The organism is Streptomyces sp. NPDC057137, from assembly GCF_042670825.1.
Lineage (GTDB): Bacteria > Actinomycetota > Actinomycetes > Streptomycetales > Streptomycetaceae > Streptomyces.
In genome coordinates this window covers 1-47,751 of the sequence record NZ_JBHUUW010000060.1, presented here as the reverse complement: position 1 = coordinate 47,751, position 47,751 = coordinate 1, and the positions used below count along the sequence as shown (strand labels likewise).

Genomic DNA, 47,751 nt, shown 5'->3' with positions numbered 1-47,751 from the left:
GTGGTGCGGCCCTCCTTCGTACGTAAGCCCCTTGTCTCAGTCCTTGTCCAGTCGGATCGACGTCTGGCCCTGCTTCACCGTCGCGCCGGGCGCCGCCGCCTCCACCAGGTAGGTGCCGGGCTTGGCCTTGCCGGGCGGCGGTGTGGCGCACTGCGGGGCGCTCTGCGTGAGGTCCCAGGTGACGGTCCGCGTGACCGTCCCGCCCGCGGGCACCTTCAGCAGCAGCTGGCTGATCCTGGGGCAGTCCTTCGAGGACCAGATCTCGTCGCTCTCGGAGTCGGTGACGGTCAGCACCACGGACTTCGGCCCGAGGTCCGCCTTGCAGTCCTTGCTCGACCCGTTGGTGGCCACGATCTTGAACGAGGGCTTCTCGCCGGGCTCGTAGGCGACCTTCCGGCTCTCCAGCTTCAACGTCAGCGCGCTCGCCACGCAGTTGGGGAGGCTCGATCCGACCGGCACCTGCTCGCCCGTACTGCTGCCGCCCGCGCCGTCACCGCCGCCGCTCGCCGCGCCGCCGGAGCCTGCGGAGCCGCCCGAGCCCGCGGAACCGCCCGTACCGCCGCTGCCGGTGTCACCACTGCCGCCGCCGTCGGCGCCCGCGTCCGTACCGCCCTGGTCGCCGCCGCCGCTCCCGCCGGTCTCGCCCGACTCGTCGCGCCCGCCGGGCTGTTCACTGATCGCGGGTCCGGAACTCGACGGTCCGGGGGTGATCGAGGGGGCGGGCGCGTCGCCGTTCGCGCCGTCGTCGCGCTTCTTTCCGCCGTCGTCACCACCGGATGTGACGACCCATACGACGAGCAACGCGAGCAGCGCGATCAGAGTCGCCGCTACTGCCCTCCGTCGCCAGTAGATGGAGGAGGGAAGCGGCCCGACCGGATTGCGCATAGATCCCACGGCGCAACTCTACGAGAGTTCAGGACCAACTCCCGCCCCACATGCCGCTCGTCTCGCAAGTTTTACGGATCATCATCACGCTACGGCCACCCGTGTGACCCCACTTGCCACTTTCGTCAGGGGTTCGGCCGCCGATGGCGAGGTGCGTGAGACGGAGTGAGGAAGGTACGGTCCGTGACCATGGACCCCTCCGTCACCAGCGGCCTTTACCGCGACATTACTGATCTCGCCGCCCAGTCGCCTTCCTGGGTGCGGCACTTCGTCGAGATAGGGACGGAGGCCGTGATCGTGATCCTCGGGTTTCTGTTCCTCGTCAGCTGGTGGCGGACCCGGTCCGCGGACTCACGCGCCATGGCCGTGGCGGTAGTTGGGCCGCTGGCGACCGCCGTCGCGTACGTGGGCAGCGAACTGTTCAAGAGCGCCGTGCAGGAGGAGCGGCCGTGCCGCGCGGTCGCGGGCGCGGCCGCGTCGCTGGCGACCTGCCCGCCGGTCGGCGACTGGTCGTTCCCCAGCAACCACTCGACCATCGCCGCGGCCGCCGCGGTGGCGCTCGCCATCGCCTGGCGGGCGATCGCGTTCCTGACGATCCCGCTGGCGATCTTCGCGGCCTTCTCACGAGTCTTCGTCGGCGTGCACTATCCGCACGACGTGGCGGTGGGGCTGCTGCTCGGCGGGCTCGTCGCGACGCTCGTCGTCCTGGCGCTGACGCGACCCGCGCGGGCGCTGATCGACACGATGCGGACGAGCCGTACGGGTGTGGTGGTCTGGTTCGCGGGACGTGGACCGGCCTCCCCGCAGCCGGCCTTCCCGCAGTCGGCGGGCACGGGGCCGATCCACGGATCGGAGCACGGGGCGGTCCACGGATCGGTCCACGGCGCCGGACCCGCACCTGAGCCGGCGAACGGGGCGGGGCATGGGGCGGGGCACGGATCGCTCTCGGCCCGCGTCGCGGAGTCCCGCCGCCTCCGCCGGGAGAAGCGCCGCCACAGCTCGCGCCTCTGAGCAAGCGCGATCAGCGGGCGATCTGCGCGCGATCCACGCGCGGTTCGCCTCGGCCGGCCGCGTACGGCTCCCAACGCGCCCCCTTCACGCCCCCGGCACCCCCCTGCGACGCCCGGCGCACAGCGGCCGGCTGCACCACCCCCACCCCGGAACGTGCCAGGATCGGTACTGCCATGACTGCGACTTCTGCGACTACGGCGCCGGCTACCGACCCGGCCGCCCTCCACGACCCCGTCATCGCGTGGTTCGACGCGCACGCCCGCGACCTGCCCTGGCGCCGCCCCGACACGGGCGCCTGGGGTGTGATGGTCAGCGAGTTCATGCTCCAGCAGACCCCGGTCGCCCGGGTGCTCCCGGTGTACGAACAGTGGCTCGCGCGCTGGCCGCGCCCGGCCGACCTGGCCGCCGAGGCGCCCGGCGAAGCGGTACGCGCCTGGGGCAGACTCGGCTATCCGCGCCGAGCGCTGCGGCTGCACGGGGCGGCCCTGGCGATAACGGAGCGGTTCGGCGGCGACGTACCGCGCGAGCACGGCCAGTTGCTCGCGCTGCCCGGCATCGGCGAGTACACGGCGGCGGCCGTGGCCTCGTTCGCGTACGGACAACGGCACGCCGTCCTCGACACGAACGTGCGCCGGGTCTTCGCGCGCGCCGCCGCCGGCATCCAGTACCCGCCGAACGCGACGACGGCCGCCGAGCGCAAGCTGGCCCGCGCGCTGCTGCCCGTGGACGAGCCGACGGCGGCCCGCTGGGCCGCCGCCTCCATGGAACTCGGCGCGCTCGTGTGCACCTCGAAGAACGAGGACTGCGCGCGCTGCCCGATCGCCTCGAAGTGCGCCTGGCGGCTGGCCGGCAAACCGGCGCACCAGGGTCCGGCCCGGCGCGGCCAGACGTACGCGGGCACGGACCGCCAGGTGCGGGGCAAGCTGCTCGCCGTACTGCGCGAGGCGGTGGCGCCCGTACCGCTCGCGGTGCTCGACGCCGTGTGGGAGGAGCCGGTGCAGCGGGCGCGGGCACTGGACGGGCTGGTGGCCGACGGGCTGGTCGAGCCGATGGCCGACGACCTGTACCGGCTGCCGCTGAGCTGACCGCGCCGCCCGACCCGCCCCGACCTCGTACGACTTGGTCCGTACGACCCGCACCACCCGCACCAGCCGCACCACCCGCTCCTTGTCGGCCGGCCCCTCCGGGCCGGCCGTTCGTCTGCGCCCGGCAGGCCTGCCCCGTCGCTTCGCCCGCCGCTTCCCCGCCACTACGCCCGTTGCTCGTTCGTCCGTTCCGTCCCCGCCGTTACACAACCGATGGATGTCCGTGCGCCCGCCGAGGGCTGGCGCGCACGGCCTCGTGACAACGCCTCCGTAATTTCTGAGACGTAAGCGAAGACCACAGCAACGCGGTACACGGTGCAGTTCACGGGGTGGGAGGCGGTTGGCATGGCGCACGGCGAGGTGCTCGAATTCGAGGAGTACGTACGCACCCGGCAGGAGGCTCTGCTGCGGAGTGCCCGGCGGCTGGTCCCCGACCCCGTCGACGCCCAGGACCTGCTCCAGACCGCCCTGGCCCGTACGTACGGCCGCTGGGACGGCATCGCCGACAAGTCGCTCGCCGACGCCTATCTGCGCCGCGTCATGATCAACACCCGTACGGAGTGGTGGCGTGCGCGCAAGCTCGAAGAGGTGCCGACCGAGCAGTTGCCCGAGCCCTGCGTCGAGGACGGCGCCGAGCAGCGCGCCAACCGCGCCCTGCTCATCGACATCCTCGGGGTCCTGGCGCCGAAGCAGCGCAGCGTCGTCGTACTGCGGCACTGGGAGCAGATGAGTACGGAGGAGACGGCGGCGGCGCTCGGCATGTCTACCGGTACGGTGAAGAGCACGCTGCACCGGGCGCTCGCCAAACTCCGCGAGGAGCTGGAGGCCCGGGAGCTGAGGCGCCGCGACGCGGAGCGCCGGGCGCCGGGGAACCGGCGGCCCGAGCCCCGCACACCGCGCGCCCATGCTCCGGAGCGTGCGGATTATCGTCGCGACGGACGGGGGCAGGAGCGGTGCGCGGCCTGAAGCGCGACGGAGACAGTACGCCTGCCCCGAGAACGACCGGCCGTCGGACACCGGCGGCCCGGAGCACCAACGGCACGTCGCCGGCCGACGACGGCACAACACCCGGCCGCATCCGGAAGCGGGTGACCCTGTCGGCGACGACCGCCACCGGCGGTGTGGCGCTGGCCGCGCTCCTCGCCTTCGCCGTGTTCGCCATCGGCTGCTCCACGAGCACGACCGGCACCAGGGACGAGGGCGCCGCCGTCGTCGCCACCGCCGAGCCCGTCTCGCCCCCGACCTCCGAGCCGTCGGCCCTGCCCGCCCGTGACATCGACCCGGTGGCCCTGCTCCGGCGGGACCCCAAGGTGAGCGGGCAGGTCAAGGCCGACCTCAAGCCGTGCTCCGAGGACGCCTACCCGGTGGACACCTCGTACGGGAATCTGACCGGCGCCGCCGCGCCGGACGTGGTGGTCAACGTGATGACGTGCGACGACGCCGTGGGTCTGGGGACGTACGTCTACCGCGAGTCCGACCAGAACCACCGGTACGAGAACGTCTTCGTCGCCGAGGAACCCGCCGTGTACGCGACCATCGACCGTGGTGAGCTGGTGGTGACCCGCCAGGTGTACGCGAAGGGCGACCCCGTGGAGTATCCGTCCGGCGAGGACGTCGTGACCTACACCTGGGCCGACACGAAGTTCACCGAGCGCTACCGGGTGCGCAACAACTACAGCGGAGCGGTCGGCAACGGCCCCGTGGACGCCCCCGCGCCGTCCGCGCCGAGCGAGAACTGACTGAGAGAGCTGAGAGCTGCCGGATGGTGGAGACCCATGTCCTGTTCGTCGAGGACGACGACGTCATCCGCGAGGCCACCCAACTCGCGCTGGAGCGCGACGGCTTCGTGGTGACGGCCATGCCGGACGGCCTCTCCGGACTGGAGGCGTTCCGGGCCGACCGGCCGGACATCGCGCTGCTCGACGTGATGGTGCCGGGCCTCGACGGGGTCAGTCTCTGCCGCCGGATCAGGGACGAGTCGACCGTCCCCGTGATCATGCTGTCGGCGCGCGCCGACTCGATCGACGTGGTGCTCGGCCTGGAGGCGGGGGCCGACGACTACGTGACCAAGCCCTTCGACGGCGCGGTGCTGGTCGCGCGGATCCGCGCCGTACTGCGCCGCTTCGGGCACGCGGGCGGGCCCGCCGGGGAGCGCGGCGGACAGGAGGCGGAGGAGCCCGGCGCGCGGTCCTTCGGCGATCTGGAGATCGACACGGAGGGCATGGAAGTACGCAAAGGGGGTGAGCCGGTGGCGCTGACGCCGACCGAGATGCGGCTGCTGATCGAGTTCTCGGCCGCGCCCGGCACCGTCCTGTCCCGTGACAAGCTGCTCGAACGCGTCTGGGACTACGGCTGGGGCGGTGACACGCGAGTGGTGGACGTCCATGTGCAGCGGCTGCGCGCGAAGATCGGACAGGACCGGATCGAGACGGTCCGCGGCTTCGGCTACAAACTCAAGGCATGAAACGGTTCGCCCTGCGCACCGGCGTCCGGTGGAAGATCAGCATCGCGATCGCCGCGGTCGGCGCCCTCACCGCGATGGCGCTCAGCCTTGTCGTGCACAACGCCGCTCAGCTCTCGATGCTGGACAACGCCCGCGAGGTGCAGCTGGAGCGGCTGCTGTTCGCGCAGCGCATGTACGACTCGACGCACGAGCTGAAGTTCGGTACGAAGCTGAACGACCCCGCGCTCCCCGACGACCTGCGGGAGAAGGTGCAGGAGGGCAGGCGTGCCACTTTCGTGCGTGACTCGGCGGACGGCACGCCCGACGTCTGGGCGGCCGTACCGGTGGAGAGCGGTGTGCTCTCCCTGAGCAGCAAGTTCGCCGACCGCTCCGCGACGATCATGAAGGATCTCGACCGGGCGCTGCTGATCGGCTCGGTCTGTGTGGTCGTCGGCGGCTGTGCGCTGGGTGTGCTGATCGGCGGGCAGCTCTCGCGCCGGCTGCGCAAGGCGGCGGCGGCCGCGGGCAAGGTCGCGCAGGGCAATACGGACGTGCGTGTACGGGAGGCGGTCGGCGGAGTCGTACGGGACGAGACCGACGAGCTGGCCCGCGCGGTCGACGCCCTGACGGACGCGCTGAACGAACGCATCGAGGCGGAGCGCCGGGTCACCGCCGACATCGCCCACGAGCTGCGTACGCCCGTGACGGGCCTGCTGACGGCGGCCGAGCTGCTGCCGCCCGGCCGCCCCACCGAGCTGGTGAGGGACCGGGCACAGGCCATGCGGACGCTGGTCGAGGACGTCCTCGAAGTCGCCAGGCTCGACAGCGCGTCGGAACGCGCCGAGCTGCAGGAGGTCGCGCTCGGCGAGTTCGTCAGCAGACGGGTGGCCCTGCTCGATCCCGATGTGCGGATCCATGTCGTGCACGACTCGTGGGTGAGCACCGATCCGCGCCGGCTGGAGCGCATCCTCGGCAACCTGCTGGCCAACGCGGCCAAGCACGGCGGCACACCGGTGGAGGTGACCGTCGAGGGCCGGGTGGTGCGCGTACGCGACCACGGTCCGGGCTTCCCCGACGCGCTGCTGCGCGACGGGCCGAGCCGGTTTCGTACGGGCGCGAGCGACCGCGCGGGGCACGGCCACGGTCTGGGCCTGACCATCGCCGCCGGTCAGGCGCGCGTCCTGGGGGCGCGGCTGACCTTCCGCAACGCGGCGCCGGAGAGCCTGACGCCCGGCCCGGACGAGACGGGCGGCGCGATCGCGGTCCTGTGGCTTCCCGAGCACGCCCCGACGACGACCGGCAGCTTCCCGATGATCAAGTTCCCGGACTGACGGCGCGCCGACGCCGGGACGGGCGGGGACGGACGGGACCGGCGGGGACGGCCGACCGTCGCGGCGAGGGTCAGGACGCCCATTCCTTCTCCAGGTCGAGGTCACCCTCCTTGGTCTGGGTGAACGAGAACCAGTTCCCCGAGTCGTCGCGGAAGATCGCCTCCGTGCCGTACGGACGCTCCTGCGGCTCCTGGAGGAACTCCACGCCCTTGGCCTTCAGCTTCTCGTAGTCCCCGTGGATGTCGTCGGTGGCGAGCACGCCCGCGCCGAGCATGCCCTTGCTGACGAGCGTCCTGATCGCGGCCGCGGACTCCTCGTCCGCCGCGGGCCCGCCCGGCAGCATCAGGGTCAGCACCACATCGGGCTGGTCCTTGGCGCCGACCGTCAGCCAGCGCATGCCGCCCTCGCCGAGAGTCATGTCCGTGCGGACCTCAAGGCCCAGCTTGTCGACGTAGAACTCCTTCGCCCGTTCCTGGTCGAGCACCCAGACGGTGGAGATCGCGAGACCCTTGATCATGACGTGCTCCTCGGAGAGATGTGCCGTACGCGGCCCACTCGTGGGGCCCGTGCTTGCGCTTCCACCGTAGACACGGGCGCCGTCAGCGGGCTTCTCCAGAATTGCGGTCCTCACCGGGCAGGTCAGGGGCGGTAGCGCCGCTGTTCCGGGGCGGGAAGCCACCGGCCCACAGCATCGCGAAGCACCCCGGTATGAGCGCGGCCCCGCGCCCCGCGTGCTTGGCGCGGTACGCGCTCGGGGTCATGCCGGTCTGCTCCTTGAAGCGCTTCGAGAAGGTGCCGAGGCTACTGAAGCCGACGAGGACGCAGATCTCGGTGACGGTCAGATTCGCCGAGCGCAGCAGCTCCTCGGCGCGCTCTATGCGTCTGCGGGACAGATAGCGGCCGGGCGTCTGCCCGTACACCGCCTTGAACGCCCGCACGAAGTGGTAGCGCGAATACCCGGCGTGGGAGGCCACCGCGTCCAGGTCGAGAGGGCCGGCCCAGTCTCGATCCATCGCGTCCTTGGCGAGACGCAGCTGCCGCAGGTGCGTGAGAGGCACCTGCGGCGGCGGCTGATCTGCTTGCGTACTGTCCACGTCTTCGATGCTGGCACGCCCCACTGACAACGGCCCCCCGCCGTCCACAGCACGCCGGACACCGGCCACGGACGCTCTAGGCGTGCGCGTCGGCCTTCTCGGGACCGGCGCCCCGCAGCGGGACCTCCTTGACGAAGAACGCCGCAACGAAGGCGATCACCGCGACCGAACCGGCCAGCAGGAAGGCCACGTGCGTACCGGACGACACCGCGATCTGGTACGCCTCGCGCGCCGCGTCGGGCAGCTTGGCCAGACTCGCCGCGTCGAGCTGCGCGGACTGCTGCGTCACCGCGTCACCACCGCGCGCCGTCATCTCCTCCTCCACCTTGCTGGTGAACAGCGCGCCCATGATGGCGACGCCGAAGGAGCTGCCGAGCGTACGGAAGAGGGTGGTCGAGGACGAGGCGACGCCCATGTCCTTCGCCTCGGCGCTGTTCTGCGCCACGAGCATGGTGATCTGCATCAGGAAGCCCATACCGGCACCGAGGACGGCCATGTAGAGGCCGGAGGTGACCCGGGAGGTCCCGACGTCCATCTGCGCGAGCAGGAAGAGACCGGTGACCATCAGGGCGCTGCCCACGATGGGGAAGATCTTGTACTTGCCGGTGTTGGTGGTGACCCGGCCCGCGAACAGCGAGACGACCATCATCGACAGCAGCATCGGCAGGAGCAACAGACCGGAGTTGGTCGCCGAGGCGCCCTGGACGGACTGCTGGTAGAGCGGCAGGAACAGGACGGCTCCGAACATGACGAAGCCGGTCAGGAAGCCGATGACCTGCATGAGGGTGAAGTTGCGGTTGCGGAAGATGTGCAGCGGCAGGATCGGCTCGGCCGCCTTGGTCTGTACGTACACGAACGAGACGAGGGTGACGACGCCGATGGCGATCAGCTCCATGATCACCGCGGAGCTCCAGGCGTACTCCGTACCGCCCCAGGTGGTCACCAGCACGATCGAGGTGATGCCGACCGTCAGCAGGGCGGCCCCGAGATAGTCGACCTTGTTCTTGGTCCGCTCCACGGCGGGCAGGTGCAGCACGGTCACGATCATCGCGAGGGCGACGGCGCCGAGCGGCAGGTTGATGTAGAAGCTCCAGCGCCAGCCGAGGTGGTCGGTGATGGTGCCGCCGACCAGCGGTCCGCCGATCATGGCGAGGGCCATCACGCCGGCCATCATGCCCTGGTACTTGCCCCGCTCACGGGGCGGGATGAGGTCACCGATGATCGCCATGACGCCGACCATGAGGCCGCCGGCGCCCAGGCCCTGGATGGCGCGGAAGCCGATGAGCTGGCCCATGTCCTGGGCCATGCCGCTGAGCGCGGAGCCGATCAGGAATATGACGATGGAGAGCAGGAAGATCTTCTTCCGCCCGTACATGTCGCCGACCTTCCCCCAGATCGGGGTCGACGCGGCGGTGGCGAGGGTGTACGCGGTGACCACCCAGGACAGGTGCTCCAGCCCGCCCAGCTCGCCGACGATGGTCGGCATCGCGGTGCCGACGATCATGTTGTCCAGCATGGCGAGCAGCATCGCGATCATGAGCGCGAGCAGCACCACCCGCACGCTTCGCGGTTGTGGCTCCGCCTTCTTCTTCTGTTCCGGCCCCGCTGCCGTGTCGAGCGACATGGCCCCCACTCCCCTGTTTCCTGGTCTGATTCCTGGTTCCGTATCACTACTTACTTGCCGACCGGCAAGTAAGTACACTGGGGAAAGTAGACCTGCCACTAGCCGGTCGTCAAGTAAGTACTTTTTTCGGGAGAGCAGCCATGGGCAGCACAGCGCAGCCGCGTCGGGGAGACACCCGCCAGCGCATCCAGGACGTCGCGCTGGAACTCTTCGTCGAGCAGGGGTACGAGAAGACCTCGCTGCGCGAGATCGCCGAGCACCTGGACGTCACCAAGGCCGCGCTCTACTACCACTTCAAGACCAAGGAAGACATCGTGGTCAGCCTCTTCCAGGACCTGGCCCGGCCGATAGACGAACTGATGGCCTGGGGCGAGGCGCAGCCGTCGACCCTGGAAGTGAAGAAGGAGATCCTGCGCCGCTACAGCGACTCGCTCGCGGCCGCCGCGCCTCTGTTCCGCTTCATGCAGGAGAACCAGGCGACGATGCGCGACCTGAGCGTGGGAGAGACCTTCAAGAGCCGCATGCACGGGCTGATGGAACTGCTCCAGCAGCCCGACGGCACGATGACCGACCGCGTGCGCTGCTTCGCCGCGATCTTCACGATGCACGCGGGCCTGTTCGCGCTCAGGGACGTCGAAGGCGACCCCGAGGAGAAGCAGGAAGCCATCCTCGAGGTCGCCACCGATCTGATGGTGCGGTCTCAGGGGGTCACAGAGTGACGTCGGCGGAGCGCAGGAAGCTCACCGGGTTGATCGCACTGCCGTAGTTGGGGGTCGTACGGATCTCGAAGTGCAGGTGCGGGCCGCTCGAATTGCCGGTGTTGCCGGAGAGCGCGATGCTCTGGCCCTTGTCGACCTTCTGGCCGATGTGCACCTTCACCTTGGACAGGTGCGCGTACTGCGAGTACTTCGCACTCGGGCCGGTGCCGTGCTTGATGACTATCGCGTTGCCGTACGCGGGACCGTCACCGGCGCCGTTGGGTCCGGCCTTCACGACGGTGCCCGCGTGGGCGGACTTCACGTTCGTGCCCACGGGGACGGCGAAGTCCTGGCCCGAGTGCTTGCTGGCCCACATACCGCCGCCGCGGCCGTAGGTGGCGCTCAGCGTGTACTTGGAGACCGGCTTGACCCAGGTGGGGTTGATCTTCTTGGCCTTCTTGTCCTTGTCGGCGGCCTTGACGGCGCTCGCCTTCTCGGTCTGGGCCTGCTTGTCGACGGCCGCGGTGGCCGACGCTCGGGGGGCGCCGGCGTCGCCGCTGCTGTTCGCGGCGAACGCGACGCCCGCACCCAGCGCCGTCGTCACTCCGAGTCCGGCGGCCAGGACGGCGGCACGGGTACGGAGCGTGGACTGGCGGGGCGTGGTGCGCTGCGACATTGAGAAACCTCCGGGCATCAATGGACCCGGCACTCAGGCACCGGGCGGGCTTGCCTCCCCTTGGTAACCCGACCGCCCATCACACCCCAAACCACCCATCTACGACATACGGTCGTAGCCGCCGCACCGGCAAGTTGACCCCTTGACGACCCGCAGCATCCCTCCAGCTCGATCCGAAATGCCCGAATTAGATACTGTTTCTTCGCACATCAGGCGGGCGCGCATCCGATGGGCGACCGGGCCGCCGCCCCCTCACGAGGCCTCGGGACCAAGGTCCCGAGGCCGACCTTTCCGAAGGTCCCACCGGAATCACCCGCTTCACCACTATTCCTGGTCGTAGGCCGGGAAACGGGTGTGCGGCTTGTCACGACGGCGGCCGCCCCGAGGGCCGGGGAGGGTGTCGGCCGGGGAGCGAACAGAGGCCCGGAGAGGGCCGGACGGAAGCCGCCGCGGGGCATGGCAAAGGGGTGGCCCGGGACCAGTTACGGTCCCGGGCCACCCCTTCGGACTGGGCTCAGCCTCGCCTCAGCCTTGGTTCAGCGTCGGCTCACGCTTCCTTCGTCAGGTTCGGACCGGCGCCGCCGCCGGCCGCCTGCTCGATCGGCGGGACGTCGGGCAGTGCCGACTTCTCCTCGCCGCGGAAGCTGAACTTCTTCTCCTCGCCCTCGCCCTCGGTGTCCACGACCACGATGTGACCGGGGCGCAGCTCACCGAAGAGGATCTTCTCGGAGAGGATGTCCTCGATCTCGCGCTGGATCGTCCGGCGCAGCGGCCGGGCGCCCAGAACGGGGTCGTAACCCTTCTTGGCGAGCAGCGCCTTGGCGTTCGGGCTGAGCTCAAGGCCCATGTCCCGGTCCTTCAGGCGCTCGTCCACCTTGTCCACCATGAGGTCGACGATCTGGATGATGTCTTCCTCGGTGAGCTGGTGGAAGACGACCGTGTCGTCCACACGGTTGAGGAACTCGGGCCGGAAGTGCTGCTTGAGCTCTTCGTTGACCTTGTTCTTCATCCGCTCGTAGTTGGACTTGGTGTCGCCCTGGGCGGCGAAGCCCAGGTTGAACCCCTTGGAGATGTCCCTGGTCCCGAGGTTGGTCGTCATGATGATGACCGTGTTCTTGAAGTCCACGACCCGGCCCTGGGAGTCGGTCAGCCGACCGTCCTCCAGGATCTGCAGAAGGGAATTGAAGATATCGGGGTGGGCCTTCTCGACCTCGTCGAAGAGGACGACGGAGAACGGCTTCCGGCGCACCTTCTCGGTGAGCTGGCCGCCCTCTTCGTACCCCACGTATCCGGGGGGAGAACCGAAGAGACGCGAAACCGTGTGCTTCTCGCTGAACTCCGACATGTCGAGGGAGATCAGTGCGTCCTCGTCGCCGAAGAGGAATTCGGCGAGCGTCTTGGACAGCTCCGTCTTACCGACTCCGGAGGGGCCGGCGAAGATGAACGAGCCACCGGGACGCTTGGGGTCCTTCAGACCCGCCCGCGTACGCCGGATGGCCTGGGAGAGCGCCTTGATGGCGTCCTTCTGGCCGATGACGCGCTTGTGGAGCTCGTCCTCCATACGGAGCAGCCGCGAGGACTCCTCCTCGGTGAGCTTGAAGACCGGGATGCCCGTGGCGGTCGCCAGGACCTCGGCGATCAGCTCCTCGTCCACCTCGGCGACGACGTCCATGTCGCCGGCCTTCCACTCCTTCTCCCGCTTGGTCTTCGCGGCCAGCAGCTGCTTCTCCTTGTCACGGAGCGAAGCTGCCTTCTCGAAGTCCTGGGAGTCGATGGCCGACTCCTTGTCGCGGCGGACGTTCGCGATCTTCTCGTCGAACTCGCGGAGGTCCGGCGGAGCGGTCATCCGGCGGATGCGCATCCGTGAGCCGGCCTCGTCGATCAGGTCGATCGCCTTGTCCGGCAGGAAGCGGTCCGAGATGTAGCGGTCGGCGAGCGTCGCGGCTGCGACCAGCGCGGAGTCCGTGATGGACACGCGGTGGTGCGCCTCGTAACGGTCCCGCAGGCCCTTGAGGATCTCGATGGTGTGCGGCAGCGACGGCTCGGCCACCTGGATCGGCTGGAAGCGGCGCTCCAGCGCGGCGTCCTTCTCCAGGTGCTTGCGGTACTCGTCGAGCGTCGTCGCACCGATGGTCTGGAGTTCCCCACGGGCGAGCATGGGCTTCAGGATCGAAGCCGCGTCGATCGCGCCCTCGGCGGCGCCCGCACCCACGAGGGTGTGGAGCTCGTCGATGAACAGGATGATGTCGCCGCGGGTGCGGATCTCCTTGAGGACCTTCTTCAGGCGCTCCTCGAAGTCACCTCGGTAGCGGGAGCCCGCGACCAGGGCGCCGAGGTCCAGGGTGTAGAGGTGCTTGTCCTTGAGGGTCTCGGGCACCTCGCCCTTGACGATGGCCTGGGCCAGTCCCTCGACGACCGCCGTCTTGCCGACGCCGGGCTCGCCGATGAGGACCGGGTTGTTCTTCGTACGGCGGGACAGCACCTGCATGACCCGCTCGATCTCCTTCTCGCGCCCGATGACCGGGTCGAGCTTGGACTCACGAGCTGCCTGGGTGAGATTCCTGCCGAACTGGTCCAGGACGAGGGAGGTCGAGGGCGTGCCCTCGGCCGGGCCGCCGGCGGTGGCGGCCTCCTTGCCCTGGTAGCCGGAGAGCAGCTGGATGACCTGCTGCCGCACCCGGTTGAGATCGGCGCCCAGCTTCACGAGGACCTGGGCGGCGACGCCCTCGCCCTCGCGGATCAGGCCGAGCAGGATGTGCTCGGTGCCGATGTAGTTGTGGCCGAGCTGAAGGGCCTCGCGGAGCGACAGCTCCAGGACCTTCTTGGCACGGGGCGTGAAGGGGATGTGGCCGGACGGAGCCTGCTGGCCCTGCCCGATGATCTCCTCCACCTGCTGGCGGACCGCCTCGAGCGAAATCCCGAGGCTCTCCAGGGCCTTAGCGGCGACACCCTCACCCTCGTGGATAAGGCCCAGGAGGATGTGCTCGGTGCCGATGTAGTTGTGGTTGAGCATCCGGGCTTCTTCCTGAGCCAGGACGACAACCCGCCGCGCGCGGTCGGTGAACCTCTCGAACATCGTTAATCGCTCCTCAGAGCGGTCAGGCAGTAAAGGGGTCGGTCCCCTCCCTGTCCTTCCGCAGCTTAGTCCCGCAAGCGGGGACCGCTCATTCCAACTGCCGACATCCGCCGTGATCACCCCGCCGTCGGCGGCGAACTTTCCTCACGAACAGCCGACACCTGCTCCAACCTGATGGTGCGAGACGATGTTCCCGCAGGCCAGACAGATACCCCCGCTATCGGTACGCCGATGGCGAACGTGAGACGTCCGGGACCGCGTGTCGCCCCTCCCCACTAGGAATGTCTTACCCGTAAGCACCGACAGTCCATGCGGCGCACCCCGGTTCGCTCCGCTACGGGCGAACACCCTTGCACTCCCGAATGCTTCCGTACGCCCCTGCGGCGAACACATAGAGCGAGCATGCATCGACAGTGCGTAACTCAATGCCAGGGCGGGGAGTTGGTCCGTGCATGGCTCTCCCCGTTCCGTCACCCCGCGCGCCGCTGCCGCTCGAAGGCGGCAGCGCCTTCTGGTACGAGCACGAGCTGGGCTGGGCCACGGTCGCGGGACCACCCGTCGCGCTGCTGACCGGGCTCCGCTTCGACGTACTCGAACTGCCGGCCGACGCGGGCGCCGCGCTGCTGCGGCGGATCGACGCGAGCGGGACCGGGCCGGTGGCGCTCGCCGAGGGCCGGATGCGGCTGCTGGTGGCCGCGGGCGGCGCGGACGAACTGCCGGGGCTGCTCGACTGGCTGGAGTGGGGCGGCATCGCGCTCGATCTGACCGCCGTCGGTGCCGACGGCCGGATGACCGCTCCGGAGCCGCCGGGAAGGCCGAGAGGCCCGACAGGGATTCCGCCGAAAGGCGGGAAGGCCGGCGGTCGTCCGGGGGCGGAGCAGGGGGCCGCCATGTGGCTGCGGCCCCCCGAGCCGGGACGCGAGGTGGAACCGACGCTGCCGGCTCTCACTCATTTCGGACACGGGCCCGGAGGCAGTGCCGGACTCGGGGACAGGGGTGGGGGTGTCCCCGATCTCGTTCGACTCGTGGACACGGCGGCGACGGAGTGCCACCGGGCCCGATTGCTTCGTGGAGAATCGACGGGTACGAAATCTCAGCCGTTGGCCTTCTCGTAGGCTTCGCGGATCTCGGCCGGAACGCGACCGCGATCGTTGACGCTGTAGCCGTTCTCCTTGGCCCACTTGCGAATTTCCGCGGTGTCCTTGTTCCCACCCGCGGCGGCGCGGCCCTTGCCACGGCCACCGGCGGCGCGGCCACCGGTACGACGGCCACTCTTGGTGTACGGGTCGAGCAGCCCACGCAGCTTGTCGGCATTCGCGTTCGTGAGGTCGATCTCGTAGGTCTTGCCGTCCAGCGCGAACGTGACGGTCTCGTCAGCCTCGCCACCGTCGAGGTCGTCAACAAGAAGGACCTGAACCTTCTGTGCCACCGGTTTTCCTTTCATCGAAAATGCAGTACGCCGAAAGGAAACCGCTTTTCTCAGGAAAACACAAACCCCCGGCAGAGGTTCTGTAGCACAAGAACACGGGAAACGTGCGCGATTCGGACATAGGGTTCCGGGTTCTTCCGCCACTCACAGGTGCAGAAGCATCCGGCTGTTACCCAAGGTGTTCGGCTTCACCCGTTCGAGACCGAGGAACTCGGCGACACCCTCGTCATAGGAACGCAGCAGCTCGCTGTAGACATCTCCGTCGACAGGAGTCTCACCGATCTCCACGAAGCCGTGCTTGATGAAGAAGTCGACTTCGAAGGTCAGACAGAATACGCGCCGCACACCGAGCCACCGGGCGGTCTGCAGCAACTTGTCGAGCACATGGCGTCCGACGCCGTCGCCCCGGAAGCGTGGATCCACCGCGAGAGTGCGCACTTCGGCGAGGTCTTCCCACATCACATGAAGTGCGCCGCAGCCGACGACCGTCGCGTCGTCGTCGCGTTCGGCGACCCAGAACTCCTGGATGTCCTCGTAAAGCGTCACCGTCGCTTTGTCGAGCAGGATGCCTTCGCTCACGTACGGGTCGACGAGACGACGGACCGCGGACACATCGCTCGTCCTGGCCCGCCGGACGGTGATGGCATTTGTCGCGGCTTTCGGATCCCCAGAGGACATGACTGGACGCTATCGCCCCGCGGGATGCTCTCGGTCGGCGCCCTCGGACGGGACTTCGCCCGGCACTTCGGGCGGCACTTCGGACTGCGATCCGGGCGGTACTTCGGGGGTCGCTTCCGGCGGGGCTTCCGGCGCCGTCTCCGGCGCGGCCTCGGGGATCACTTCCGGCCGGTCGGTGCGCACCATACGCACCGCGTCCTCCAGGGCGTCGCGCTGCGTCGCCGACATCATCCCGAAGAAGGCGACAAGAGCGGCCGCCGGGTTGTCGCTCTTCGACCAGGCTTCGTTCATCAGCGCGGCCGCGTAGGCGGCGCGGGTGGAGACCGCCGTATATCTATAGGCGCGGCCGTCGACTTCCCTGCGTACCCAGCCCTTCTGATGGAGATTGTCCATTACGGTCATCACGGTCGTGTAGGCGATGGACCGTTCCCGCTGAAGGTCTTCGAGGACTTCCCGGACGGTGACCGGACGGTTCCATTGCCAGACGCGACTCATGACGGCGTCTTCCAGATCTCCCAATTGGCGGGGCACATCGTCACCATAGTGCGAGATGTCTGAATGGCCGGTTATTGACGTTACAAAAAGGACGTACGACCTGGCGGAAGTCGTACGTCCTGATCTACGACCGTGCGGCCGTCAGGCGCCGGAAGGGCTGCCGCCCTGCTGCTCGACAGCCTCCGCGCGGGCGAGCGCGGCGTCCACGGCCGCGTCCTCCTTCGCCTTGTTGTCCCCGCCCTGGCTCTTGACGATCGTCACGACCAGACCGATGAAGAAAGCGGCCATCACCACGGGCGGCACGAGAGCGGATACGTAGTCCATGGCTCAAGAGTAGCTATCCGGCGGCGCGTCGCTCCTGCGGGGGCGCGGGCTTACGGCGTGGCGGGAAGACCTCCGACGGTTTGGGCATCGGGCGCTCGGTGGCGGGGCGGCCGGGGGCCGCCGGGCGACGCGGCGGCGCGGGCTGCTTCCCCGGCTCCTTTCCCGGCTCCTCCTTGGGAGGCTCCGGGTCGGCCGCGGCGCGGCCGCCCTGGAGCGCGAGCAGCCGGGTACGGGGCGCGGGGGCGGCGGGCGACCGGCCCGCGAGCCGGGCCCGTACGGAGTTCTCGGCGATCCGCTGACAGCGGTCGAGCAGCGCGGCGGCGACGGGTGCGGCGCGCAGGGTGCGCAGAGCCATGAGGTCCTCCGGGCGGGGGTCGTACCCGGCTGCCAGGGCGTCCTGGAGAAGCTCCAGATAGCCGGCGGCCGAGCCGGGAAGCGCAGCGCGGTAGCGGGCGAGGTCGGCGAGAAGGAAGGCGCGCAGCCGACCGGCCTCGCGGACCGCCTCGTCCACGGACTCGGCGAGGCGCAGGCAGGCCTGGACGTCCTCGTCGGGGAGGGGAGCGGGGTGGAGGGCGACGGCGAGGGCGCCTCGGAGCACACGCAACTCGTCTGCGCCGAACGCCATGCCGCCGCGGGATCCGTAGGGCGTGGGCATGAGGTGACGATACTCACGAACCGCACAAAATCTTCTAAACGCGACAGGTGCGGCGCGGCGGGGTGTCGGGCTCCTCGACCTGCCGCGACCTGGCACGACCTTGGCCGTCTCGTTCGCCTCGTTCGCCGGACGGGCCGCTGTGGGGCCGTCCGGCGAACGAGGGCGTACCGGTCGGGGCCTACATGCGCGAGACGTTCCGCTCGTACACCAGTCGTAGTCCGATCAGCGTCAGCCACGGCTCGTGCTCGTCGATGACCGACGCCTCGCCGAGGATGATCGGCGCCAGGCCGCCCGTCGCGATCACGGTCACCTCGCCCGGGTCCTCCGCCAGCTCGCGTGCCATCCGGGTCACGACCCCGTCGACCTGGCCGGCGAATCCGTACACGATGCCCGACTGCATCGCCTCGACCGTGTTCTTGCCGATGACGCTGCGCGGCCTCGCCAGCTCGATCTTGCGCAGCTGGGCTCCCTTGATGCCGAGCGCCTCCACGGAGATCTCGATGCCGGGCGCGATGACCCCGCCCGTGTACTCCCCGCGCGCGCTGACCGCGTCGAACGTCGTGGCCGTGCCGAAGTCCACGACGACCGCGGGACCGCCGTACAGCTCGACGGCGGCGACCGAGTTGATGATCCGGTCGGCGCCGACCTCCTTGGGGTTGTCCACCAGGATCGGTACACCGGTCTTGATGCCCGGCTCGACCAGGACGGCGGGGACGTCTCCGTAGTAGCGGCGGGTCACCTCGCGCAGCTCGTGCAGGACGGACGGCACGGTGGAGCAGATCGCGATGCCCTCGATGCCGTCGCCCAGTTCGTCGCCGAGCAGCGGATGCATCCCCATCAGTCCCTGAAGGAGAACGGCGAGTTCGTCGGCCGTACGGCGCGAGTCCGTGGAAACGCGCCAGTGCTCGACGATCTCCTCGCCGTCGAAGAGACCGAGGACGGTGTGGGTGTTGCCGACGTCGATGGTGAGCAGCATCAGACACCCGCCTCGCGCAGGTCGAGGCCGATGTCGAGGATCGGGGCGGAGTGCGTGAGGGCGCCGACGGCGAGATAGTCGACGCCGGTGTCGGCGTACGCGCGGGCGTTCTCCAGGGAGAGCGTGCCGGACGATTCCAGCAGGGCCCGGCCGGCGACGAGCGCGACGGCCTCCGCGGTCTCGGCCGGGGTGAAGTTGTCCAGCAGGATCAGGTCGGCGCCCGCGTCGAGAACCTCACGGACCTGCTGGAGCGTGTCGGTCTCCACCTCGATCGCCAGGTCGGGGAACTGGTCCCGTACGGCCTTGAAGGCCTCCGCGACCCCGCCGGCGGCCACCACGTGGTTGTCCTTGACGAGCGCGGCGTCGGAGAGCGACATCCGGTGGTTGACACCGCCGCCGCAGCGCACCGCGTACTTCTCCAGGGCACGCAGGCCCGGGGTCGTCTTACGGGTGTCACGGACCTTCGCGCCGGTGCCTTCGAGCGCGTCGGCCCACGCGCGCGTGGCGGTCGCGATGCCGGAGAGCCTGCACAGGAGGTTCAGCGCGCTGCGCTCGCCGGTGAGCAGGTCACGGGTGCGGGTGGTGACGCTGAGGAGCTTCTGGCCGGCCTCGACGCGGTCGCCGTCCTCGACGTGCCTCTCGACCTCGAAGTCCTCCGTACAGACGAGGGACAGGACGGCCTCGGCGACACGCAGTCCGGCGACCGTGCCGTTCCTGCGGGCCGTGAAGTCGCCGGTGGCGACGGCGTCGGCGGGGACGGTCGCGACGCTGGTCACGTCCACGCCGTGGTCGAGGTCCTCGCCGATGGCGACGTGGGCGATGTCCTCGACCTGGACGGGGTCGAGTCCGGCGTCGGCCAGCAGAGCGGCGAGCGCGGGGTCGAGACCGCACTCCAGGGAGTCCTCGCCGTCGGCACAGCCGCAGCCGTCGCCGCAGCCCCCGGCGGCGGACGCCGGGGCGCCGATCTGGATGAGCGGTACGTCCACGGCCTCGGGGCGTGGACTGTCTTCGGGCGTGCTCACGGTGACGGCTCCCTGGGGACGGGGGGATCTACGGGGTGTACGGCGGGAAATGCGGGGGTGTCGGTCCGGCCCAGCTCCAGGGCGCGGCCCGTGCCGAGGCGTACGACGAGGTGGCGGCGCCAGTCGGTTTCGTTCCGCTCGGGAAAGTCCTCGCGCCAGTGGCAGCCGCGGGTCTCCTCGCGCTCCAGGGCGGCGGCCACCAGGACGCGGGCGACGCACAGGAGGTTGGAGGTCTCCCACGACTCGACGCCCGGCTGGGCGGGCTTTCCGGGGTCCGTAGGACGCAGCGCGTCCTGGTACACCGCCTCCAGGGCCTCGGCGGCCACGCCCAGGCTCGTGGCGGACCTGAGGACGCTCGCACCTTCGGACATGATCCGCTGGATCGTGCGGCGGGCCTCGGGCGCGATGAGCGGCAGGAGGGCGGTGGAGTCGGCCGACGCGCGGGCGCCGGCCGCGCTCCGGGAGACGGGGCGGGGGTCCGCCGCGACCACGGCGATGTCCGCCGCGATGCGCTCGGCGAACACCAGCCCTTCGAGAAGGGAGTTGGACGCCAGCCGGTTCGCGCCGTGCACGCCCGTGCAGGCCACCTCGCCGCACGCGTACAGGCCCGGCACGGTGGTGCGGCCGCGCAGGTCCGTGACGACGCCGCCGGAGGCGTAGTGCGCGGCGGGCGCGACCGGGATCGGCTCGGTGACCGGGTCGATGCCGTGCGACCGGCAGGCGGCGAGGATCGTGGGGAAGCGGGTGGCCCACATCTCCGCGCCGAAGTGCCTGGCGTCCAGATACATGTGCTCGGCGCCCTGCTCCCGCATGCGGCGCATGATGCCCTTGGCGACGATGTCGCGGGGCGCCAGCTCGGCGAGTTCGTGCTGGTCGAGCATGAAGCGGACCCCGTCGGCGTCCACGAGATGGGCGCCCTCGCCCCGTACCGCCTCGGAGACCAGCGGCTGCTGGCCCTCCGAACCGGCGCCGAGGAAGAGCACCGTCGGGTGGAACTGCACGAATTCGAGGTCGGAGACCTCCGCGCCGGCCCGCAGCGCGAGGGCCACGCCGTCGCCGGTCGAGACGGCGGGGTTGGTCGTCGCCGAGAAGACCTGGCCCATACCGCCGGTGGCCAGGACGACGGCGGGGGCGCGGACGGCGCCGACGCCGTCGTGCTGGCCCTCGCCCATCACATGGAGGGTGACGCCGGAGGTGTTGCCGTCCTCATCCGTAAGGAGATCGAGCACCAGCGCGTTCTCGATCGTACGGAGGGAGGCGTCGCGCACCGCGTCCACCAGGGCGCGGGAGACCTCCGCGCCGGTCGCGTCGCCGCCCGCGTGGGCGATACGGCGGCGGTGGTGGCCTCCCTCGCGGGTCAGCTGGAGATCGCCCGTCGCGGAGGTGTCGAACCGCGCGCCGGTCCCGATCAGACGGCGTACGGCGTCCGGCCCCTCGGTGACCAGGGTGCGTACGGCCTCCTCGTCGCAGAGGCCCGCGCCCGCGACGAGGGTGTCGCTGAGGTGCTGCTCGGGGGTGTCGCCCTCGCCGAGGGCGGCGGCGATGCCGCCCTGCGCCCAGCGGGTGGAGCCGTCGTCGAGGCGGGCCTTGGTGACGACGACCGTCCTGAGCCCGGCCGCCGTGCAGCGCAGTGCCGCGGTGAGCCCGGCGACACCGGAGCCGACGACGACCACGTCGGCGTCGATGGCCCAGCCGGGCACGGGCGCGGTGAGCTGGATGCCGGCCGGCTGGCCCGGGCTCGACTCCCGTGCGGACTCGGCGGTCACTGGGCGGCTCCGAACGTCAGGGGGATGTTGTCGATCAGTCGCGTCGTGCCGACCCGTGCGGCCACGGCGAGAACCGCATCGCCGGTGTGGTCGTCGGGGACCTCGGTGAAGTCGGCGGGGTCCACGAGCGCGAGGTAGTCGAGCATGAAGGACTGGTTGTCCCTGACCGCCTGGTCGAGGACGACACGGGCCGCCGACCGTACGGCGTGGGCGCCGCAGCCGGGCGCCTGCGGCGTACGCGACGCCGCGTGCGCCACGGCGTGGGTGTCGGCGGCGGCGCGGGCCTCGCCCAGCGCCGAGAGGGCGGCCGCGCGGGCCTTGGACGTGGGCGCGGACTCCGCGCGGGCGCGCAGCGCGTGCTGGGCGCCGAGGCGGTCCCGCGCGGCGAACAGGGCGCGGGAGAGCGCGAGCGCGGTCCGGCGTTCGGCGGTGGAGAGGAAACGGTTGCGGCTGGACAGCGCGAGACCGTCGTCCTCCCGGACCGTGGGCACACCGACGATCTCGACGGGGAAGTTCAGATCGCGGGTCATCCGCCGGATCAGCCCGAGCTGCTGGGCGTCCTTCTGTCCGTAGAAGGCGACGTCGGGGCGGGTGAGGTGCAGCAGCTTCGCGACGACGGTGAGCATGCCGTCGAAGTGGCCCGGCCGCGCGGCGCCTTCGAGGCGCTCCCCCATGGGTCCGGCGGAGATCCGTACCTGGGGGGCGCCGCCCGGGTACACCTCGTCGGTGGACGGCGCGAACACTGCGTCGGCGCCTGCCGCCTCGGCCGTCTTCAGGTCCGATTCGAGGGTCCGGGGGTAGCGGTCGAGGTCTTCGCCCGCGCCGAACTGGAGCGGGTTGACGAAGACGGTGACGACGACGAAGCCGGCCGGGCCGACGTGCGCGCGGGCGGCCCGTACGAGCGCGGCGTGGCCGTCGTGAAGGGCGCCCATCGTCATGACGACGGCGGTGCGCGGGGCGGGTGTCTTCTCCCGTACGGCTGGCTTCTCCCGTACGGCTGTCCGCGCGTCGCCGTGCCGGGCGAGCAGCCCGTCCAGCTCCGCGCGCGTGGAGGCCAGTTCGAGGCTCATCGGTCGTCGCTCCCCCGGGGGTGGTCGCCGTCGGCGAGAACGTCCAGCAGGTCCTCGGCCAGCGCCGGCTTGAGCAGGCCGTGGGCGAGTGCCCGGTCGGCCGTCGTACGGGCCATCGCCAGATAGCCGGGCACGGCGGCGGGCGCGTGCTCGCGCAGCTCGGCGACATGCGCGGCGACGGTGCCCGCGTCGCCGCGCGCCACGGGGCCGGTGAGCGCGGCGTCGCCGGAGCGCAGCGCGTTGTCGAGGGCGGCGCCGAGGAGCGGGCCGAGCATTCTGTCCGGGGCCTCGACCCCGGCCTTGCTCAGCAGCTCCATGGACTGGGCGACCAGCGTGACCAGGTGGTTCGCACCGAGCGCCAGAGCCGCGTGGTAGAGCGGGCGGGCGTCCTCCTCGATCCACTCGGGCTCGCCGCCCATCTCGATGACCAACGCCTCGGCGGCCAGGCGCAGTTCCTCGGGCGCCGTGACCCCGAAGGAGCAGCCCGCCAGCCGCTGGACGTCCACGGAGGTGCCCGTGAACGTCATCGCGGGGTGGAGCGCGAGCGGCAGCGCGCCCGCGTGCAGGGCGGGCGACAGCACCTTCGTGCCGTACCGACCCGACGTGTGGACCAGCAGCTGTCCCGGACGAACGGCTCCGGTCTCGGCGAGCCCTTCGACCAGACCGGGCAGCGCGTCGTCCGGGACGGTCAGCAGCACCAGTTCGGCGCGGGCGAGCACTTCGGCGGGCGTCACGAGGGGCACGTCGGGAAGGAGGACGGCCGCCCTCCGTACGGAAGCGTCCGAGACGCCCGAGGCGGCCACCGGGCGGTGGCCGGCGAGCTGGAGAGCGGCGGCCAGCGTCGGTCCGACGCGGCCGGAACCGACGACTCCGACCGTGAGCCGGGCGGGCCTGTCCCTCGGGTCACGAGGATCGGTGGGGAGTGCTGATGCGTTCACGCGGTGGGGCCTTCCGTTCCAGTCCGCGACGGGTACCGGACGATTTCTCGCCATGCTACGCCAGCGTTTCGTGGCATTCCCCGACTGTCCACAGGCTGTGGGCGGCCCCGGCAAAAGCGCTGGGCGGGGCGCTCGCCGTGGGCGATGATCGCACCATGGGAGACACGAGCGAGCAGGACGAACGACGACGGCGACTGGCCGCCTGGCTGGCCTCCGGGCGGACGCTCTGGCGAAGCTCCGCCGACCGGCCCGTCGGTGAACGGCTGGCCACGCTGGCTGCCGACGCGTCCTCGGTCTACGACCTGGACGAATGGACGGACGTGTACGGGGGCGGGGTTGTCGCCGAGCTGGAGAGCCGGGTGGCGTCCCTGCTCGGCTTCCCGGCCGCCGCGTTCTTCCCGACCGGGACCATGGCGCAGCAGGTGGCGCTGCGGTGCTGGGCGGGGCGCACCGGGAACGCGACCGTGGCACTGCATCCGCTGGCGCACCCGGAGGTCCACGAGGGAGGCGCCCTGTCGGTCGTGAGCGGCCTCCGTACGATCCACCCGACGTCCGAGCCCCGGCTGCCGACGGCCGACGAGATCCACGCGGCGGACGAGCCGTTCGGCACGCTGGCGCTGGAACTGCCGCTGCGCGACGCCGGGTTCGTGCTGCCGACGTGGGACGAACTCGTCGCCGTGGTGGCGGCGGCGCGCGAGCGGGACGCGGTGGTGCACTTCGACGGCGCGCGACTGTGGGAGTGCGTGACGCACTTCGGCCGGCCGCTGGAGGAGATCGCGGGGCTCGCGGACAGCGTGTACGTGTCCTTCTACAAGTCCTTGGACGGGATGTCCGGGGCGATGCTCGTGGGGCCTTCGGCGGTGGTCGAGGAGGCGCGGGTGTGGCGGCATCGGTACGGAGGGCAGGTCTTCCAGCAGTATCCGGCGGCGCTGTCCGCTCTGCTGGGGCTTGAGCGGGAGCTGCCGCGGCTGCCGTCGTACGTCGCGCACGCGCGCGTGGTCGCGGCGGCGCTGGCGGAGGGGTTCGCGGGGTCGGCGTCTGAGCCGGGGTCGGGGTCGGACGCCGGGCCGCTCGCGCCGTGGTTCCGGGTGCACCCGCGGCGGCCTCATACCCACCAGTTCCAGGTGTGGCTTCCGTACGAGGCGCGGGTGCTGAGCGAGGCGGCGGTGCGGCAGGCCGAGGAGACCGGTGTGACGCTGTTCCGCCGCTGGTTCGACTCGGGCGCGGGGCCGCCTGGTGTTGCGGTGACGGAGGTGACCGTGGGGGCGGCCGGGCTGGAGTGGACGGCGGACGACGTCCGGCAGGCCGTACGGGAGTTCATGGCGCTTGTGGAGGCGGAGAACGCCCGCGTGGACAAGCTCACCGACGGGCCCGCCGACGAGACCGCCGACGGAACCGCCGATACGACCGCCGATTGACCGAGGCCGTCAATCGTCCGCCGCGCTGTCAGTGGTGGCGTGCAGCATGGACGCATGAGCGTGACCATCGACATCACCGGGCTGCCCCACGAGCGGATCGTCTTCGGACCGTCCCCGCTCGCCGAGCTGGGCGCGGCCCTGCACGCGCTGTCCGAGCCCGGCCACCACGCCCGGCTCCACGGCTGGGCCACGTCCACGTCCGCCGGTCTCAAGCCCGAGCTGGCCGACCGGCTGCACGAGGCGGATTTCCTGTGGCGCTCCACACGCTCCGACATCCTGCTGCCCGCCCGCCCCCGCGAGACGCTGGCCGAGGAGCTGGACGACCTCGACACGATGCCGGACGAGCAGTACGTGGCGGCGGCGCTGGAGATCTCCTGCGCCAGTCAGTACGACACGGGCGCGCCGTCCCCGCTCGTGGACGCCGGGACGCGCGAGCGCGTGCTGGAGCTGGCGGCGGCGCGCGGGCCGCGCCAGTCCGCGTTCATCCGGCGGATGCTGGCCGACCCGCCCGCCGTCCGTGCGTGGATACGGCGGCTGCTGGAGGACTGCGACGAGGCGTTCTTCGCCGACACCTGGCGGCGCGTCCGGGTCCAACTGGCCGCCGACGCCCGGCACAAGACCGAACTGCTGCGGCACAAGGGCCTGGCGGAGGCCGTCGCCGCCGTCTCGTCCGCCGTGAGCGTCCAGGAGACGGGACCGGCCATCGCCGTCGTCGTGGACAAGCTCTCCTCGGGCCGCACGAGCGCCGCCGGATCGGGTCTGACCTTCCTGCCGACCGCCTTCGGCTGGCCGCATCTGATCGCGCTGCACGCGCCCGGCTGGCAGCCGGTCGTGCAGTACCCGGTGGGCAGCCCGGAGCCGTCGGGCGGCGCGCCCTCGGTGGAGGTGGTCAAGCTGCGGCTGGAGGCGGTGGCGCACCCCATGCGGATGCGGCTGTGCCGGAGTCTCGCGCGGGGCTCGTACACGACCGGTGAGCTGGCCGACACGTACGGGATCACGGCGCCGGAGGTGTCCCGGCATCTCTCCGTGATGCGCAAGGCCGGGCTGCTGACGACCCGCCGCCGGGGCCGCTACGTGCTGCATCAGTTGAACGTGACCCTGGTGGCCCGGCTCGGCAGCGACTTCCTGGAGGGCGTGCTGCGGTGACACCCCGGCCCGCACACGGCCTCGGTAAACCCTCGGTCGAAGCCCGCTCGAATCAGCCGAACCTCGGTCGACCCTCACTCGACCTCAGTCGAAGCGGATGTGCTTGATACCGGTCCAGGCGCGGCGCAGCCGGTGGCGGAGCGCACTGTCGGTGTTCGGGGCGAGCCGCAGCCCCGCCGAGGCGGCGATGGCGTCGGCGACCTGAGGGACCGTCATGCCATCGGTACGGATGTGCTCACCGAACTCCGGCCGGGACAGCCGCTCCAGACAGTGGTCCAGCTTGGCGACCGCGAAGCTCTCCCGCTTGAGTCCGAGCCCCAGCCCGCGCTCGGTGAGCCTCTTCAGGACGGTCCCGCGCGCGGCGAGCAGCGCGAAGTGACGTACGTCGTGCCCCTCTTCGCGCAACCGCCCGACGATCTCCTTGAAGTAGCCGTCGTCGACGAGCGTCATGGGGGCGATCACCGTGCCGTCGTACTCGCGCAGCGTCAGGTCGAGCACGTCGTGGACCCCCTGCCGCCAGGCGGGCAGGTCCTGGAAGTCCCCCCGGAGCCCGGCGGGCATCATGCGGTGCAAACCGAACCCGACCCGCTCGGGATCGCAGACGACACTGCCCGGCAGCCGCCGCGCGATCTCGTGCGCGGTCTGCGTCTTCCCGCCGCCGAAGGGCCCGTTGAGCCACAGGAGCATCAGACGGCTCCGCCCCCCGCGCGCACCAGCCCCGACTCGTACGCGAGCACCACGACCTGCACCCGGTCGCGCAGCGCGAGCTTGGTGAGGATGCGGCCGACGTGCGTCTTCACGGTCGCCTCGGAGAGCACCAGCCGGGCGGCGATCTCACCGTTCGACAGGCCCTGGGCGACCAGGAGCATCACTTCGCGCTCGCGGCCCGTCAGCCGCTCCAGCGCGCCGGTGGCCGCCCTGTTCTCCTTGCCGCTCGGCAGCATCGCCGAGAAGCGGTCGAGCAGCCGCCGCGTCGTGGACGGTGCGACGACCGCGTCACCGCTGTGCACGGCGCGGATCGCGGTCAGCAGCTCGGACGGCGGCACGTCCTTGAGCATGAAGCCGCTGGCGCCCGCCTTGAGCCCCGAGAAGGCGTACTCGTCGAGGTCGAACGTCGTCAGGATGAGCACCTTGGGCGCGTCGGGCTCCGCGCAGATGCGCCGGGTCGCCTCCACGCCGTCCAGGCGTGGCATGCGTACGTCCATGAGGACGACGTCCACGGCCGTGGCGCGCAGATTCTCGATCGCCTCCGCGCCGTCGCCCGCCTCCGCGACGACCTCCATGTCCGGCTGTGCGGCCAGCACCATACGAAAACCGGTGCGCAGCAGCACCTGGTCGTCGACGAGCATCACGCGGATCGACATCGGCGGGTTCCTTGTCCGTTGGGTGCGGTGGTCGGTGGGTGAGTGGGTGGGGGTGGCGACGGTGGCGGTCGCCGCTCAGTGCGCGGGCTTCAGCGGAAGCAGCGCGCTGATCCGGAAGCCGCCCCCCGGCCGCGGCCCCGCGTCGAGCGTGCCGCCGACCATGCCGACGCGCTCCCGCATCCCGATGAGACCGTGCCCCCGGCCGTCCGCGCCGCCGTCCACATACAGCTCGTGGCCCGCGCCGCGCCCGTCGTCCTCGACCAGGAGTCCGAGCCCGTCGTCGAAGTAGACCAGACGCACGCTGGCCCCCACATCGGGTCCACCGTGCTTACGGCTGTTCGTCAGCGCTTCCTGCACGATCCGGTACGCGGTGAGCTCCACGCCGCTCGGCAGCGACCGGGGAGTGCCCTCGACCTTGAAGTCCACGGTGAGCCCCGCCGACCGCACCTGCTCGACCAGGTCCTCTATCTGCTGGACGTCGGGCTGCGGCACGTACTCGCCGCTCTCCTTGACGTCTCCGGTCCGCAGCACACCGAGCAGCCGGCGCATCTCCGCCAGCGCCTGCCGTCCGGTGCCCGAGATGGTCTCCAGGGCCTGTCTGGCCTGCTCGGGCGCGGCGTCCATGACGTAGGCGGCGCCGTCGGCCTGCACGACCATGACCGACACGTTGTGCGCGACGACGTCGTGCAGCTCACGCGCGATCCGCGCGCGCTCGGCGGCGACGGCCACCTTGGCCTGCGCCTCGCGCTCCTTCTCCAGCCGGGTGGCCCGCTCCTCCAGCTGCGCGAAGTAGGCGCGGCGGGTCCGGATCGAGTCGCCGAGCACCCAGGCGAGCACGAAGGGCACGGTCAGCACGACGGTGAGGAAGATCTGCCCGCTGAGGCTGGTCTCGCTCGTGGGCCAGCGCACCTGCGCCAGCGGCGCCGCGGCCACCCCGCCGATCAGCCCCAGCCGGGAGGCCCAGCGCGGACCGCCGCGGGCGGCGACCGTGTAGATGAGCGCCAGCATGGCGAAGTCGGCCGGATTGACGATGACATCGGTCAGCAGCTGGACGACGCCCAGGCCGGCGGCGAGCAGCAGCATCTTGTCCGGTGCGCGTCGGCGCAGCGCGACGGTCAGCGACAGCAGCAGGACGACGACGAGGGAGACACCCGTCGTCTCGGTGCCGATGTCCCGCTCCGCCCCCACGAACAGCACGGAGATCCCGAAGAGCATCACAGCCCAGAAGCTGTCGACGCCCGTCGGGTGTCTGCGGAGAAAATCATAGAGGCGCTGCACGTAACCCAGCGTAGGGATGCCGTAGAGGTGGAAGGGTCAACCGGAGGGCCGATCCGGTCGGTCGATACGTACTCCCCAAGGTGGAGACTTGGGGATGTGACGGATGAGACGTGTAAGTGCGACGAGGCTCACGGGGCTCCGTGCGCCGTGGAGCCGCGTGGCTGGGCCGCGGCCATGGAGAGCGCGCTGTACGGCCCCGAGGGCTTCTACCGGCGCCCTGAGGGCCCTGCGGGGCACTTCCGCACCTCCGTCCACGCCTCGCTGCTCTTCGCGTCGGCCGTCGCGCGGCTGCTGGTGGCGACCGCCGAGGCCCTGGACACCGACGAGATCGCGCTGGTCGACGTCGGGGCGGGGCGCGGGGAGCTGCTGACGGGGGTCCTGGCCGCCGTACCGGACGGGCTTGCCGTACAGCCGTACGCCGTCGAACGCGCCGCGCGCCCGCCGGGACTCGATCCGCGCGTCGAGTGGACCGACAAGCCCCCGGCCGGTGTGCGGGGGCTGCTGTTCGCCAACGAGTGGCTGGACAACGTGCCGGTGGACGTCGCCGAGACCGGGCCCGACGGGACGGTGCGGTACGTCCTCGTCGGCCCCGACGGCAGGGAGCAGCCCGGCGCCCCGGTCGACGGACCGGACGCCGCCTGGCTGGCGCGCTGGTGGCCGATGGCGGGGCCGGGCGCCCGCGCGGAGATCGGCCGCACCCGTGACGAGGCGTGGGCCACCGCCGTGGCGACGCTGGACCGGGGGCTGGCGGTGGCCGTCGACTACGCGCATGTACGGGGCGACCGGCCGCTGTTCGGGACACTGACCGGGTTCCGGGACGGCCGCGAGGTGCGGCCGGTGCCCGACGGCAGCTGCGACATCACCGCCCATGTGGCGCTGGACGCGTGCGCGGCGGCCGGCGTCCCGGCGAGCCCGGGTGGCGGGGACGCCTTCGTACTGAGGCAGCGCGAGGCGCTGCACCGCCTCGGCGTCAGCGGTGGGCGCCCGCCGCTCTCCCTCGCCACGACCGACCCCGCCTCCTACGTACGCTCGCTGGCCACCGCCGGCGAGGCGGCCGAACTGACCGCCCGCGGCGGCCTCGGGGACTTCGGCTGGCTGATGCGGCCCGTCGGTACGGCTCTGAGAGACTGGGCCGCATGACGGAGACCACCCGCACGACGGTCGGCATCGGCGGCGCGGCCGAGAGCACGGACATGGTGCTCAACATCGGGCCCCAGCACCCCTCCACGCACGGTGTGCTCCGACTGCGTCTGGTACTCGACGGCGAGGTGATCCAGCACGCCGAGCCGGTCATCGGCTATATGCACCGCGGCGCCGAGAAGCTGTTCGAGGCGCGCGACTACCGCCAGATCATCATGCTCGCCAACCGGCACGACTGGCTGTCGGCGTTCTCCAACGAGCTGGGTGTGGTGATGGCCGTCGAGCGCATGCTCGGCATGGAGGTGCCGCAGCGCGCCGTCTGGACCCGGACCCTGCTCGCCGAGCTGAACCGGATGCTCAACCATCTGATGTTCCTCGGCTCCTACCCCCTCGAACTGGGCGGGATCACCCCGGTGTTCCACGCCTTCCGGGAGCGCGAGGAGCTGCAGGCCGTCATGGAGGAGATCTCCGGCGGCCGGATGCACTTCATGTTCAACCGCGTCGGCGGTCTCAAGGAGGACCTGCCGGCGGGCTGGCTCGGCCGCGCCAGGCACGCGGTCTCCGAGGTCCGTTCGCGGATGGACGTGTACGACAGGCTGGTCCTCGGCAACGAGATCTTCCGGGGCCGGACCCGGGGCGTGGGGGTCCTCTCGGCGAACGCCGTGCACGCGTACGGGGTTTCGGGGCCGATCGCGCGGGCCTCGGGCGTCGACTTCGACCTGCGCCGCGACGAGCCGTATCTCGCGTACGGCGAACTCCAGGACACGCTCAAGGTCGTGACCCGCGAGGACGGCGACTGTCTGGCCCGCTTCGAGTGCCTGCTGGGCCAGACCCACAACTCGCTGGATCTCGCGGACGCGTGCCTGGACCGGATCGCCGACCTGGAGCCCGGTCCGATCAACCAGCGGCTCCCGAAGGTCCTCAAGGCGCCCGAGGGGCACACGTACGCCTGGACCGAGAATCCGCTCGGCATCAACGGCTACTACCTGGTGTCGAAGGGCGAGAAGACGCCCTACCGGCTGAAGCTGCGCTCGGCGTCCTTCAACAACATCCAGGCCCTCACCGAGCTGCTGCCGGGCACCCTGGTCGCCGACATGGTGGCGATCCTCGGATCGCTCTTCTTCGTCGTCGGCGACATCGACAAGTAGCGACTCGATCGGTGCCTGGGTCCGGCTCAGGTTCGGGGCCGGCCCGCCCTAGGAACCGATCGCGCTGCGCAGCTGTCCCAGCGGCAGCGGCTCGCTCTCGTCGTGCTCGGTCAGGTCGATGACCTGGCCCACCGCCCGGTCGTCGGTCCTGTGCTGTACGGCCAGGGCCTCCTCGCCGACCACATCGGCGAGGTCCTCGCGCTGCGCCCGCTCCAGCTCCGCCGGCTCGGGCCGTCCGGCCCGGGTGTCGACGGCCGCCGGGTCGGGGCCGTCCTCCGTCGCGTCGCCGGTGGTGGAACCGTCCGCCGCGGGACCGCCCTTCTGCGTACCGAAGAAGTCGAAACCTCCCTCGGGACCCCGCTGCAGCCGGTGCCGACGGTTGTACGGGACGATCGCCGAGGCGCCCGGGTGGGGGCGGGTCGCGGGCAGGGACGACGTCGGCCGGGCCTTCAGCGGGAGCGCGGACGACGGGCGCGTGTGCTCGGCGGCCGCGGCCGCTTCCGCCGTGCGGCGCTTCCTGTCCGCCTTCTCCTGCTCGGCCTTCTCGGCGCGGGCCTTCTTCTCGGCCTTCGCGGCCTGCTTCGCCCGCTCCTCCTCCGCCGCGGCCTCGCGGGCCGCGCGCTCGGCGAGTTCACGCCTGCGGGCCTCTTCAAGGATCCGCTTCGTGTGCTGCAGGGCGCCGTTGCGCGTCAGGTCGTCCAGGGCCCGCGCGGCGCGGTGGTAGACCGACGCGCTGGGTGTACTGCCCGCGGGGAGCAGCGCCTTGGGCTCACGGGCCGCTTCGATGGCGAGCTGGCGTGTGCCCTCCAGCGCGCTGGCGCGGGCGGTCTCCGCCGTGGCGTACCGCCGCAGGAGCGCGGCGTGCTCACCGCGCAGCTTCGCGAGTTCCACCCGCTTGGCGCGCAGCTTGCTGTCGAGCCGGGTGCGAATCTCACGTGATTCGTCGACATCGGCTTCGAGTTCGGCTATTCGTTCCTCGGTCTTCCACTCCTCGCTGGCCTGCGCCCGCAGCAGCTCGGCGACGCGCCGGCCCGCGGCCCGGTCCCAACTGCGCATCAGATAGGCGCCGGTGGCGGCCGTGGCCGCCGTGACGGCCACCAGACCGCGGAGCGCCACGGGTTCCGCGAGGAGCCAGGCACCCGCGGCGCACAGAGCGGCGGCCCCGGCTACGGCCGACGGCGGCAGAATCCTGTGGAGGGGCGGGGAATGGCGGTGGCGTCCACGTGGCATGGCCCGAAATTTACCGCGCGTGGGCGCGGAATGGGGGTCGGCCGGACAATCTTTCCCCGTCCGTTGCCGACTCCACTCCCGTCCCTCTACTTCCCGCCGGACTTCCCCCGCTTCCCGCCTACTTGCCGATCAGGTCTTTGGACTCCAGATACTCCTTGGCGACATCGGCGGGCTTCGCGCGCTCCGCGTCGACCTTCAGGTTGAGCTTCGCGAGATCCTCTGTCGTGAGGGCGTCGGTGAGCTTGCCGAGAAGGTCCGCTATCTCCTGAGAACCGGCGTCCTTGGCATTGACCACGGGAAGTACGTTGTCCGCGTTCTGCAGCTTCTTGTCGTCCTCCAGGACCACCAGACCGAAGCTGTCGAGCGTGCCGTCGGTGGTGGTGCTCAGGACCAGCTGGTCCTTGCCGTCCTTGACCGCCTGCTTGGCCTGCGGAGTGCCGACACCCTGCGGGTCGATGCCGGTGACGTCGATGCCGTACGTCTCCTTGAGACCGGGCGCGCAGAACGGCCGTACCTCGCACTCGTCGCCGGCGGCGATCTTCACCTTGAGCTTCGAGGCGCCCAGATCCGAAAGGGTCTTGAGCTTGTTCTTCTCGGCGTATTCCTTGGTCACGGCGAAGGCGTTCTGGTCGACCGCCTTGCCGGCGGGGAGAACCTTCAGTCCGCGCGGCTCGGCCAGCTTCTGCAGGGCGGCGACCGTGGCGTCCGCGTCGCTGGAGGCGAGCGGCTTCTTCACGGCCTCGTCCGCGCCGTTCACCTTGGCGTTGAGGAATTCGGTGAGCGTCGCCGCGTATTCGGGGACGACGTCGATCTCACCCTTCTCCAGGGAAGGCTCGTACAGCTCGCGGTTCTTCACCGTGGTGACGGAGGCGTCGTATCCGCCGTCGTCGAGTATCTGCGCGTAGAGCTCGGCGAGCACCTTGGACTCGGTGAAAGCCGCGGCGCCGACGACGAGGGAGCCCTTCTTGTCGGAGCCCGAGCCCTTGTCCGAGCCGCCGTCCGATTCCAGGCTGTCGCCGCCGCACGCGGCGAGCGACCCGGTCAGGGCGACGACGCCAAGTACCGCACCCGCCATGCGCGAGGTCTTGCTCATGAAAGTTCACCATCCGTAGAGAGGCCTGAGGAGGACGCCGGGAAGCCGGCCGTCACAAGGTTGTTCGTGTCACACCGTCGTGTCACTCGGTCGTCATGTCACACGGTTTTCGTCACCCGGTCCCGTGGGAGCACGTCGTCGGCCGGGAGCACGTCGTCGGTACCGAGGGCGTCGCTCGCCGCGCCGTCCCGCGCGCCGGGCACCGCTGCCCGGACGGCGGTGGTGGACGGAGACGGGTCGAGCACCCGGTCCAGCGCGACGAGCGCGCCCTCGACGAGCAGGGCGAGCAGCGCCACGAGGAGCGCGCCGGCGACCACCTGGGGGGTGTCGTACGTGTTGAACCCGGCGGTGATGATCCGGCCGAGGCCGCCCTGCCCCACCATCGCCGCGATCGTGGCCGTGGCGACCACCTGTACGGACGCCGACCGGAGGCCGGTCATCACCATCGGGTACGCGAGAGGCAGCTCGACCCGTACGAAGAGCTGGCGCCCGGACATCCCCATGCCCCTCGCGGCTTCGAGCACCGCGCGGTCCACCTCCCGCATGCCCACGTAGGCGTTGGTCAGCAGCGGCGGCACGGCGAAGAGGACCAGTGCGACGATCGTCGGCACATAACCGGCGTTGCGCAGCGGGGAGAGCATGAACAGGGCGAGCACGGCGAAGACCGGGATCGCCCGCCCGACGTTGGAGATGTTGACGGCGAGCGCGCCGCCCTTGCCGATGTGCCCGAGGTAGAAGGCCGTCGGCAGGGCTATCGCACAGGCGAGCACGAGCGCGATACCACTGACGTACACATGCTCGCCGAGCCTGTTCAGCGCCCCGCTCTCGCCGGACCAGTTGGAGCCGGTCATCAACCAGGTCCACGCGTCACCAAGAACACCCATGGGTCAGCCCCCCACCTTCACCGGGCGGCCGGCCCGGCCCGCGCGCGCCGGACGGGACGCGCGGCCCTTGCCCGTACGTATCCGTGTCCAGGGCGTGAGCAGCCGCTGGAGTCCGAGGAGCAGCAGGTCGGCGGCGATGGCCAGCAGCACGCACAGCACGGAGGCGGCGAGCACCTGCGCCTTGAACAGGCTCGGCAGCGCGTCCTCGATGAGATTGCCGAGGCCGCCGCGCCCCACGATCGAGCCGACGGTCGTCAGCGCGATCGTCGAGACCGTCGCGATGCGGATACCGGCCATCAGCGCGGGCAGCGCGAGCGGCAGCTCGACCTCCCAGAGCAGCCGCCCGGAGCCGTACCCCATCCCGCGGGCCGCCTCCTTGGCTTCCGCGGGGACGGATTCGAGGCCCGCGATGATGTTCCTCACGAGGATCGTCAGTGAGTACAGCACCAGGCCGGTGACCACCAGCGCGGACGACAGCCCGAAGACCGGCAGGAGCAGCGAGAACATCGCCAGCGACGGGATCGTGTAGAGCAGGGTCGTCAGTCCGAGCACGGGGCCGGCGAATGCCGGTTTTCCGCGTGCGAGCAGGGCGAGCGGAAAGGCCACGAGCAGCCCGATGAGGACCGAGACGACGGTGATCCCGATGTGCTGGACAGTCGCATCGATCAACTCCTGGCTACGGGAGCGGAGATACTCTCCACAGATCCATTCGTTCGCCGCCAGACAGCTTTGAGTGCTCATCCACCCCCGCCTCCCCTATCTCCCCGAACGTATGTCTGGTGTCTTTGTCTGGGCGACCCTATCCCCGACCACTGACAATCGCGGAAGGCCGCCACATTCCAGCAACATTGCCTTCACACAAGACCCGTCACAATGGGGAAATCATGATCCGATTCGAGCACGTCACCAAGCGGTACCCGGACGGCACCACGGCCGTCGACGACCTCAGCCTGGAGGTCGGAGCGGGCGAGCTGGTCACGCTCGTCGGACCGTCGGGCTGCGGCAAGACCACCACCATGAAGATGGTCAACCGGTTGATCGAACCGACCGAAGGCCGGATATTCATGGACGGGGACGACATATCGACCATCGACCCCGTCCAACTCCGCCGCCGGATCGGCTATGTGATCCAGCAGGTCGGCCTCTTCCCGCACAAGACGATCCTGGAGAACACGGCGACCGTCCCCCATCTCCTGGGCTGGCAGCGCGGCAAGGGCCGTGCGCGCGCCGCCGAGCTCCTCGACCTGGTCGGCCTCGACCCGTCGATCTACGGCGACCGCTACCCCGAGCAGCTCTCCGGCGGACAGCGCCAACGCGTCGGCGTGGCACGGGCACTGGCCGCCGACCCGCCCGTCCTGCTGATGGACGAGCCCTTCGGCGCGGTCGACCCCGTCGTACGCGAACACCTCCAGAACGAGTTCCTGAAGCTCCAGGCCGCCGTCAACAAGACCGTGCTCTTCGTCACGCACGACATCGAGGAGGCGGTCCGGCTCGGTGACCGGATCGCCGTCTACGGGCAGGGCACGATCGAGCAGTTCGACGCCCCTGCCGCCGTGCTGGGCGCACCCGCCACGCCGTACGTCGCCGACTTCGTCGGCGCGGACCGCGGCCTCAAGCGGCTCTCGGTCACGCCGATCGAGGAGGGGGACCTGGAGCAGCCGCCCGTCCTGCATCTCGACGACCCGTTGCGGAACGCCGCGGCGAAGCTTTCCAAGGAGGGCGCGCGCTGGGCGGTCGTCCTGGACGCCGAGGACAATCTGCACGGCTGGATCTCCACCGAGCAGACCGGCGCCTCGGGCACCGTACGGGAGCACGCCCGTCGTATGGAGGCCTGGCTGCCCGTCGGCGCCTCTCTCAAGCAGGCGTTCTCCACGATGCTCCAGCACGACGCCGGCTGGATCGCCGTCATCGACAAGGAGGAGACGGGGCGCTTCCTCGGCGTGCTGACCCCGGCCCGGCTGCACGAGGCGCTGCGCCGCTCGATCGACGCGGACGCGCACGCCATCCCCCGCACCGAGGTGGAACTGGAGACCGTCGCCCAGATCGCCGCGTCCTGACCTGACCCCGACCTGTCCACGTCCCCCGGCGGGGACGGCCGCCCGTCCGCTGCGGGACGTACCGGGGCACGTACGGGCCTAGGGTGGGACGTATGAGTACGTTGCGCGCACAGGGCGGAAGGGGCACGGTCGACGGCCTGCCGGAGTGGGACCGCTGCGCGGTCATGGGGGTCGTCAACGTGACGCCCGACTCCTTCTCCGACGGCGGCCGCTGGTTCGACACCGCCGCCGCCGTCAAGCGCGGCCTCGATCTGGTCACCGAGGGCGCCGACCTGGTGGACGTCGGCGGCGAGTCGACGCGCCCCGGCGCCACGCGGGTCGACGAGGACGAGGAACTGCGGCGCGTCGTGCCCGTCGTACGGGACCTGGCCTCCGAGGGCGTCATGGTGTCCGTGGACACCATGCGGGCCTCCGTCGCCGAGCGGGCGGTGGCCGTCGGCGCCGTCCTGGTCAACGACGTCAGCGGCGGTCTCGCGGACCGCGCCATGGTGCCCGCCGTCGCCGCCGCGGGCGTGCCCTTCGTCGTCATGCACTGGCGCGGTTTCAGCCAGGGCATGAACAATCGCGCGCTCTACACGGACGTCGTCGGCGAGGTGATCGCCGAACTGCGCGAGCGCGTGGAGGCGGTCGTCGCGGGCGGCATCGCCCCCGAGCACCTGGTGATCGACCCCGGCCTCGGCTTCGCCAAGAACGCCGAGCACGATCTCGCGCTGCTGGCCCACCTGGCGGACCTGCGGGCGCTGGGCAGGCCCCTGCTGGTCGCCGCGTCCCGCAAGCGGTTCCTCGGCCACGTACTGGCCGGTGAGGGCGGACCGCCGCCCGCGCGCGAGCGGGACGCCGCCACCGCCGCCGTGTCTGCGATCGCCGCGCACGAGGGCGCCTGGGCGGTGCGGGTGCACGAGGTACGCGCGACCGCCGACGCCGTCCGTGTCTCGCGCGCCGTCGAGGGAGCCAGGTGAGGAGCCTGCCGAGCGGAACGGACAAGGAGCAGGTCGACGCGCTCAACACGGCCTTCTACGAAGCCATGGAGCGCGGTGACCTCGACGAGCTGTCCGCGCTGTGGCTGGACGGCGACAGCCCCGGCGTCAGCTGCGTCCACCCGGGCTGGCCGGTGCTCTCCGGGCGCGGCGAGGTGCTGCGCTCGTACGCGCTGATCATGGCGAACACCGAGTACATCCAGTTCTTCCTTACGGATGTCGCGGTGTCCGTCGCGGGCGACACCGCTCTCGTGACCTGCACCGAGAACATCCTCAGCGGCGGACCGGCCGAGGAGAGCGGCGCGCTCGGCCCGCTCGTGGGCCAGCTGGTGGTCGCGACGAACGTGTTCCGCCGCACCGCCGACGGCTGGCGGGTCTGGTCCCACCACGGCTCGCCCGTTCTGGCCGAAACCGACGACGAGAAGGACGACGAAACTCCCGCCTGAGTGGGTAAGCGACCTTACGAGGGCCGGTCCCGTGCCGCCGGAACTACCTGCGGTTCCCCGTCGCGCGGAGCCCGTCGCGGACGCTGCCCGCGGCGCCCGAGGCCCCCACGGGCAGGCCCTGTCGGTGCCCGCGAGTAGATTCGACCGGGGACATCAGCCGTCCGCATACGGCATAGTGCCCCACTTGACCAACGACAGCAGGAGTGATTCGCGTGGACCGTCTCGCGCTGCGCGGCCTCAAGGCCCGTGGGCACCATGGCGTCTTCCCCCGGGAGCGCGAGGAGGGTCAGACCTTCATCGTGGATCTGGTGCTGAGCCTCGACACCCGCCCCGCCGCGGCCGGCGACGACCTGACGAGAACCGTCCACTACGGAATCGTGGCCGAGGAGGTCGTGGCCGTCGTGCGGGGCGAGCCGGTCGACCTGATCGAGACGCTCGCCGAGCGCATCGCGGACCAGTGTCTGAAGCATGACGGCGTCGACGAGGTCGAGGTGACGCTGCACAAGCCGGACGCCCCGATCACGGTGCCCTTCGACGATGTGACCATCACCATCACCCGGAGCCGAGTATGAATCCCCAGAGCGACCCGACCGTCCAGCCGGTGCCGGCCTCGGTGGTGGCGCAGGTCGACGCGGCGGACATCACCCTGTCCAACCCGAAGCGCGCCGTGATCAGCCTCGGGTCCAATCTCGGCAACCGGCTGGAGACCCTGCAGGGCGCCATCGACGCGCTGGAGGACACCCCGGGCCTGCGGGTCAAGGCGGTGTCGCCGGTGTACGAGACGGCGCCCTGGGGCGTCGAACCGGGCTCCCAGCCCTCGTACTTCAACGCGGTCGTCGTGGTGAAGACCACGCTGCCGCCCGCGTCGCTGCTGGAGCGCGCCCAGGCCGTCGAGGAGGCCTTCGACCGCGTCCGAGTGGAGCGCTGGGGGCCGCGCACGATCGACGTCGACATCGTGGCGTACGCGGACGTCGTCTCGGACGACCCGGTGCTCACCCTGCCGCACCCGCGCGCCCATCAGCGGGCCTTCGTGCTGGTGCCCTGGCACGACGTGGAGCCCGAGGCGCTGCTGACCGGGCGGGGTACGGTCTCCGAACTGCTCGCCGTCGTGGAGCAGGACGGCGTCGAGCCTCGGGCGGACCTGGAACTCCGGCTGCCCGACTAGTCGTTAGGCTCTGCGAATCGGTCGGTCGACCGGCCACAGGTGCCGGTGGCATGTGCGTGTGTGCGCGTGACGAGTACGGGTGAAGGGTGGGCTGTCGCGGTGAGGCAATTGCGGATCGGGGTGCTGGCGGGCCTCTTCGCCGTGGCCGGGGTGCTCTCGTGGGGCGGTACGCGCCTCTGGGACTCGCTCGGCACCCTGCCCAGCGTGCCCCTCGCGGCGCCCATCGTCCTCGCGGTGATCGCCGTCGTCCTCGCGGCGACGGCGCTCTCGCTGCGGTCCCGGCTGCGCGCCCAGCGTGAGCGCCGGCCGGGAGCCAAGGGCGTCGATCCGCTGATGGCGGCCCGCGCGGTCGTTTTCGGCCACGCGAGCGCGCTGGTCGCGGCCCTGGTCGCCGGGATGTACGGCGGGACGGGCGTCTTCCTGCTCGGCTCCCTGGACATCCCCGCGCGGCGGGACCAGGCGTACTACGCGGGAGCCTCGGTACTGGCCGGCATCGCGGTGATCGCCGCCGCGTTCTTCCTGGAGCGCGTCTGCAAGCTCCCCGACGGGCCCGACGACGAGCACCAGGGCCACGGCACCGCCCACGCCTGATCGCACCGGGGGCAGCACCGGCGCCGGCGGCCGGCGCTCGCGGTACCCGTCGTGGTTCAGCGGGCCATGATCAGGCTCATCGCCTCGTTGCGGGTCGCCGGGTCGCGCAGCTGCCCCCGTACCGCCGAGGTGATCGTCTTGGCGCCGGGCTTGCGCACTCCGCGCATGGACATGCACATGTGCTCGCACTCGACGACCACGATCACGCCGCGCGGCTCCAGGATCTTCATCAGCGAGTCCGCGATCTGCGTGGTCATCCGCTCCTGCACCTGCGGCCTGCGGGCGTACACGTCCACCAGTCGCGCCAGCTTCGACAGCCCGGTGATCTTCCCGTCGGCCGACGGGATGTACCCGACGTGCGCGACGCCGTGGAACGGCACCAGATGGTGCTCGCAGGAACTCTGCACCTCGATGTCCTTCACCAGGACCATCTCGTCGTGGCCGATGTCGAACGTCGTCGTCAGGACGTCCTCGGGCCGCTGCCAGAGTCCCGCGAATATCTCCTTGTACGAGCGGGCCACCCGCCCCGGCGTCTCGCGCAGGCCCTCGCGGTCCGGGTCCTCCCCGACCGCGATCAGAAGCTCCCGTACGGCGTTCTCGGCCCGCTTCTCGTCGAACTCGCCGATCACACCCTCGCCGTCCAGCCTCACGGGGTTGGTCATCTGGGCCTCGCTCCTCCGCCGTTCCGTGCACGGCCACACAAATGCCGCGCCCCATCAGGCTAAGACCTGTGGGACGCGGCATCTATTCCGGGCCTGGTGAGAAGCCCGGGATCAGCTTTCCGGACGCTCCTCCGGAACGGCCTCGGCCGCCGGGTCGCCGGTCGTCACACCGGGAAGCGCGCCGTTGGTGCCGGTCGCTCCGTTGGTGAGGGCCAGCTCCTTCGGCGAGAGCACCGGAGGACGTGTCGAAGGCGTACGCCGCGAGGAGCCGGTCCAGGCCGGACGGGCCGGGCGCCGCACGATCGTCGAGAAGATCTCGGCGATCTGCTCCTTGTTGAGCGTCTCCTTCTCCAGCAGCGCGAGGACCAGGTTGTCGAGAACGTCGCGGTTCTCGACGAGGATCTCCCAGGCCTCGTTGTGCGCGGTCTCGATCAGCTTCTTCACTTCTTCGTCGACCAGCGCGGCGACCTCTTCCGAGTAGTCGCGCTGGTGGCCCATCTCACGCCCGACGAAGGGCTCCGTGTTGTCGCCGCCGAACTTGATCGCGCCGAGCCGCTCGGTCATGCCGTACTGCGTGACCATGGCCCGTGCCGTCGCCGACGCCTTCTCGATGTCGTTGGCCGCGCCGGTGGTCGGGTCGTGGAAGACCAGTTCCTCCGCCGCGCGCCCGCCCATCATGTAGGCCAGCTGGTCGAGCATCTCGTTACGCGTGGTCGAGTACTTGTCCTCGTCCGGCAGGACCATGGTGTAACCCAGGGCCCGGCCGCGGGACAAGATCGTGATCTTGTGCACCGGGTCGGAGTTCGGAGACGCCGCCGCGACCAGGGCGTGGCCGCCCTCGTGGTAGGCGGTGATCTTCTTTTCCTTCTCGGACATGATCCGGGTCCGCTTCTGCGGGCCCGCCACGACTCTGTCGATGGCCTCGTCCAGGGAGTGGTTGTCGACGAGCTTCTTGTCGCCGCGCGCCGTGAGGAGCGCCGCTTCGTTCAGCACGTTCGCCAGGTCCGCTCCGGTGAAGCCGGGCGTACGACGGGCGACAGCGCCCAGATCGACGTCCGGGGCGACCGGCTTGCCCTTCTGGTGAACCTTGAGGATCGCCAGCCGGCCCAGCATGTCCGGGCGGTCGACCGCGATCTGGCGGTCGAATCGTCCCGGGCGCAGCAGCGCCGGGTCGAGGATGTCGGGCCTGTTCGTGGCGGCGATCAGGATGACGCCGCCCTTCACGTCGAACCCGTCCATCTCGACGAGCAGCTGGTTGAGCGTCTGCTCGCGCTCGTCGTGGCCACCGCCGAGGCCCGCACCGCGGTGCCGGCCGACGGCGTCGATCTCGTCGACGAAGACGATCGCCGGGGCGTTCGCCTTGGCCTGCTCGAAGAGGTCACGCACTCGGGAGGCACCGACACCGACGAACATCTCGACGAAGTCGGAACCGGAGATCGAGTAGAACGGGACGCCGGCCTCGCCGGCGACCGCGCGGGCGAGCAGCGTCTTGCCCGTACCGGGCGGGCCGTAGAGCAGCACGCCCTTCGGGATCTTGGCGCCGACCGCCTGGAACTTCGCGGGCTCCTGGAGGAACTCCTTGATCTCGTGAAGTTCCTCGACGGCCTCGTCGGACCCCGCGACGTCGGAGAACGTCGTCTTGGGGGTGTCCTTGGTAATGAGTTTGGCCTTGGACTTCCCGAACTGCATGACTCGGGAGCCGCCGCCCTGCATCTGATTCATCAGGAACAGGAAGACCACGACGATGAGGACGAACGGCAGCAGGGAGAGCAGTACGGAGACGAACGGACTCTGCTTCGAGGGCGAGACCGTGTAGCCCTGCTTGATGTCGCCGCTCTCGAACTTGCCCTGCAGCTTGGCGGCCAGAGCGGAGCCCTGCGAGCCGATGTAGCTTGCCTGGACCTTGTCGCCGCCCTGGACCTTCTTGCCGTCCTTGAGGTCGATCTTGATGATCTGTTCGTCGCCTGTGGTCAGCTTGACCTGGTCGACCTGGTTCTTGTCGATCGCCTGGACGACCTCGCCGGTGTCCACCGTCTTGTAGCCGCCCGACGAGCCGACGACCTGCATCAACACGACCACGGCGAGGACGGCCAGCACGATCCACATGACCGGCCCACGGAAGTATCGCTTCACGTCCATCCATACGGAGCGAGAACGCCCCGTCCCTCCTGCCCGTAGGTAAATGCTGCTGTGAGAAAAGACTGTTCTTCGGACCGTACCCCAGCATTGTCACCCGCGACCGCACGGGACTGCCGGTAAACCGGTCTTCCCATGCTCCAACGGCGGGAAGGGTGCGGGGGTTCCCGGCCCGGCCCGGCGGGCCGGGTGCCCGGGTCAGCCGCCGTACACATGGGGGGCGAGTGTGCCGACGAATGGCAGATTGCGGTACTTCTCCGCGTAATCGAGGCCATAACCGACGACGAACTCATTGGGAATGTCGAATCCGATCCATTTCACATCGATCGCGACCTTTGCGGCATCCGGCTTACGGAGCAGCGTGCAGACTTCGAGCGAGGCGGGCTCGCGCGAGCCGAGGTTCGACAGCAGCCACGAGAGCGTCAGGCCCGAGTCGATGATGTCCTCGACGATCACGACGTGCTTGCCCTTGATGTCGGTGTCCAGGTCCTTGAGGATCCTGACCACGCCGGACGACTGCGTCCCGGCGCCGTACGAGGACACGGCCATCCAGTCCATCGTCACAGGGGTGGACAGCGCACGCGCCAGGTCCGCCATCACCATGACGGCGCCCTTGAGGACGCCGACGAGGAGGACGTCCTTGCCCGCGTACTCCGCGTCGATCTTGGCGGCCAACTCGACCAGCTTCGCGTCGATTTCTTCCTTGGTGATGAGCACCGACTGGAGGTCGGCGCCCATGTCCTTGTGGTCCACCCGCATCACTTTCGTTGTCGGCCAGGAGGCCGGAACTCGCCACCCCGGAGACACAGCCGTCGTGCTTCAGCGCTTCAGCCCTGCCGGATGACCAGTCTGCCACCCTGCCGTTGGGCCTCGACGCGGCCCGGCAGGTTGATGGCGCCCTGGCCTCGCCAGCCCGTGATCAGGCGGTCGACCTCCTCGATGTGCCGGGCGAAGAGCGACCCGGCGGGCGCCCCCGCGACGACCGCGGCCCGGCGCAGGACGCGGCGGCGAACGGCGGGCGGCAGCGCGTACAGCTTGGCGCATTCCAACTGTCCGGCATCGTCCCGTACGGCGGACTCGACGTCGGCGGCCCAGGCGTCGAGGGCGTCGGCGTCGTCGCGGGAGAGCTGCGCCGTACGGGCCAGGGCCTCGACGACGCCCTTGCCGAGCGCCTTCTCCAGGGCGGGCAGGCCCTCGTGGCGCAGGCGCGAGCGGGTGTACGCGGGGTCGGCGTTGTGCGGGTCGTCCCAGACCGGGATCGCCTGGACCAGGCAGGCCTTGCGGGCCGTCTGCCGGTCGAGTTGGAGAAAGGGGCGGCGGTAGCGTCCGGTGGCGCCGGAGACGGGGGCCATCCCGGAGAGCGAGCGGGTGCCGGAGCCGCGGGCGAGGCCGAGCAGGACCGTCTCGGCCTGGTCGTCCCGGGTGTGGCCCAGCAGGACGGCGGCGGCGCCGTGGCGCTCGGCGGCGGCGTCCAGGGCGGCGTAGCGCGCGTCGCGGGCGGCGGCCTCGGGCCCCCCGTCGCGACCGACGGTCACGGCGACGGACTCGACAGGGTCGAGCCGCATGGCGGCGAGCCGGGAGACGACTTCGGCGGCGCGGAGTTCGGAGCCGGCCTGGAGGCCGTGGTCGACGGTGACGGCGCCCGCGCGGACGGAAAGCTTGCGGGCCTCGAAGGCGAGGGCGGAGGCGAGCGCCATGGAGTCGGCGCCTCCGGAACAGGCGACGAGCACCAGCGGGCGGCCGTCGGCCGGGAGTGGTGCGGCGGCACGGTCGCCGACTGCTACCGGGGTACGCCGGGAGCGCTCGTTGTCGGAGCTCGCGAGTTCGGAGCATTCGGTGATGACGTCGTGGAGTACGCGGCGGACCGCCAGGCGTATCGCCGCGACCGCAGGATGGGGACCCATGTCCGGTGCCCTTCGTGATGTTTGGGGGGTGCCTCGGTCGGAGTAGGGACGGGGTTCAGTCACACAGAGTGCGTCGATGGTGACAGAACCGGGCCGTTCCCCGAGCATTGCACGCCTACCCACCGCCCACGGTCCCTCGGATGGGTGATGCTGGCCCATTCCGGTGGACACGTGTGGACGTTGACATCCGGCACGGGGCCCGCGGCCGCCTCTTTAGGAGGCCGCTGCCCCTTCTGACGGGGTTTAGGACTCGGCCTTGCGGTGCACCCGCGCGATCCAGTCCGCCGGCTTGGCGATCTCCGCCTTCGTGGGAAGGGTGTTGGGGGAGGTCCAGACACGGTTGAAGCCGTCCATGCCGACCTCGTCCACCACGGCTCGTACGAAACGCTCCCCGTCCCGGTACTGCCGCAGCTTCGCGTCCAGCCCCAGCAGCTTGCGCAGCGCCTGATCGAGCCGGCTGGCGCCCTTGGCCCTGCGCTGCTGGAACTTCTCGCGGATCTCGGCCACCGAGGGCACGACCTGCGGCCCGACGCCGTCCATCACGTAGTCGGCGTGGCCTTCGAGCAGCGACATGACGGCGGTGAGGCGGCCGAGGATCTCCTTCTGGCCGGGGGTCTGCACCAGTTCGACCAGGCTCCGGCCGTCGTCGTCCTCCTCGCCCTCGGGACGGCTGCCGGTCAGCGACTGGGCCGCTTCACGCAGGCGTTCCACGACGGTCGACGGATCGACGTCGGTCTCTTCGAGGAATGACTGGATCTCACCCTCAAGGTGGTCACGGAGCCATGGCACGCCGGTGAACTGGGTGCGGTGGGTCTCCTCGTGCAGGCAGACCCAGAGCCGGAAGTCGTGCGGGTCGACTTCCAGTTCGCGCTCGACGTGGACGATGTTCGGCGCGACGAGCAGCAGCCGGCCGCCGCCGCCGTCGCTCGAAGGGAGGTCGCGGCTCGGCGGGGCGAACGTCTCGTACTGACCGAGGACGCGGGAGGACAGGAACGACAGCAGCATGCCCAGCTCGACGCCGGTCACCTTGCCGCCCACGGCGCCGAGGACGGCGCCGCCCGCCGTGCTCGACCTGCGGTCCTGCATCTTGTCGAGGAGGGGCTTGAGCAGCTCACGGAAGCCCGCGACGTTCGCCTTGATCCAGCCCGCCCGGTCCACGACCAGGACCGGGGTGTCCGGTGGCTCGTGGCCTTCCGGGATCATCCGCGTGAAGGCGCGCACGTGCTCCTCGGCCGCCTTGGCGTGCCGCCGCAGCTCGGCGACGATCTCGCGGGCCTCGTCCCGGGTCACTTCCGGTCCCGGCCGCGCGAGGCGGGTCGCGGTTGCCACCGCGAGATTCCAGTCCACCATCTCGGCCCCACCGATGCTCGTCATGCGTCAACCGTACGTGCTCGGGCCGAAAGGCGGTGGGGTGTCGGCCGGGCTGTTGCCGTCCCGGCCGGTCCTCGTCGGTGCGTCTTCGGTGCGTCTTCGGTGTGTGTCGGCGCGGTGCTCGGTGCGGTGCCCGGTGCGTGTGGGCGCGCTTGTCGCCGCGTGGGGGCAGGGGGTGGTCAGGACACGAGTTCCGCCGAGAGGTGGTCCAGGGCCCGTTGGGCCGTATCGGGGGTCGGGGCCTTCTCCGCCAGGAAGGCGAAGGCGAGCAGCCGACCGCCGGGGCCGACGACCGTGCCCGCCAGGGAGTTCACGCCGGTCAGCGTGCCGGTCTTGGCGCGGATCAGACCGCTGCCGGTGATCGCGTCGGCGTCGGCGTACCGGCCCTGGAGCGTGCCGCTGAATCCGGCCACCGGGAGGCCGGTGAGGACCGGCCGCAACTCGGGCCGGTCGGGGTCGGCCGCTCGGGCGAGCAGCGCGGTGAGCAGGCCGGTGGTGATCCTGTCGTGGCGGTTGAGACCGCTGCCGTCGCGCAGGAGCGCGCCGCCGACGGGCAGTTTCTGCTCCTTCAGCTCGGCCTGGACGGCCTGTTGGGCACCGGCGAAGCTCGCAGGCCTGCCCGCCTTGACGGCGGTCTGCCGGACGAGTGATTCGGCGATGTCGTTGTCGCTGTTCGTCAGCATCCGCTCGACCAGGGCGGACACGGGGCGCGAGTACGTCACCGCGAGACGGTCGGCGTCCTTGGGGGCCTTGCCCAGGGCCGGGGGCTTCGAGGTCTTGAGGCCGCGTTCGCGCAGCAGCTCGGCGAAGACGTCGGCGGCGTCGCCCGCCGGGTCGCCGCTGCGCGGTGCCGGGCCGCCGAAGGAGTCACGGGCGGAGTCGTCGAGACGGCCCTGGCCGGTCATCAGCGCGGTGACCGGGGCGATGTTGTCGTTGGGGCCGATCGGGTGTTCGCGGGGCCCGGAGTAGAGGGACACGTCGAAACGGACGGTGACCTCGTGCACGCCGCGGTCCCGCAGCTCCCGGGCGGTGTCCTCGGCGAGGGCGCGCAGGCCCTTCCGGTCGAGGGTGGCGTCGCCGCCGCCGACGAGGGTGATCTCGGTCGGGCCGTCGTCGCCCTTGTCGTCGCCTTTGTCGTCGCCGCTCTCGTTGTCGCTCTGGTTCCTGCCCTCGCCGCCCTTGTCGTCGCCCTTGCCCTCGACGTCAGCGGTGACCACGGTGGTGGGGATGCGGTGGTCGGGGCCGAGTGCCGAGAGGGCGGCGACCGCCGTGGCGATCTTGACGGTGGAGGCCGGTGTCATCGGCCGGTCGGCGCGCTCGCCGAACAGCTGCTCGCCCGTGGCGACATCGACGACGGACGCCGCTGGCGCCGGTCCGAGGTCGGGGGATCCGAGCAGCGGCCCGAGAGTCTTCTTGAGGTCGGCGGGGAGATCGGCGGGCGCGGACAGGGACTCGACCGGTGCGGCGAGTTCGTCGAGCACTCCGGCGGCGCTGGGCGCGGGCGCGGGCTTGCCCGGGTGGCCGCTCGGGTGATGTGCGCCACCTGTACGGCCCTGAGCGGCCGCCCAGTCGCGCTCGGCCTTACGCTGACCGGAGTCCCAGGGGCCGGCCATGGCCACCGCCCCGGCCGCGATCATCAGGCCGAGCACGGCTGAACCTGCCGTGAGCTGCCACACTTTTGGCTCAAGCACGGTTGACCAGCCCCTTTCGCGATCACACAGCTGCGTGGGGGACACTTAATCACTGCGCGTTGCCACGAGCACGGTGCCCCGGCCAACGATGGCCGATCCTGCTCGGTCCCGGGGTCGGCCCCGAGGTCGGCCCCGGTGACGTGCGGTATCACCGACAGCAGCATCACCGACAGTTGTGTTGATCATGGAGGAGCCACCCGTGGAGTTCGACGTCACCATCGAGATCCCTAAGGGTTCGCGAAACAAGTACGAGGTGGACCACGAGACCGGCCGCATCCGCCTTGACCGTCGTCTCTTCACCTCGACCAGCTACCCGGCCGACTACGGCTTCGTGGAGAACACCCTCGGCGAGGACGGCGACCCGCTGGACGCGCTGGTCATCCTGGACGAGCCGACGTTCCCCGGCTGTCTCATCAAATGCCGCGCGATCGGCATGTTCCGGATGACGGACGAGGCCGGTGGCGACGACAAGCTGCTGTGCGTCCCCGCCTCGGACCCGCGCGTGGAGCACCTGCGGGACATCCACCACGTGTCGGAGTTCGACCGCCTGGAGATCCAGCACTTCTTCGAGGTCTACAAGGACCTGGAGCCCGGCAAGTCGGTCGAAGGCGCGGACTGGGTGGGCCGCGCCGAGGCGGAGGCCGAGATCGAGGCCTCGTACAAGCGCCTTGAGGCGCAGGGCGGCGCGCACTGAGCGCGCGTCCGACACCGCCCCGGCCCTGAGGGGTCGGGAGCCCGCGCCTACGAGCGGCGGGCGGCGCACCGTGCGGGTGC

At 70.7% G+C, this 47,751-nt stretch carries 47 protein-coding genes and 1 pseudogene; 19 read left to right on the top strand and 29 right to left on the bottom strand.

What is annotated here, in order from left to right:
- Positions 1-36: 36 nt before the first annotated feature.
- Entirely contained in the window at positions 37-894 is an 858-nt protein-coding gene (locus tag ACFT9I_RS32405; protein ID WP_382570180.1) for a hypothetical protein, read from the bottom strand.
- Between the two features lie 180 nt (positions 895-1,074).
- Here ACFT9I_RS32405 and ACFT9I_RS32400 point away from each other — a divergent pair.
- The 6 genes and pseudogenes from ACFT9I_RS32400 to cseC all read left to right on the top strand — a co-directional run.
- Positions 1,075-1,680: pseudogene (locus tag ACFT9I_RS32400) on the top strand (phosphatase PAP2 family protein); the annotation flags it as partial.
- A gap of 389 nt (positions 1,681-2,069) precedes the next feature.
- Complete coding sequence (locus tag ACFT9I_RS32395) at positions 2,070-2,981, top strand: A/G-specific adenine glycosylase (RefSeq protein ID WP_382570179.1); 912 nt, start codon at positions 2,070-2,072, stop codon at positions 2,979-2,981.
- Positions 2,982-3,326: 345 nt separating this feature from the next.
- A complete protein-coding gene (locus tag ACFT9I_RS32390; RefSeq protein WP_382570178.1) occupies positions 3,327-3,947 on the top strand; it encodes a SigE family RNA polymerase sigma factor in 621 nt (206 codons plus the stop codon).
- A gap of 122 nt (positions 3,948-4,069) precedes the next feature.
- The gene (locus tag ACFT9I_RS32385; RefSeq protein ID WP_382570177.1) at positions 4,070-4,720 is read left to right on the top strand and encodes a hypothetical protein; all 651 of its coding nucleotides are present in this window, start codon (positions 4,070-4,072) and stop codon (positions 4,718-4,720) included.
- A gap of 23 nt (positions 4,721-4,743) precedes the next feature.
- On the top strand, positions 4,744-5,445 hold the full coding sequence (gene cseB / locus ACFT9I_RS32380) for a two-component system response regulator CseB (protein WP_382570176.1): 702 nt from the start codon (positions 4,744-4,746) through the stop codon (positions 5,443-5,445).
- The gene (cseC, locus tag ACFT9I_RS32375) at positions 5,442-6,755 is read left to right on the top strand and encodes a two-component system sensor histidine kinase CseC (protein WP_382570174.1); all 1,314 of its coding nucleotides are present in this window, start codon (positions 5,442-5,444) and stop codon (positions 6,753-6,755) included. Before cseB ends, cseC begins: the two co-directional genes overlap by 4 nt.
- A 70-nt stretch (positions 6,756-6,825) precedes the next feature.
- On the opposite strand, the gene ACFT9I_RS32370 is transcribed toward cseC, so the two are convergent.
- The 3 genes from ACFT9I_RS32370 to ACFT9I_RS32360 form a co-directional block, all read right to left on the bottom strand.
- Positions 6,826-7,272 (bottom strand): VOC family protein, encoded by a 447-nt coding sequence (locus tag ACFT9I_RS32370; RefSeq protein ID WP_382570172.1) that lies wholly within the window; start codon positions 7,270-7,272, stop codon positions 6,826-6,828.
- Between the two features lie 82 nt (positions 7,273-7,354).
- Positions 7,355-7,768, bottom strand: a complete 414-nt coding sequence (locus ACFT9I_RS32365; protein ID WP_382570188.1) for a helix-turn-helix transcriptional regulator — start codon at positions 7,766-7,768, stop codon at positions 7,355-7,357.
- Between the two features lie 157 nt (positions 7,769-7,925).
- Complete coding sequence (locus ACFT9I_RS32360; RefSeq protein ID WP_382570170.1) at positions 7,926-9,473, bottom strand: MDR family MFS transporter; 1,548 nt, start codon at positions 9,471-9,473, stop codon at positions 7,926-7,928.
- A 140-nt stretch (positions 9,474-9,613) separates the two neighbouring features.
- Here ACFT9I_RS32360 and ACFT9I_RS32355 point away from each other — a divergent pair, with 140 nt between their 5' ends.
- Positions 9,614-10,192 carry a TetR/AcrR family transcriptional regulator gene (locus ACFT9I_RS32355; protein ID WP_382570168.1) on the top strand — a complete coding sequence of 193 codons (579 nt, stop codon included), beginning with the start codon at positions 9,614-9,616 and terminating at the stop codon, positions 10,190-10,192.
- Here the strand turns inward: ACFT9I_RS32355 and ACFT9I_RS32350 are convergent.
- Both ACFT9I_RS32350 and ACFT9I_RS32345 read right to left on the bottom strand, forming a co-directional pair.
- Positions 10,182-10,847 (bottom strand): M23 family metallopeptidase, encoded by a 666-nt coding sequence (locus ACFT9I_RS32350; RefSeq protein WP_382570166.1) that lies wholly within the window; start codon positions 10,845-10,847, stop codon positions 10,182-10,184. The two genes, ACFT9I_RS32355 and ACFT9I_RS32350, sit on opposite strands and share 11 nt — an antisense overlap.
- Before the next feature lie 547 nt (positions 10,848-11,394).
- The gene (locus tag ACFT9I_RS32345; protein WP_382570164.1) at positions 11,395-13,923 is read right to left on the bottom strand and encodes an ATP-dependent Clp protease ATP-binding subunit; all 2,529 of its coding nucleotides are present in this window, start codon (positions 13,921-13,923) and stop codon (positions 11,395-11,397) included.
- Positions 13,924-14,375: 452 nt separating this feature from the next.
- Here ACFT9I_RS32345 and ACFT9I_RS32340 point away from each other — a divergent pair, with 452 nt between their 5' ends.
- The gene (locus tag ACFT9I_RS32340) at positions 14,376-15,038 is read left to right on the top strand and encodes an SCO3374 family protein (protein WP_382570162.1); all 663 of its coding nucleotides are present in this window, start codon (positions 14,376-14,378) and stop codon (positions 15,036-15,038) included.
- Here the strand turns inward: ACFT9I_RS32340 and ACFT9I_RS32335 are convergent.
- The 10 genes from ACFT9I_RS32335 to ACFT9I_RS32290 form a co-directional block, all read right to left on the bottom strand.
- Entirely contained in the window at positions 15,017-15,352 is a 336-nt protein-coding gene (locus ACFT9I_RS32335; RefSeq protein ID WP_023539576.1) for an Lsr2 family protein, read from the bottom strand. The genes ACFT9I_RS32340 and ACFT9I_RS32335 overlap by 22 nt on opposite strands.
- Before the next feature lie 144 nt (positions 15,353-15,496).
- Positions 15,497-16,030: an amino-acid N-acetyltransferase gene (locus ACFT9I_RS32330; protein WP_382570160.1), complete on the bottom strand. Its 534-nt coding sequence runs from the start codon at positions 16,028-16,030 to the stop codon at positions 15,497-15,499.
- Between the two features lie 9 nt (positions 16,031-16,039).
- The gene (locus tag ACFT9I_RS32325; RefSeq protein ID WP_382570158.1) at positions 16,040-16,561 is read right to left on the bottom strand and encodes a BlaI/MecI/CopY family transcriptional regulator; all 522 of its coding nucleotides are present in this window, start codon (positions 16,559-16,561) and stop codon (positions 16,040-16,042) included.
- Between the two features lie 105 nt (positions 16,562-16,666).
- The gene (locus ACFT9I_RS32320) at positions 16,667-16,849 is read right to left on the bottom strand and encodes a hypothetical protein (RefSeq protein ID WP_382570156.1); all 183 of its coding nucleotides are present in this window, start codon (positions 16,847-16,849) and stop codon (positions 16,667-16,669) included.
- Positions 16,850-16,862: 13 nt separating this feature from the next.
- The gene (locus ACFT9I_RS32315) at positions 16,863-17,474 is read right to left on the bottom strand and encodes a hypothetical protein (RefSeq protein WP_382570186.1); all 612 of its coding nucleotides are present in this window, start codon (positions 17,472-17,474) and stop codon (positions 16,863-16,865) included.
- A gap of 208 nt (positions 17,475-17,682) precedes the next feature.
- Entirely contained in the window at positions 17,683-18,480 is a 798-nt protein-coding gene (locus ACFT9I_RS32310) for a type III pantothenate kinase (RefSeq protein ID WP_382570155.1), read from the bottom strand.
- Positions 18,480-19,502, bottom strand: coding sequence for a carboxylating nicotinate-nucleotide diphosphorylase (gene nadC / locus ACFT9I_RS32305; protein ID WP_382570153.1), 1,023 nt, complete (start codon positions 19,500-19,502; stop codon positions 18,480-18,482). Before nadC ends, ACFT9I_RS32310 begins: the two co-directional genes overlap by 1 nt.
- Positions 19,499-21,268: an L-aspartate oxidase gene (locus tag ACFT9I_RS32300; RefSeq protein WP_382570151.1), complete on the bottom strand. Its 1,770-nt coding sequence runs from the start codon at positions 21,266-21,268 to the stop codon at positions 19,499-19,501. Before ACFT9I_RS32300 ends, nadC begins: the two co-directional genes overlap by 4 nt.
- Positions 21,265-22,338: a pantoate--beta-alanine ligase gene (gene panC / locus ACFT9I_RS32295; RefSeq protein ID WP_382570149.1), complete on the bottom strand. Its 1,074-nt coding sequence runs from the start codon at positions 22,336-22,338 to the stop codon at positions 21,265-21,267. The genes ACFT9I_RS32300 and panC overlap by 4 nt, the downstream gene beginning before the upstream one ends.
- A complete protein-coding gene (locus ACFT9I_RS32290) occupies positions 22,335-23,276 on the bottom strand; it encodes a Rossmann-like and DUF2520 domain-containing protein (protein ID WP_382570147.1) in 942 nt (313 codons plus the stop codon). Before ACFT9I_RS32290 ends, panC begins: the two co-directional genes overlap by 4 nt.
- Positions 23,277-23,431: 155 nt before the next feature.
- Between ACFT9I_RS32290 and ACFT9I_RS32285 the strand changes: the two genes are divergently transcribed.
- Both ACFT9I_RS32285 and ACFT9I_RS32280 read left to right on the top strand, forming a co-directional pair.
- Positions 23,432-24,694: a threonine aldolase family protein gene (locus ACFT9I_RS32285; protein ID WP_382570146.1), complete on the top strand. Its 1,263-nt coding sequence runs from the start codon at positions 23,432-23,434 to the stop codon at positions 24,692-24,694.
- 54 nt (positions 24,695-24,748) lie between these two features.
- A complete protein-coding gene (locus ACFT9I_RS32280) occupies positions 24,749-25,840 on the top strand; it encodes a DUF5937 family protein (protein WP_382570144.1) in 1,092 nt (363 codons plus the stop codon).
- 84 nt (positions 25,841-25,924) lie between these two features.
- Here ACFT9I_RS32280 and ACFT9I_RS32275 read toward each other — a convergent pair whose 3' ends face one another.
- The 3 genes from ACFT9I_RS32275 to ACFT9I_RS32265 form a co-directional block, all read right to left on the bottom strand.
- The gene (locus tag ACFT9I_RS32275; protein ID WP_382570142.1) at positions 25,925-26,527 is read right to left on the bottom strand and encodes an AAA family ATPase; all 603 of its coding nucleotides are present in this window, start codon (positions 26,525-26,527) and stop codon (positions 25,925-25,927) included.
- Complete coding sequence (locus tag ACFT9I_RS32270) at positions 26,527-27,204, bottom strand: response regulator (RefSeq protein ID WP_382570140.1); 678 nt, start codon at positions 27,202-27,204, stop codon at positions 26,527-26,529. The genes ACFT9I_RS32275 and ACFT9I_RS32270 overlap by 1 nt, the downstream gene beginning before the upstream one ends.
- 75 nt (positions 27,205-27,279) lie before the next feature.
- Entirely contained in the window at positions 27,280-28,482 is a 1,203-nt protein-coding gene (locus ACFT9I_RS32265) for a sensor histidine kinase (protein ID WP_382570138.1), read from the bottom strand.
- Positions 28,483-28,656: 174 nt separating this feature from the next.
- Here ACFT9I_RS32265 and ACFT9I_RS32260 point away from each other — a divergent pair, with 174 nt between their 5' ends.
- Positions 28,657-29,622, top strand: a complete 966-nt coding sequence (locus ACFT9I_RS32260) for an SAM-dependent methyltransferase (RefSeq protein ID WP_382570184.1) — start codon at positions 28,657-28,659, stop codon at positions 29,620-29,622.
- Positions 29,619-30,770, top strand: a complete 1,152-nt coding sequence (locus ACFT9I_RS32255) for an NADH-quinone oxidoreductase subunit D (RefSeq protein ID WP_382570136.1) — start codon at positions 29,619-29,621, stop codon at positions 30,768-30,770. The genes ACFT9I_RS32260 and ACFT9I_RS32255 overlap by 4 nt, the downstream gene beginning before the upstream one ends.
- A 48-nt stretch (positions 30,771-30,818) precedes the next feature.
- Here the strand turns inward: ACFT9I_RS32255 and ACFT9I_RS32250 are convergent, their stop codons facing one another.
- From ACFT9I_RS32250 to ACFT9I_RS32235, 4 genes are all read right to left on the bottom strand, one after another.
- Positions 30,819-32,000: a hypothetical protein gene (locus ACFT9I_RS32250; RefSeq protein WP_382570134.1), complete on the bottom strand. Its 1,182-nt coding sequence runs from the start codon at positions 31,998-32,000 to the stop codon at positions 30,819-30,821.
- Positions 32,001-32,118: 118 nt separating this feature from the next.
- Positions 32,119-33,093, bottom strand: a complete 975-nt coding sequence (locus tag ACFT9I_RS32245) for a glycine betaine ABC transporter substrate-binding protein (protein ID WP_382570132.1) — start codon at positions 33,091-33,093, stop codon at positions 32,119-32,121.
- A 98-nt stretch (positions 33,094-33,191) separates the two neighbouring features.
- The gene (locus ACFT9I_RS32240; RefSeq protein WP_382570130.1) at positions 33,192-33,977 is read right to left on the bottom strand and encodes an ABC transporter permease; all 786 of its coding nucleotides are present in this window, start codon (positions 33,975-33,977) and stop codon (positions 33,192-33,194) included.
- Positions 33,978-33,980: 3 nt separating this feature from the next.
- Entirely contained in the window at positions 33,981-34,718 is a 738-nt protein-coding gene (locus ACFT9I_RS32235; RefSeq protein ID WP_382570128.1) for an ABC transporter permease, read from the bottom strand.
- Between the two features lie 143 nt (positions 34,719-34,861).
- On the opposite strand from ACFT9I_RS32235, the gene ACFT9I_RS32230 reads away from it, so the two are divergent.
- The 6 genes from ACFT9I_RS32230 to ACFT9I_RS32205 all read left to right on the top strand — a co-directional run bounded on the left by ACFT9I_RS32230 (position 34,862) and on the right by ACFT9I_RS32205 (position 39,213).
- Positions 34,862-36,034, top strand: coding sequence for an ABC transporter ATP-binding protein (locus tag ACFT9I_RS32230; protein ID WP_382570126.1), 1,173 nt, complete (start codon positions 34,862-34,864; stop codon positions 36,032-36,034).
- 92 nt (positions 36,035-36,126) lie between these two features.
- Positions 36,127-36,993, top strand: a complete 867-nt coding sequence (gene folP / locus ACFT9I_RS32225; RefSeq protein ID WP_382570124.1) for a dihydropteroate synthase — start codon at positions 36,127-36,129, stop codon at positions 36,991-36,993.
- 5 nt (positions 36,994-36,998) lie between these two features.
- The gene (locus ACFT9I_RS32220) at positions 36,999-37,457 is read left to right on the top strand and encodes a nuclear transport factor 2 family protein (protein ID WP_382570182.1); all 459 of its coding nucleotides are present in this window, start codon (positions 36,999-37,001) and stop codon (positions 37,455-37,457) included.
- 212 nt (positions 37,458-37,669) lie between these two features.
- The gene (gene folB / locus ACFT9I_RS32215; RefSeq protein ID WP_382570122.1) at positions 37,670-38,029 is read left to right on the top strand and encodes a dihydroneopterin aldolase; all 360 of its coding nucleotides are present in this window, start codon (positions 37,670-37,672) and stop codon (positions 38,027-38,029) included.
- Positions 38,026-38,622: a 2-amino-4-hydroxy-6-hydroxymethyldihydropteridine diphosphokinase gene (gene folK, locus ACFT9I_RS32210; RefSeq protein ID WP_382570120.1), complete on the top strand. Its 597-nt coding sequence runs from the start codon at positions 38,026-38,028 to the stop codon at positions 38,620-38,622. Before folB ends, folK begins: the two co-directional genes overlap by 4 nt.
- Before the next feature lie 99 nt (positions 38,623-38,721).
- Positions 38,722-39,213: a DUF3180 domain-containing protein gene (locus tag ACFT9I_RS32205; RefSeq protein WP_382570118.1), complete on the top strand. Its 492-nt coding sequence runs from the start codon at positions 38,722-38,724 to the stop codon at positions 39,211-39,213.
- Positions 39,214-39,269: 56 nt separating this feature from the next.
- Here the strand turns inward: ACFT9I_RS32205 and folE are convergent, their stop codons facing one another.
- The 6 genes from folE to dacB form a co-directional block, all read right to left on the bottom strand.
- On the bottom strand, positions 39,270-39,875 hold the full coding sequence (gene folE, locus ACFT9I_RS32200) for a GTP cyclohydrolase I FolE (protein ID WP_382570116.1): 606 nt from the start codon (positions 39,873-39,875) through the stop codon (positions 39,270-39,272).
- 111 nt (positions 39,876-39,986) lie between these two features.
- On the bottom strand, positions 39,987-42,014 hold the full coding sequence (ftsH, locus tag ACFT9I_RS32195; RefSeq protein ID WP_382570114.1) for an ATP-dependent zinc metalloprotease FtsH: 2,028 nt from the start codon (positions 42,012-42,014) through the stop codon (positions 39,987-39,989).
- Positions 42,015-42,209: 195 nt separating this feature from the next.
- Entirely contained in the window at positions 42,210-42,770 is a 561-nt protein-coding gene (gene hpt, locus ACFT9I_RS32190; RefSeq protein ID WP_023539606.1) for a hypoxanthine phosphoribosyltransferase, read from the bottom strand.
- Positions 42,771-42,838: 68 nt separating this feature from the next.
- Complete coding sequence (gene tilS / locus ACFT9I_RS32185; RefSeq protein ID WP_382570113.1) at positions 42,839-43,915, bottom strand: tRNA lysidine(34) synthetase TilS; 1,077 nt, start codon at positions 43,913-43,915, stop codon at positions 42,839-42,841.
- Positions 43,916-44,158: 243 nt separating this feature from the next.
- The gene (locus tag ACFT9I_RS32180; RefSeq protein ID WP_382570111.1) at positions 44,159-45,289 is read right to left on the bottom strand and encodes a zinc-dependent metalloprotease; all 1,131 of its coding nucleotides are present in this window, start codon (positions 45,287-45,289) and stop codon (positions 44,159-44,161) included.
- A 176-nt stretch (positions 45,290-45,465) separates the two neighbouring features.
- A complete protein-coding gene (gene dacB, locus ACFT9I_RS32175) occupies positions 45,466-46,977 on the bottom strand; it encodes a D-alanyl-D-alanine carboxypeptidase/D-alanyl-D-alanine-endopeptidase (RefSeq protein WP_382570109.1) in 1,512 nt (503 codons plus the stop codon).
- A 199-nt stretch (positions 46,978-47,176) separates the two neighbouring features.
- Here dacB and ACFT9I_RS32170 point away from each other — a divergent pair, with 199 nt between their 5' ends.
- Complete coding sequence (locus tag ACFT9I_RS32170) at positions 47,177-47,671, top strand: inorganic diphosphatase (RefSeq protein ID WP_003968257.1); 495 nt, start codon at positions 47,177-47,179, stop codon at positions 47,669-47,671.
- The last annotated feature ends 80 nt before the right edge of the window (positions 47,672-47,751 follow it).

Excerpts from the sequence above, each read along its gene's own strand:
- ACFT9I_RS32395 (WP_382570179.1), top strand. The coding sequence starts at position 2,070 with ATGACTGCGACTTCTGCGACTACGGCGCCGGCTACCGACCCGGCCGCC.
- ACFT9I_RS32390 (WP_382570178.1), top strand. The coding sequence starts at position 3,327 with ATGGCGCACGGCGAGGTGCTCGAATTCGAGGAGTACGTACGCACCCGG.
- cseB (WP_382570176.1), top strand. The coding sequence starts at position 4,744 with ATGGTGGAGACCCATGTCCTGTTCGTCGAGGACGACGACGTCATCCGC.
- cseC (WP_382570174.1), top strand. The coding sequence starts at position 5,442 with ATGAAACGGTTCGCCCTGCGCACCGGCGTCCGGTGGAAGATCAGCATC.
- ACFT9I_RS32370 (WP_382570172.1), bottom strand. The coding sequence starts at position 7,272 with ATGATCAAGGGTCTCGCGATCTCCACCGTCTGGGTGCTCGACCAGGAA.
- ACFT9I_RS32365 (WP_382570188.1), bottom strand. The coding sequence starts at position 7,768 with ATGGATCGAGACTGGGCCGGCCCTCTCGACCTGGACGCGGTGGCCTCC.
- ACFT9I_RS32360 (WP_382570170.1), bottom strand. The coding sequence starts at position 9,473 with ATGTCGCTCGACACGGCAGCGGGGCCGGAACAGAAGAAGAAGGCGGAG.
- ACFT9I_RS32355 (WP_382570168.1), top strand. The coding sequence starts at position 9,614 with ATGGGCAGCACAGCGCAGCCGCGTCGGGGAGACACCCGCCAGCGCATC.
- ACFT9I_RS32350 (WP_382570166.1), bottom strand. The coding sequence starts at position 10,847 with ATGTCGCAGCGCACCACGCCCCGCCAGTCCACGCTCCGTACCCGTGCC.
- ACFT9I_RS32345 (WP_382570164.1), bottom strand. The coding sequence starts at position 13,923 with ATGTTCGAGAGGTTCACCGACCGCGCGCGGCGGGTTGTCGTCCTGGCT.
- ACFT9I_RS32340 (WP_382570162.1), top strand. The coding sequence starts at position 14,376 with ATGGCTCTCCCCGTTCCGTCACCCCGCGCGCCGCTGCCGCTCGAAGGC.
- ACFT9I_RS32330 (WP_382570160.1), bottom strand. The coding sequence starts at position 16,030 with ATGTCCTCTGGGGATCCGAAAGCCGCGACAAATGCCATCACCGTCCGG.
- ACFT9I_RS32320 (WP_382570156.1), bottom strand. The coding sequence starts at position 16,849 with ATGGACTACGTATCCGCTCTCGTGCCGCCCGTGGTGATGGCCGCTTTC.
- ACFT9I_RS32315 (WP_382570186.1), bottom strand. The coding sequence starts at position 17,474 with ATGGCGTTCGGCGCAGACGAGTTGCGTGTGCTCCGAGGCGCCCTCGCC.
- ACFT9I_RS32310 (WP_382570155.1), bottom strand. The coding sequence starts at position 18,480 with ATGCTGCTCACCATCGACGTCGGCAACACCCACACCGTCCTCGGTCTC.
- panC (WP_382570149.1), bottom strand. The coding sequence starts at position 22,338 with ATGAGCCTCGAACTGGCCTCCACGCGCGCGGAGCTGGACGGGCTGCTC.
- ACFT9I_RS32285 (WP_382570146.1), top strand. The coding sequence starts at position 23,432 with ATGGGAGACACGAGCGAGCAGGACGAACGACGACGGCGACTGGCCGCC.
- ACFT9I_RS32280 (WP_382570144.1), top strand. The coding sequence starts at position 24,749 with ATGAGCGTGACCATCGACATCACCGGGCTGCCCCACGAGCGGATCGTC.
- ACFT9I_RS32275 (WP_382570142.1), bottom strand. The coding sequence starts at position 26,527 with ATGCTCCTGTGGCTCAACGGGCCCTTCGGCGGCGGGAAGACGCAGACC.
- ACFT9I_RS32270 (WP_382570140.1), bottom strand. The coding sequence starts at position 27,204 with ATGTCGATCCGCGTGATGCTCGTCGACGACCAGGTGCTGCTGCGCACC.
- ACFT9I_RS32260 (WP_382570184.1), top strand. The coding sequence starts at position 28,657 with ATGGAGAGCGCGCTGTACGGCCCCGAGGGCTTCTACCGGCGCCCTGAG.
- ACFT9I_RS32255 (WP_382570136.1), top strand. The coding sequence starts at position 29,619 with ATGACGGAGACCACCCGCACGACGGTCGGCATCGGCGGCGCGGCCGAG.
- ACFT9I_RS32250 (WP_382570134.1), bottom strand. The coding sequence starts at position 32,000 with ATGCCACGTGGACGCCACCGCCATTCCCCGCCCCTCCACAGGATTCTG.
- ACFT9I_RS32245 (WP_382570132.1), bottom strand. The coding sequence starts at position 33,093 with ATGAGCAAGACCTCGCGCATGGCGGGTGCGGTACTTGGCGTCGTCGCC.
- ACFT9I_RS32240 (WP_382570130.1), bottom strand. The coding sequence starts at position 33,977 with ATGGGTGTTCTTGGTGACGCGTGGACCTGGTTGATGACCGGCTCCAAC.
- ACFT9I_RS32235 (WP_382570128.1), bottom strand. The coding sequence starts at position 34,718 with ATGAGCACTCAAAGCTGTCTGGCGGCGAACGAATGGATCTGTGGAGAG.
- ACFT9I_RS32230 (WP_382570126.1), top strand. The coding sequence starts at position 34,862 with ATGATCCGATTCGAGCACGTCACCAAGCGGTACCCGGACGGCACCACG.
- folP (WP_382570124.1), top strand. The coding sequence starts at position 36,127 with ATGAGTACGTTGCGCGCACAGGGCGGAAGGGGCACGGTCGACGGCCTG.
- folK (WP_382570120.1), top strand. The coding sequence starts at position 38,026 with ATGAATCCCCAGAGCGACCCGACCGTCCAGCCGGTGCCGGCCTCGGTG.
- folE (WP_382570116.1), bottom strand. The coding sequence starts at position 39,875 with ATGACCAACCCCGTGAGGCTGGACGGCGAGGGTGTGATCGGCGAGTTC.
- ftsH (WP_382570114.1), bottom strand. The coding sequence starts at position 42,014 with ATGGACGTGAAGCGATACTTCCGTGGGCCGGTCATGTGGATCGTGCTG.
- hpt (WP_023539606.1), bottom strand. The coding sequence starts at position 42,770 with ATGCGGGTGGACCACAAGGACATGGGCGCCGACCTCCAGTCGGTGCTC.
- tilS (WP_382570113.1), bottom strand. The coding sequence starts at position 43,915 with ATGGGTCCCCATCCTGCGGTCGCGGCGATACGCCTGGCGGTCCGCCGC.
- ACFT9I_RS32180 (WP_382570111.1), bottom strand. The coding sequence starts at position 45,289 with ATGACGAGCATCGGTGGGGCCGAGATGGTGGACTGGAATCTCGCGGTG.